This window comes from Pseudomonas sp. TNT3, from assembly GCF_010095445.2.
Classification (GTDB): domain Bacteria; phylum Pseudomonadota; class Gammaproteobacteria; order Pseudomonadales; family Pseudomonadaceae; genus Aquipseudomonas.
Genome location: NZ_WFGV02000033.1, coordinates 1 through 56481, shown reverse-complemented (window position 1 = coordinate 56481; position 56481 = coordinate 1). Strand labels below are relative to the sequence as shown.

Annotated in this window: 58 protein-coding genes (1 of these 58 only partly in view); 36 read left to right on the top strand and 22 right to left on the bottom strand. The window is 58.1% G+C overall.

The window, feature by feature from the left end; genetic code table 11:
* Positions 1-887, top strand: the 3' portion of a protein-coding gene (locus tag GBC55_RS19205) for a LysR family transcriptional regulator (protein ID WP_162438927.1). The gene continues 7 nt to the left of window position 1, outside the view; only the last 887 of its 894 coding nucleotides appear in the window; its start codon lies off the left edge, out of view; it ends in the stop codon at positions 885-887.
* Here GBC55_RS19205 and GBC55_RS19200 read toward each other — a convergent pair.
* Positions 884-1210: a DUF883 family protein gene (locus tag GBC55_RS19200; RefSeq protein ID WP_162438926.1), complete on the bottom strand. Its 327-nt coding sequence runs from the start codon at positions 1208-1210 to the stop codon at positions 884-886. The genes GBC55_RS19205 and GBC55_RS19200 overlap by 4 nt on opposite strands.
* A 157-nt stretch (positions 1211-1367) precedes the next feature.
* Between GBC55_RS19200 and GBC55_RS19195 the strand changes: the two genes are divergently transcribed.
* Entirely contained in the window at positions 1368-1583 is a 216-nt protein-coding gene (locus tag GBC55_RS19195) for a dodecin (RefSeq protein ID WP_162438925.1), read from the top strand.
* 121 nt (positions 1584-1704) lie between these two features.
* A complete protein-coding gene (locus GBC55_RS19190) occupies positions 1705-1926 on the top strand; it encodes a DUF1161 domain-containing protein (protein WP_162438924.1) in 222 nt (73 codons plus the stop codon).
* Positions 1927-1989: 63 nt separating this feature from the next.
* Here GBC55_RS19190 and GBC55_RS19185 read toward each other — a convergent pair whose 3' ends face one another.
* Entirely contained in the window at positions 1990-2991 is a 1002-nt protein-coding gene (locus tag GBC55_RS19185) for an LLM class flavin-dependent oxidoreductase (RefSeq protein WP_162438923.1), read from the bottom strand.
* Positions 2992-3233: 242 nt separating this feature from the next.
* Here GBC55_RS19185 and GBC55_RS19180 point away from each other — a divergent pair, with 242 nt between their 5' ends.
* On the top strand, positions 3234-3665 hold the full coding sequence (locus GBC55_RS19180; protein WP_064675278.1) for an OsmC family protein: 432 nt from the start codon (positions 3234-3236) through the stop codon (positions 3663-3665).
* 187 nt (positions 3666-3852) lie between these two features.
* Complete coding sequence (locus GBC55_RS19175; RefSeq protein WP_162438922.1) at positions 3853-4092, top strand: DUF1161 domain-containing protein; 240 nt, start codon at positions 3853-3855, stop codon at positions 4090-4092.
* Between the two features lie 6 nt (positions 4093-4098).
* Here the strand turns inward: GBC55_RS19175 and GBC55_RS19170 are convergent, their stop codons facing one another.
* Positions 4099-4518, bottom strand: coding sequence for a hypothetical protein (locus GBC55_RS19170; RefSeq protein WP_162438921.1), 420 nt, complete (start codon positions 4516-4518; stop codon positions 4099-4101).
* 40 nt (positions 4519-4558) lie between these two features.
* Positions 4559-4981 carry a hypothetical protein gene (locus GBC55_RS19165; RefSeq protein ID WP_162438920.1) on the bottom strand — a complete coding sequence of 141 codons (423 nt, stop codon included), beginning with the start codon at positions 4979-4981 and terminating at the stop codon, positions 4559-4561.
* A gap of 60 nt (positions 4982-5041) precedes the next feature.
* Between GBC55_RS19165 and GBC55_RS19160 the strand changes: the two genes are divergently transcribed.
* Positions 5042-6118: an aminopeptidase gene (locus tag GBC55_RS19160; RefSeq protein WP_162438919.1), complete on the top strand. Its 1077-nt coding sequence runs from the start codon at positions 5042-5044 to the stop codon at positions 6116-6118.
* A 117-nt stretch (positions 6119-6235) separates the two neighbouring features.
* On the opposite strand, the gene GBC55_RS19155 is transcribed toward GBC55_RS19160, so the two are convergent.
* Both GBC55_RS19155 and GBC55_RS19150 read right to left on the bottom strand, forming a co-directional pair.
* The gene (locus GBC55_RS19155) at positions 6236-6886 is read right to left on the bottom strand and encodes an HAD family hydrolase (RefSeq protein WP_162438918.1); all 651 of its coding nucleotides are present in this window, start codon (positions 6884-6886) and stop codon (positions 6236-6238) included.
* Positions 6887-6929: 43 nt separating this feature from the next.
* Positions 6930-7475 carry a gamma carbonic anhydrase family protein gene (locus GBC55_RS19150; protein ID WP_162438917.1) on the bottom strand — a complete coding sequence of 182 codons (546 nt, stop codon included), beginning with the start codon at positions 7473-7475 and terminating at the stop codon, positions 6930-6932.
* Between the two features lie 89 nt (positions 7476-7564).
* Here GBC55_RS19150 and prlC point away from each other — a divergent pair, with 89 nt between their 5' ends.
* The 3 genes from prlC (at position 7565) to GBC55_RS19135 (ending at position 12084) form a co-directional block, all read left to right on the top strand.
* Entirely contained in the window at positions 7565-9616 is a 2052-nt protein-coding gene (gene prlC, locus GBC55_RS19145; protein ID WP_162438916.1) for an oligopeptidase A, read from the top strand.
* Positions 9613-9894: a YheV family putative zinc ribbon protein gene (locus GBC55_RS19140; RefSeq protein ID WP_162438915.1), complete on the top strand. Its 282-nt coding sequence runs from the start codon at positions 9613-9615 to the stop codon at positions 9892-9894. The genes prlC and GBC55_RS19140 overlap by 4 nt, the downstream gene beginning before the upstream one ends.
* Before the next feature lie 120 nt (positions 9895-10014).
* Positions 10015-12084: a M3 family metallopeptidase gene (locus tag GBC55_RS19135; protein WP_162438914.1), complete on the top strand. Its 2070-nt coding sequence runs from the start codon at positions 10015-10017 to the stop codon at positions 12082-12084.
* Here the strand turns inward: GBC55_RS19135 and GBC55_RS19130 are convergent.
* Together GBC55_RS19130 and GBC55_RS19125 are read right to left on the bottom strand one after the other, a co-directional pair.
* Positions 12053-12709: a dual specificity protein phosphatase family protein gene (locus GBC55_RS19130; RefSeq protein ID WP_162438913.1), complete on the bottom strand. Its 657-nt coding sequence runs from the start codon at positions 12707-12709 to the stop codon at positions 12053-12055. The genes GBC55_RS19135 and GBC55_RS19130 overlap by 32 nt on opposite strands.
* A 195-nt stretch (positions 12710-12904) precedes the next feature.
* A complete protein-coding gene (locus tag GBC55_RS19125) occupies positions 12905-13210 on the bottom strand; it encodes a hypothetical protein (RefSeq protein WP_162438912.1) in 306 nt (101 codons plus the stop codon).
* Positions 13211-13394: 184 nt separating this feature from the next.
* On the opposite strand from GBC55_RS19125, the gene GBC55_RS19120 reads away from it, so the two are divergent.
* The 3 genes from GBC55_RS19120 (at position 13395) to GBC55_RS19110 (ending at position 17041) form a co-directional block, all read left to right on the top strand.
* Positions 13395-14453 (top strand): PA0069 family radical SAM protein, encoded by a 1059-nt coding sequence (locus GBC55_RS19120; protein WP_162438911.1) that lies wholly within the window; start codon positions 13395-13397, stop codon positions 14451-14453.
* A gap of 244 nt (positions 14454-14697) precedes the next feature.
* The gene (locus GBC55_RS19115; RefSeq protein WP_162438910.1) at positions 14698-15432 is read left to right on the top strand and encodes a carbonic anhydrase; all 735 of its coding nucleotides are present in this window, start codon (positions 14698-14700) and stop codon (positions 15430-15432) included.
* 82 nt (positions 15433-15514) lie between these two features.
* A complete protein-coding gene (locus tag GBC55_RS19110) occupies positions 15515-17041 on the top strand; it encodes a SulP family inorganic anion transporter (RefSeq protein ID WP_162438909.1) in 1527 nt (508 codons plus the stop codon).
* Between the two features lie 120 nt (positions 17042-17161).
* Here the strand turns inward: GBC55_RS19110 and GBC55_RS19105 are convergent, their stop codons facing one another.
* On the bottom strand, positions 17162-17812 hold the full coding sequence (locus tag GBC55_RS19105; protein WP_162438908.1) for a hypothetical protein: 651 nt from the start codon (positions 17810-17812) through the stop codon (positions 17162-17164).
* Positions 17813-18181: 369 nt separating this feature from the next.
* On the opposite strand from GBC55_RS19105, the gene coxB reads away from it, so the two are divergent.
* From coxB to GBC55_RS19085, 4 genes are all read left to right on the top strand, one after another.
* Positions 18182-19309 carry a cytochrome c oxidase subunit II gene (gene coxB / locus GBC55_RS19100; protein ID WP_162438907.1) on the top strand — a complete coding sequence of 376 codons (1128 nt, stop codon included), beginning with the start codon at positions 18182-18184 and terminating at the stop codon, positions 19307-19309.
* Positions 19310-19391: 82 nt separating this feature from the next.
* A complete protein-coding gene (ctaD, locus tag GBC55_RS19095; RefSeq protein ID WP_162438906.1) occupies positions 19392-20978 on the top strand; it encodes a cytochrome c oxidase subunit I in 1587 nt (528 codons plus the stop codon).
* 165 nt (positions 20979-21143) lie between these two features.
* On the top strand, positions 21144-21695 hold the full coding sequence (locus GBC55_RS19090) for a cytochrome c oxidase assembly protein (RefSeq protein ID WP_162438905.1): 552 nt from the start codon (positions 21144-21146) through the stop codon (positions 21693-21695).
* Between the two features lie 25 nt (positions 21696-21720).
* Positions 21721-22608: a cytochrome c oxidase subunit 3 gene (locus GBC55_RS19085; RefSeq protein ID WP_162438904.1), complete on the top strand. Its 888-nt coding sequence runs from the start codon at positions 21721-21723 to the stop codon at positions 22606-22608.
* Between the two features lie 4 nt (positions 22609-22612).
* Here the strand turns inward: GBC55_RS19085 and GBC55_RS19080 are convergent, their stop codons facing one another.
* Positions 22613-22816, bottom strand: coding sequence for a twin transmembrane helix small protein (locus tag GBC55_RS19080; RefSeq protein ID WP_008064738.1), 204 nt, complete (start codon positions 22814-22816; stop codon positions 22613-22615).
* Positions 22817-22886: 70 nt separating this feature from the next.
* Here GBC55_RS19080 and GBC55_RS19075 point away from each other — a divergent pair, with 70 nt between their 5' ends.
* The 5 genes from GBC55_RS19075 to GBC55_RS19055 are packed head-to-tail and all read left to right on the top strand — an operon-like array spanning position 22887 to position 26795.
* The gene (locus tag GBC55_RS19075) at positions 22887-23627 is read left to right on the top strand and encodes an SURF1 family protein (protein WP_162438903.1); all 741 of its coding nucleotides are present in this window, start codon (positions 22887-22889) and stop codon (positions 23625-23627) included.
* Positions 23593-24186: a hypothetical protein gene (locus GBC55_RS19070; protein ID WP_162438902.1), complete on the top strand. Its 594-nt coding sequence runs from the start codon at positions 23593-23595 to the stop codon at positions 24184-24186. Before GBC55_RS19075 ends, GBC55_RS19070 begins: the two co-directional genes overlap by 35 nt.
* A 10-nt stretch (positions 24187-24196) precedes the next feature.
* Positions 24197-25276, top strand: coding sequence for a COX15/CtaA family protein (locus GBC55_RS19065; protein ID WP_162438901.1), 1080 nt, complete (start codon positions 24197-24199; stop codon positions 25274-25276).
* A complete protein-coding gene (cyoE, locus tag GBC55_RS19060; RefSeq protein WP_162438900.1) occupies positions 25264-26163 on the top strand; it encodes a heme o synthase in 900 nt (299 codons plus the stop codon). The genes GBC55_RS19065 and cyoE overlap by 13 nt, the downstream gene beginning before the upstream one ends.
* The gene (locus GBC55_RS19055; RefSeq protein WP_162438899.1) at positions 26160-26795 is read left to right on the top strand and encodes an SCO family protein; all 636 of its coding nucleotides are present in this window, start codon (positions 26160-26162) and stop codon (positions 26793-26795) included. Before cyoE ends, GBC55_RS19055 begins: the two co-directional genes overlap by 4 nt.
* 172 nt (positions 26796-26967) lie before the next feature.
* Here the strand turns inward: GBC55_RS19055 and GBC55_RS19050 are convergent, their stop codons facing one another.
* The 3 genes from GBC55_RS19050 to GBC55_RS19040 all read right to left on the bottom strand — a co-directional run bounded on the left by GBC55_RS19050 (position 26968) and on the right by GBC55_RS19040 (position 29483).
* Positions 26968-27738 (bottom strand): MetQ/NlpA family ABC transporter substrate-binding protein, encoded by a 771-nt coding sequence (locus tag GBC55_RS19050; protein WP_162438898.1) that lies wholly within the window; start codon positions 27736-27738, stop codon positions 26968-26970.
* A gap of 63 nt (positions 27739-27801) precedes the next feature.
* Positions 27802-28476, bottom strand: a complete 675-nt coding sequence (locus tag GBC55_RS19045) for a methionine ABC transporter permease (RefSeq protein ID WP_162438897.1) — start codon at positions 28474-28476, stop codon at positions 27802-27804.
* The gene (locus tag GBC55_RS19040) at positions 28476-29483 is read right to left on the bottom strand and encodes a methionine ABC transporter ATP-binding protein (protein WP_162438896.1); all 1008 of its coding nucleotides are present in this window, start codon (positions 29481-29483) and stop codon (positions 28476-28478) included. Before GBC55_RS19040 ends, GBC55_RS19045 begins: the two co-directional genes overlap by 1 nt.
* A gap of 262 nt (positions 29484-29745) precedes the next feature.
* Between GBC55_RS19040 and katE the strand changes: the two genes are divergently transcribed.
* Positions 29746-31884 carry a catalase HPII gene (gene katE, locus GBC55_RS19035; protein ID WP_162438895.1) on the top strand — a complete coding sequence of 713 codons (2139 nt, stop codon included), beginning with the start codon at positions 29746-29748 and terminating at the stop codon, positions 31882-31884.
* Positions 31885-31958: 74 nt separating this feature from the next.
* On the opposite strand, the gene GBC55_RS19030 is transcribed toward katE, so the two are convergent.
* The 4 genes from GBC55_RS19030 to zur are packed head-to-tail and all read right to left on the bottom strand — an operon-like array spanning position 31959 to position 34761.
* Positions 31959-32675 (bottom strand): PA5502 family lipoprotein, encoded by a 717-nt coding sequence (locus GBC55_RS19030; RefSeq protein WP_162438894.1) that lies wholly within the window; start codon positions 32673-32675, stop codon positions 31959-31961.
* 37 nt (positions 32676-32712) lie between these two features.
* Positions 32713-33501 (bottom strand): zinc ABC transporter permease subunit ZnuB, encoded by a 789-nt coding sequence (znuB, locus tag GBC55_RS19025; protein WP_162438893.1) that lies wholly within the window; start codon positions 33499-33501, stop codon positions 32713-32715.
* The gene (znuC, locus tag GBC55_RS19020; RefSeq protein ID WP_162438892.1) at positions 33494-34279 is read right to left on the bottom strand and encodes a zinc ABC transporter ATP-binding protein ZnuC; all 786 of its coding nucleotides are present in this window, start codon (positions 34277-34279) and stop codon (positions 33494-33496) included. The genes znuB and znuC overlap by 8 nt, the downstream gene beginning before the upstream one ends.
* Positions 34279-34761: a zinc uptake transcriptional repressor Zur gene (gene zur, locus GBC55_RS19015; protein ID WP_162438891.1), complete on the bottom strand. Its 483-nt coding sequence runs from the start codon at positions 34759-34761 to the stop codon at positions 34279-34281. Before zur ends, znuC begins: the two co-directional genes overlap by 1 nt.
* 66 nt (positions 34762-34827) lie before the next feature.
* On the opposite strand from zur, the gene GBC55_RS19010 reads away from it, so the two are divergent.
* Complete coding sequence (locus GBC55_RS19010) at positions 34828-35748, top strand: zinc ABC transporter substrate-binding protein (RefSeq protein WP_162438890.1); 921 nt, start codon at positions 34828-34830, stop codon at positions 35746-35748.
* Between the two features lie 132 nt (positions 35749-35880).
* Here the strand turns inward: GBC55_RS19010 and GBC55_RS19005 are convergent, their stop codons facing one another.
* Together GBC55_RS19005 and GBC55_RS19000 are read right to left on the bottom strand one after the other, a co-directional pair.
* A complete protein-coding gene (locus GBC55_RS19005) occupies positions 35881-36831 on the bottom strand; it encodes a homoserine kinase (RefSeq protein ID WP_162438889.1) in 951 nt (316 codons plus the stop codon).
* A 58-nt stretch (positions 36832-36889) separates the two neighbouring features.
* Positions 36890-37180, bottom strand: coding sequence for a DUF2782 domain-containing protein (locus GBC55_RS19000; RefSeq protein WP_162438888.1), 291 nt, complete (start codon positions 37178-37180; stop codon positions 36890-36892).
* 74 nt (positions 37181-37254) lie between these two features.
* Between GBC55_RS19000 and polA the strand changes: the two genes are divergently transcribed.
* Positions 37255-40026, top strand: a complete 2772-nt coding sequence (polA, locus tag GBC55_RS18995; protein WP_162438887.1) for a DNA polymerase I — start codon at positions 37255-37257, stop codon at positions 40024-40026.
* Between the two features lie 300 nt (positions 40027-40326).
* Here polA and yihA read toward each other — a convergent pair whose 3' ends face one another.
* On the bottom strand, positions 40327-40968 hold the full coding sequence (yihA, locus tag GBC55_RS18990; RefSeq protein WP_162438886.1) for a ribosome biogenesis GTP-binding protein YihA/YsxC: 642 nt from the start codon (positions 40966-40968) through the stop codon (positions 40327-40329).
* Positions 40969-41159: 191 nt separating this feature from the next.
* On the opposite strand from yihA, the gene GBC55_RS18985 reads away from it, so the two are divergent.
* The 7 genes from GBC55_RS18985 (at position 41160) to GBC55_RS18955 (ending at position 48442) form a co-directional block, all read left to right on the top strand.
* A complete protein-coding gene (locus GBC55_RS18985) occupies positions 41160-41450 on the top strand; it encodes a c-type cytochrome (protein WP_150702330.1) in 291 nt (96 codons plus the stop codon).
* A gap of 46 nt (positions 41451-41496) precedes the next feature.
* Positions 41497-42108, top strand: coding sequence for a cytochrome c4 (locus GBC55_RS18980; protein ID WP_162438885.1), 612 nt, complete (start codon positions 41497-41499; stop codon positions 42106-42108).
* Positions 42109-42308: 200 nt separating this feature from the next.
* On the top strand, positions 42309-42950 hold the full coding sequence (locus GBC55_RS18975) for a thiol:disulfide interchange protein DsbA/DsbL (protein WP_162438884.1): 642 nt from the start codon (positions 42309-42311) through the stop codon (positions 42948-42950).
* A 14-nt stretch (positions 42951-42964) separates the two neighbouring features.
* Entirely contained in the window at positions 42965-43828 is an 864-nt protein-coding gene (locus GBC55_RS18970) for an endonuclease/exonuclease/phosphatase family protein (protein WP_162438883.1), read from the top strand.
* A gap of 12 nt (positions 43829-43840) precedes the next feature.
* Entirely contained in the window at positions 43841-45868 is a 2028-nt protein-coding gene (locus GBC55_RS18965; protein ID WP_162438882.1) for a GGDEF domain-containing protein, read from the top strand.
* Positions 45869-45972: 104 nt separating this feature from the next.
* Entirely contained in the window at positions 45973-46752 is a 780-nt protein-coding gene (locus GBC55_RS18960) for an N-acetylmuramoyl-L-alanine amidase (RefSeq protein WP_162438881.1), read from the top strand.
* A gap of 76 nt (positions 46753-46828) precedes the next feature.
* On the top strand, positions 46829-48442 hold the full coding sequence (locus GBC55_RS18955) for an EAL domain-containing protein (protein ID WP_162438880.1): 1614 nt from the start codon (positions 46829-46831) through the stop codon (positions 48440-48442).
* Between the two features lie 7 nt (positions 48443-48449).
* Here GBC55_RS18955 and GBC55_RS18950 read toward each other — a convergent pair whose 3' ends face one another.
* Positions 48450-50240 carry a KinB sensor domain-containing domain gene (locus GBC55_RS18950; RefSeq protein ID WP_162438879.1) on the bottom strand — a complete coding sequence of 597 codons (1791 nt, stop codon included), beginning with the start codon at positions 50238-50240 and terminating at the stop codon, positions 48450-48452.
* Positions 50241-50250: 10 nt separating this feature from the next.
* Complete coding sequence (algB, locus tag GBC55_RS18945; RefSeq protein WP_162438878.1) at positions 50251-51597, bottom strand: sigma-54-dependent response regulator transcription factor AlgB; 1347 nt, start codon at positions 51595-51597, stop codon at positions 50251-50253.
* A 433-nt stretch (positions 51598-52030) separates the two neighbouring features.
* Here algB and GBC55_RS18940 point away from each other — a divergent pair, with 433 nt between their 5' ends.
* The 5 genes from GBC55_RS18940 to GBC55_RS18920 all read left to right on the top strand — a co-directional run.
* Positions 52031-52318 carry a hypothetical protein gene (locus GBC55_RS18940; RefSeq protein WP_162438877.1) on the top strand — a complete coding sequence of 96 codons (288 nt, stop codon included), beginning with the start codon at positions 52031-52033 and terminating at the stop codon, positions 52316-52318.
* Positions 52319-52398: 80 nt separating this feature from the next.
* Positions 52399-52563 carry a DUF1328 domain-containing protein gene (locus GBC55_RS18935; RefSeq protein ID WP_003177151.1) on the top strand — a complete coding sequence of 55 codons (165 nt, stop codon included), beginning with the start codon at positions 52399-52401 and terminating at the stop codon, positions 52561-52563.
* A gap of 2 nt (positions 52564-52565) precedes the next feature.
* A complete protein-coding gene (locus tag GBC55_RS18930; protein ID WP_162438876.1) occupies positions 52566-53030 on the top strand; it encodes an inhibitor of vertebrate lysozyme family protein in 465 nt (154 codons plus the stop codon).
* A gap of 714 nt (positions 53031-53744) precedes the next feature.
* Positions 53745-55076: a glutamate/aspartate:proton symporter GltP gene (gene gltP, locus GBC55_RS18925; RefSeq protein ID WP_162438875.1), complete on the top strand. Its 1332-nt coding sequence runs from the start codon at positions 53745-53747 to the stop codon at positions 55074-55076.
* 214 nt (positions 55077-55290) lie between these two features.
* On the top strand, positions 55291-56481 hold a 1191-nt coding region (locus GBC55_RS18920), incomplete at its 3' end, for a nucleoside recognition domain-containing protein (protein WP_247266952.1).

Genomic DNA, 56481 nt, shown 5'->3' with positions numbered 1-56481 from the left:
ATGACCTCCCCCCGCTGAACGCACTTCGCGCCTTTGAGGCCACTGCCCGCTTGAACAGCGTCAGCCAGGCTGCGGAACAGCTGCACGTTACTCACGGTGCAGTCAGCCGCCAGCTCAAAGTACTCGAAGAACATTTGGGCGTCAGCCTGTTCATCAAGGAAGGCCGCGGCCTGAAACTCACAGATGCCGGCGTTCGTCTACGCGATGCCAGCGGTGAGGCCTTCGAGCGCCTGCGCACCGTCTGCGCGGAACTGACGCAAAGCCATGCAGATGCACCTTTCGTTCTGGGTTGCTCGGGAAGCCTGCTGGCGCGTTGGTTCATTCCACGGCTGGGACGGCTGAATGCCGATCTGCCTGATCTGCGTCTGCACTTGTCCGCAGGCGAAGGTGATCTCGATCCACGTCGCCCGGGACTGGATGCGTTGCTGGTATTCGCCGAACCACCCTGGCCCGCCGACATGCAGGTCTACGCCCTGGCCAGCGAACGAATCGGGCCGGTGATCAGCCCACGCTTCATCGGTTATGAAAGGTTGCAGCACGCACCCGCCAGCGCCCTGCTCAACGAACCTTTGCTGCACACCACCTCCAGACCGCAAGCGTGGCCGAGCTGGGCACACCAAAGTGACCTCGATGCCAAGTCATTGAAGTACGGGCAGGGTTTCGAGCATTTGTATTATTTGCTGGAGGCGGCGGTTGCCGGACTGGGGGTGGCGATTGCGCCCGAACCGTTGGTGGCAGAGGATTTGAAGGCCGGTCGCCTGGTTGCGCCTTGGGGTTTCAAAGAAACCTCGGCGCAACTGGCGTTGTGGCTACCCAAGCGCGCCGCGGACGGGCGCGCAGGGCAATTGGCGCAGTGGCTCAAGAACGAGCTGCGCCAGGCGGATTAGTCACCGCGTTTGCACAGCAGGTAGGCGGCCAGCAGGCCCAGTGCACCCACGGCAACACCGGCTGTAGTCCAAGGGTGTTCCTGGGCGTAGTCCCGCGTAGCAATCCCGGTTTCGCGGGTTTTCACTTTGACTTCTTCATAGGCATCGCTGAGCAAGTGACGCGAATGTTTCAGCGCGTTTTCAGCGTTGCTTTTCAAGACTTTGAGGGTTTTGCGCGACTCGTCCGAGGCGTCGTCCTTCAGGCTTTCCAAAGACTTCAGCAGACTCTCGATCTCGGCTTCCATGCTTTGCAATGAGGCTTTACGTAAAGAGGTGTTGGCCATGGTGGCTCTCCTGCATTGGTGATGAGTGGCGTGTGTTGGTTGGGACTGCACCGGTTCGAGAAAGTGCAGTAAATCTGAACTTCCTTGTCGGTTTAGTCGACAGAAGTAAGAGCAAAAATCACTGCTAGTCTGTATTTCATACCCCAAGGAGAACGCTATGACTGACCACCACACCTACAAGAAAATCGAGCTGGTTGGCTCGTCCGCCAGCAGTATTGAAGACGCCATCAACAACGCGCTCGCCGAAGCCAGCAAGTCCATCAAGCATCTGGAATGGTTCGAAGTGACCGAAACCCGCGGCCACATCAAGGACGGCAAGGCCGCGCATTTTCAGGTAACACTCAAAGTCGGTTTCCGGATTGCCAGCAGCTGAGTTTGAGCTAGTCTTCTGAACTTGCGCGCTGGCCGCATGCCATAGGGAATGGCAAAGCGCTACATGAGTGCATCCGGCGAAAGCTGGATGCCCCTATTGATCCGACCAGGGAGTGCGACCGATGAAGAAGTTTATTTTAGCGGTGGGTTTATTGAGCCTTGCCGGCGCGGCGTTTGCTGATGGCAAGTCTTGTGAGGAATTGAAAGCCGAAATCGCTGCGAAGCTCGATGCCAAGGGCGTTTCCGGTTATTCACTTGAGATCGTTGATAAAGGCGCTGCCGCTGACGGAAAAATCGTCGGCACCTGTGAAAAGGGCAGCAAGGAAATTGTCTACAAACGATAAATCCCCCACAAATAAAAAAGCCGACGCAATGACGTCGGCTTTTTTATCAGCGTTTTCCAGGCTTCAGCCTTTCATGACCTGCGCCAGCAGCTCATACGAGCGCACACGATCGGCGTGTTCATACAGGTCGCAGGTGAAAATCAACTCGTCCGCCTGGGTCTGCTCAACGAGCACTTCCAGCTTGGCGCGGATTTTCTGCGGGCTGCCCACCATTGCCAGACCAAGGAAGTCGCCGACCGCTTCTTTTTCATGAGGCAACCACAGGCCGTCCATGGTTTTGACCGGCGGACGTTGCACCAGGCTCTGGCCACGCATCAACGCAAGAATCCGCTGATAAACCGACGTTGCCAGATAATCGGCTTGCTCATCGGTGTCGGCGGCCACCAACGGCACGCCCAGCATGACGTAAGGCTTATCCAGCACAGCTGAAGGCTTGAAGTGATTGCGGTAGACACGAATCGCCTCATGCATGAAGCGCGGTGCGAAATGCGAGGCGAACGCGTAAGGCAATCCACGCTCACCGGCCAATTGCGCACTGAACAGGCTCGACCCCAACAACCAGACGGGAACATTGGTGCCCGTGCCAGGCATTGCGATGATCCGTTGATCCGGCGTACGCGGGCCGAGGTAGCGCATCAGTTCCGCCACATCTTCCGGGAACTCATCCGCACTGCCCGAACGCTCACGACGCAGGGCGCGGGCAGTCATCTGGTCAGAACCGGGCGCACGTCCCAAGCCCAGGTCGATACGACCCGGATACAGGCTTTCGAGCGTCCCGAATTGCTCGGCAATCACCAACGGCGCGTGGTTAGGCAGCATCACGCCGCCGGAGCCAACGCGAATAGTCGACGTGCCGCCGGCCAAATAGCCCAGCAATACCGACGTCGCCGAGCTGGCGATACCGTCCATATTGTGGTGTTCAGCCACCCAGAAGCGGTTGTAGCCGAACTTCTCGACGTGTTGCGCCAGGTCCAGAGAATTGCGCAGCGACTGTGCCGCACTGCCATTTTCCCGAACAGGTACCAGGTCCAGGGTCGAAAATTTGATGTCGGACAGTCGTTTCATAAACCTGCTTCTCCAAATGGGGTGCAGGTTTGTTCTCGTGAACGAAAACCTGCCGAATCTATAAGCGTGTTTCATGCAATGAGGGCATATACCCGAGTTTCAATAGCCACGAGGAAATTTCCTACGAAAATAGTAGGAGATATCAGATCTGGTGAACTTCTCGCCCCGGTCTATCCTCAGAACCCTAGCAACCGAAAACCACGAAGGCGCGACGTTTCGCGCCGGATCTTGAGGAGGCAGACATGGCTATCACTAAGAAAGCATCGGCGCATTGGGAAGGTGACCTGAAAACCGGCATCGGCTCTATTTCCACCGAGACCGGTGTGCTCAGAGAAGCGCCTTATGGCTTCAAAGCGCGTTTCGAAGGCGGTAAAGGGACGAATCCGGAAGAACTGATCGGCGCCGCTCATGCGGGCTGTTTCTCCATGGCATTTTCGATGATCCTCGGCGATGCGGGCCTGAAGGCTGACAGCATCGATACCAATGCCGAAGTCACGCTGGATCAGGTTGAAGGCGGTTTCGCGATTACAGCGGTGAAATTGATCCTCAAAGCGAAAATCCCTGGTGCGACCCAGGCGCAGTTCGAGGAGCTGAGTAACAAGGCCAAAGAAGGTTGCCCGGTTTCCAAGGTATTGAATGCGAAGATCAGCCTGGACGCCACGCTGGTCAGCTAAGTCGAGTTGTCGCAAAAAGATCGCCGCCTGCGTTGGCTCCCGCACGAAACACTGTTTCATGTAGAAGCTTCCGCTGGCGGCGATATTTTTTGCCTTGAAACAAAACTCGGCTTGTAAAAATGTGGTCGAATAAATGACAGCAGCTTTAGCGCATGACGTGCGCGTTGCCTGAAAAGGAGCTTCAACCATGAAACGTTTTGCTTTGGCGGTTATCTGCGGTGCACTGGCCACTTCGGCCTTGGCAGCACCCAAGGACTGCGAAGAACTCAAAAAAGAAATTGAGATCAAGATCCAGGCGAATGCCGTGCCCTCCTACACCCTGGAAATCGTGTCGAAAGAAGAAGCTGACAAGCATGATGTAGCCATGGTTGTGGGTACTTGCGACAACGGTACCAAAGCGATCATTTATCAGAAAAACAGCAATTGATCCTGCTTACATCACGCAGTTGACTTGCCGATCTTCGGCAACGATCTCACGCTTGGCGTTGTAGAGCCTCGCGCTGGGGGTGAAGGCCAGATTTCGGGCTTCGAGCAAATAGCGCTGGCCCGCCTCGAAATGGTCGTAGTTGATGGTCAGATAGCACAACCGCTCGACCGGTCCGGTCATCAAGCTTCCGCCCCCGCCAAACACCTCGAAATCGAAACGCACTAACAGCTCGTGGCTGCCGGGAGCGACCTGAAAGTAACGCCCGTCCCGCAGTCGCTGGTTGTCCAGGCGTTCGGCCATGAGCAACTTGCCACCAGGGCTGGGGGTTGCGAAGTCGACCCAGGCCATCTGCGGATTGACGGCCGGCATGGGGCTCTGGCAGCCGGCAACCAGGCTTGCAGCAAGCAACAGCATCATCCTGTGCATGATGAATGTCCCAAGAATTAGACATTCAGCATAGCGCCGATCAGGTGCGCTGACAGCCCGCGGGTTTACCCTGACCAATCACTTTTCGCTGTTGATCATAGAGCTTCGCCCATGGTCGGAAGCCGATATTCCCTGCTTGCAGCTGATATTTCTCACCGGCGTTGAAGTCGTTGAATTTCACGTTCATCTGACAGTCACGCCATAAAGGTTCCGCGTCCGGGCCGATGTTGGTGGGTTGAACCGGGAATTGGTAACGCACCGTCAGCTCGTGACTGCCCGGCTGCACCTCGAAATAACGCTTGTCAGAAGATGCCTTGTCATCGACTTCCAGCGCTTGGAGCGCGGTGTCTTCTTGCTGTGGGTCGAGGTCGATCCAGGCTTGCGAAGGATCTTGTTGAGGTATTCCGAAACCAGCACAGCCTGTCAGCATCAACAGGCCTCCCGTCAGCATCAATTTGCGCATAGCGGAGCTCCAGTGAGGCGGGATAGTCTTGCGGGCAGACTTTCCAGGGATGATTTTATTTTGATCAGGCCGTCTTTGAGCCTTGGGTTACTTGATCGCGTTTTGCGCGTTTTGTTTCCGGGCGTGCTGCTTTTGTTGCTCAGCGGTTGCACCAGCGTCAGCTACTACAGCCAATTGGCCAGTGGTCAGCTCCAACTGCTGCGGGCACGTGAGCCGGTCCAAGAGGTCATTTCCGATCCTCGAAGGGACCCGAATTTGCGTGCTCGCCTGGTTCAATCGCAAGCCGCCCGAACATTTGCCAGCCAGCAACTGCACCTTCCCGATAACAAGAGCTACCGTCTGTACGCCGATATTGGTCGGCCGTTCGTAGTCTGGAACGTCTTCGCCACCCCCGAATTCTCCCTGTCGCCGCAAAACCATTGTTTCCCCATCGCCGGCTGCGTGGCCTATCGCGGTTATTACAGTCAGGGCGCTGCGCGTGGCGAGGCCGCGTTACAACGCCTGCAAGGTATGGACGTGTCGATCGGCGGCGTCGAGGCTTATTCGACGCTTGGCTGGTTCAACGATCCGATAATCAGTTCGATGATGAACTGGGGCGACGAGCGGCTGGCAACACTGATCTTCCACGAGCTCGCGCATCAACGCTTTTATGTGAAGGACGACACCGAGTTCAACGAGTCTTTCGCCACCTTCGTGGAACAGGAAGGCACCCGTCAATGGCGTGCAACCCGAGGCTTGGCGCCGGACAACACGGCAGCGATTCAAAGGCGGGATCAGTTCATTCAACTGGTTCTGAATACCCGCACGAGGCTTGAGCAGCTATACGCCCTGCCGCTCTCTGCAGACCAGATGCGACAGCGCAAAGCGGCCGAATTCGAACGGTTGCGCAGTGATTACCGGAAAATGCGTGACGACCAATGGGCCGGGGACAAACGCTACGACGCCTGGATCAACGCGCCGATGAACAACGCCCGGTTGTTGCCATTCGGGTTGTATGACCAATGGGTCCCGGCTTTTGCGGCGCTGTATAAACAGATGAACGGGGATTGGACGAAGTTCTACGCGGCAGTGGAAAAGCTTGGCGCGCTGCCGGCTGACGAACGCAAAGCGGCGCTGAAGGCGTTGGCAGAATCATAAAAGTGTATCGCCAGAACAAACGGCATCGCGGGCAAGCCTTGCTCCCATAGGCGGCGGATCAATTTGTATTGCGTCGAAACCTGTGGGAGCAAGGCATTGCCCGCGATGGCGTACTGATCAGCCCCGCAAAAACGCCTGATGCAACTCATCCAGCGTTTCGAAGTGATAAGCCGGCGCTTCGGCGCTCAACTCTTCCCGGCTCCCAAAACCGTACCCCACCGCCGCGGCATCGAGGCCATTACTGCGAGCGCCGATCAGGTCGTGCTTGCGGTCTCCGATCATCAGCGTGGTGGCCGGATCCAGACACTCTTCGGCCATCAGGTGAGCAATCAGCTCGACCTTGTTGGTCCGGGTGCCGTCCAGTTCGCTGCCGTAGATCACCTTGAAGTGTTTGGAGAAATCAAAGTGCCGGGCGATTTCCCGGGCAAAAACCCAAGGCTTCGAGGTCGCGATGTACAGCTGTCGTCCTTGCCCGCCGAGGGTTTCCAACAACGGCGTGACGCCATCGAACACGCGGTTCTCATAGAGGCCGGTGACCTTGAAACGTTCGCGATAGAAATTCACTGCTTCCCAGGCTTTAGGCTCGTCGAACGCATAAAACTGCATGAACGCCTGCAACAGCGGTGGACCGATGAAATGTTCGAGTTTGGTCAGGTCAGGCTCATCGATGCCCAGCTTGCTCAGGGCGAACTGGATCGAGCGGGTTATACCTTCCCGCGGGTCGGTCAGGGTGCCATCGAGGTCGAACAGAACGGTTTGGTAATGCATGAAAAATCCTGGGCAATTGCGAAAGGCTTTGTGAAAGGGTGTTTCAGAGCTGGTCGTAGCCTTCCGCCAGGTGCAAATCCTTGAGCTTCACGTAATTCGCCGCACTGTAGGTGAAAAAGGCGCGTTCTTTGTCAGTCAGCGGGCGAACCTGTTTCACCGGGCTGCCCACATAAAGAAAGCCACTGGCCAGCCGTTTGCCCGGTGGCACCAGGCTACCGGCTCCGATGATGACGTCGTCCTCAACCACCGCGCCGTCCATGACAATGCTTCCCATGCCAATCAAAACCCGGCTGCCCACACTGCAACCGTGCAGCATGACTTTGTGCGCGATGGTCACATCGTCGCCAATCAGCAGTGGAAAACCGTCCGGGTTGAACGGGCCAGCATGGGTGATGTGCAGGACACAGCCATCCTGAACGCTGGTGCGCTGGCCGATACGGATGCGGTGCATATCACCGCGAATCACCGTCAACGGCCAAACAGAGCTGTCTTCGCCGATTTCAACGTCGCCAATGACCACTGCCGAGCTGTCGACAAAAGCGCCGTTACCCAGCACTGGCATGTGATTCTGATACTTGCGAAGGGTCACGATAGGCTCTCTCTCTTTTGCTGATAGCTGCGGTCGGCGTCGATTGTAATTAAGATGGGGGCATGTTTCTTCCAGCCAAGGTGTCAACCGTGAGCGTGAACAACCCTCTTTTGCAGTCCTACGACCTGCCGCCGTTCTCCGCGATCCGTGCCGAACACGTGCAACCGGCCATTGAACAGATCCTGGCTGACAACCGTGCCGCCATTATCGAGATACTCAAAACCCAAGGCAAACAACCGACCTGGGCTGGCCTGGTGCTGGCGATGGACGAGTTGAATGATCGCCTGGGCGCAGCCTGGAGCCCGGTCAGCCACCTGAATGCGGTGTGCAACAGTGCCGAACTGCGCGAAGCCTATGAGTCCTGCCTGCCTGCCTTGAGCGCCTACTCTACGGAAATGGGCCAGAATCGCGAGTTGTTCCAGGCCTTCGAAGCGTTGGCCAACAGCCCGGAAGCGGCCGGCTTCGACGTTGCGCAAAAAACCATTCTTGAACACTCGCTGCGTGACTTCCGTCTGTCGGGTATAGATTTGCCTGAGGCCGAGCAAAAGCGCTACGCCGACGTGCAAAGCAAATTGTCGGAGCTGGGCAGCCGCTTCTCCAACCAACTGCTCGACGCGACTCAAGCCTGGACCAAACACGTCACTGACGAAGCCACCCTCGCCGGCCTGACCGATTCAGCTAAGGCGCAAATGGCAGCCGCCGCTCACGCCAAAGAACTGGACGGCTGGTTGATCACTCTGGAATTCCCAAGCTACTTCGCCGTGATGACCTATGCGCACGACCGAGCTTTGCGCGAGGAAGTCTACGCCGCCTACTGCACCCGTGCGTCGGACCAAGGCCCAAATGCCGGCCAGAACGACAACGGCCCGGTCATGGAAGAAATTCTCGACCTGCGTCAGGAGTTGGCAAAGCTTCTGGGATTCGCCAGCTTCTCGGAGCTGAGCCTGGCCACCAAAATGGCCGAGTCCAGCGATCAGGTCATCAGCTTCCTGCGCGACCTGGCCAAGCGCAGCAAACCCTTCGCCACTCAGGATCTGGAGCAGCTCAAAGCGTACGCCGCCGAGCAAGGCTGCCCGGACCTGCAAAGCTGGGACAGCGGGTTCTTCGGTGAAAAACTGCGTGAACAACGGTACAGCGTTGCTCAGGAAGCATTGCGTGCTTACTTCCCGATCGACAAAGTGCTCGGTGGCTTGTTTGCCATCGTCCAGCGCCTGTACGGCATCGAGATCGCCGAGCAGAAAGGTTTCGACACCTGGCACCCGGATGTCCGCCTGTTCGAAATCAAGGAAAACGGTCAGCACGTCGGCCGCTTCTTCTTCGACCTTTACGCTCGCGCCAACAAACGTGGTGGCGCCTGGATGGATGGCGCTCGCGACCGCCGCCGCACGGCTGAAGGCGTATTGCAAAGCCCGGTGGCCAATCTGGTGTGCAACTTCACCCCGGCGGACAGTGGCAAACCTGCCCTGCTGACCCATGATGAAGTGACCACGCTGTTCCATGAATTCGGCCACGGCTTGCACCACCTGCTCACCCGCGTCGAACACGCTGGCGTATCCGGCATCAACGGCGTCGCGTGGGACGCGGTCGAGCTGCCAAGCCAGTTCATGGAAAACTGGTGCTGGGAGCCTGAAGGTCTGGCGCTGATCTCCGGTCACTACGAAACTGGAGAACCGCTGCCTCAGGACCTCCTGGAAAAAATGCTCGCTGCCAAAAACTTCCAGTCCGGCCTGATGATGGTTCGCCAACTGGAGTTCTCGCTGTTCGACTTCGAACTGCACGCCACCCACGGTGACGGCCGCAGCGTGCTGCAGGTGCTCGAGGGCGTACGCGATGAGGTGTCGGTCATGCGCCCTCCGGCCTACAACCGTTTCCCCAACAGCTTTGCGCACATCTTTGCCGGCGGTTACGCAGCAGGTTATTACAGCTACAAGTGGGCGGAAGTGTTGTCAGCCGATGCCTTTTCGAAATTCGAAGAAGACGGCGTGCTCAATGAAGCAACCGGTCGCGCGTTCCGTGAAGCGATCCTGGCGCGGGGTGGTTCTCAGGAACCGATGGTACTGTTCGTCGACTTCCGTGGCCGTGCGCCATCGATTGACGCACTCTTGCGCCACAGCGGCCTGAGTGAGGACGCCGCAGCATGAGTGAGGGTCCTGTGATCACCAAAAGACGCTTTATCGCCGGGGCGGTTTGCCCGGCCTGCAGCGAGCCGGACAAGCTGATGATGTGGAGCGAAGACGATGTTCCGCATCGTGAGTGCGTGGCCTGTGGCTACGCCGACACCCTGAATGAACAAGGCCTGTCTGTACCCAAGGAATTGGGTACGCGGGTGAATACCTCTGCATTGAAAGCGCCGGATGCCAAGGTTCAGGCGGTGCAGTTTTTCCCGAACCCGAAGCTGAAAAAAAAGACTGACGAATAACACTGAAACGCCACCACCTCCCCCACGTCTGATCGGCGTAGGAGGTGGTAACTATCTAATCCCTGCTCCGCGCGCTTCCTTTTTAAGCTGCTTGAACAGTCGCTAATCAAGGAAGACTTCATGCCCAACACCAATCCGCTTTTACAACACTGGGACCTGCCTCCATGGCAGAGCGTCCGGGTCGAGCACCTGGTCCCCGCCATCGAGAAAATCGTCGCCGACAATCGGCTGGCGATCTCGACCCTCATCGATTCGCAATCCACCTACCCGAACTGGGACGACCTGGTACTCGTCGTCGACGAAACCGATGCGCGTCTGGATGAAGCCATGGGTGTCATACAGACACTCGACACGGTGACACGTCCTGACAACGCCTGGCGCCAGGCAGCGGCCGTCTGTGAGGACATCAGCGCGCAGTACAAAATCGAAAAAATGAGTAATGCCGCATTGTTTCGTACCTATCAGACGCTGGCGCAAAGCCCGGCGGCCAAACTATTCGACTCATCTCGAAAAACCGTCTTGAACAGGATTCTTCGCACCTTTCACCCTGGGGGCATCGCGTTGACCGGTTCGCAACAACAAGAACTGGCCAAACTGGATTTCGATACAGGCGCACTCGAGGGCTTGTTTCTGAGTCAATTGAAATGGGCCAGCACGAGTTGGAGCAAACGCATCGAAGACGTCAAACAACTCGCCGGGATTTCGCAAGATGTCCTGGATCGCCTGGCACTCAACGCCCAACAGGCGGGCCACGATGGCTGGCGGTTGCTGCTGGACGAGGCCACTTACGCTCAGGTCATGACCTACGCCGAAGATCGGGCACTGCGTGAGGAATACTATTGCGCGTACACCACACGCGCCTCCGATCAAGGCCCCCACGCAGACCAATTCGACAATGCACCATTGCTGCAAATGCTGGTGGCCATGCGCCAACGCAAAGCGCGACTGCTCGGATTCGAAAACTACGCACAGTTGAAATTGATCAACCGGATGGTTGAGTCGCCTGAGCAGGTCAAACAGTTCCTGCGTCAGCAGATTGCGCTGGCGACACCCGCTTTCGAGCAGGAGACTCAAGCCATCAAGGGCTTCGCACTTACCCAAGGTTTCTCAAGCGTGGAGCCTTGGGATCACGAGTTTCTTGTCGCAAAGCTGCGCGAAACCCACAAAGGCTTTGCACTAAAAGGGCTGCGCAAGTTTTTTCATTTGGATGCAACACTGCGCAAACTCTGTGTATTTTGCGAACGTATGTTTGGCATTCGGATAACTGAACTTACGATGTTCGAGCGATGGGACGACAGTATTCAGCTGTTTGAGATCAGTGAAGACGGCCGAGTCATCGGTCACATCTACGTAGACCCCTACCAGCGCAAGGAAGCACCAGACTTCGCCGGGACGTCCACACTTCGTAACCGTCGTAGAAACGCCGAAGGGCGCGTGCCACTACCGATTGCCGTGCTTCATGCCAATTTTTCACGAGGCGCCGCGGGTCAACCGTACTTGCTCACTCATAAAGACTTGCGTGTACTGCTCCACGAATTGGGTCACTGCTTGCAACATGTATTGACTCGCTCACCCCATTACACGTTGTCGGGTATTTCACAGTTGGGCCGAGACACGGCGGAGTTTGCCGGGCAGGTGTTTGAACTCTTCGGAATGTCTCGGGAGTTCCTGTTGTGGCTGGCGGCTCACTATCAGACCGGCGAACGCTTGTCCGAGACGCAGGTCGATAACGCCATCGCTTCGCTCAAGGCCTATGACAGCGGGGCGACCGCGCAACTGCTGATGAGCGCAATGTTCGATCTGGAGCTGCATCTTGGGCAGGGCGAAGCACGTGATGTTCAGCAGGTTTTTGACAATGTACTGCGAGACTTCCCCCACCTGAATCTTCCGCAATGGAGCCGCCTCCCTAATAGCTTCGATTATCTGGTAACCGGGTATGAGGTTTCGGTTTACGTCTATAAATGGTCGGGCGTACTTGCCACCGAAACGTTTGAACGGTTCGAAAAGGATTGGGTGTTCAACGCCCAGACAGGCAAGAATTTTCGTGAGACGGTGTTCGCAGCGGGCGATTCGAATTCGCTGCTGGACGTTCTGGAAACCTTTCTCGGACGCCCGGTTGCCGCCGATCTATTCCCGGCAACGTTAGACCCAGCGAGCATCAGTGCCCGCTCTCCACGTTTGCGGACTTGAACCAGCTCTTCATCGAGCAAGCTGCGAAGGGGCTGGTGCTGCAATCGCCATTGGTCAGCGCCGTGCGCAGTTTGTCGACATCAGCCCGCATCATGTATCGCACACTCTCCTTGAAATGGGTGCTGTCACCAAATCCGCCCTGGGTCATTTCACTCAGGGCGTCTTCTTTACTCCAGCCCTGCACAACGACCCGATACATCGCCGCCATCAAACCGGTGCGGTCCGACCCGTGCTTGCAATGCATCAACACCGACCCGTTGGCTTGCGCGGTTTGAATGGCACGAAGTGCCTTCAACACATCCGCATCATCCACATGATTAGTCCGATAAGGCAGTTGCACCTGCGCGATGTCTGGCGACGACAGCCAACTCGAATCCGATTCCGGCAGGAAGTCGATCACGGTCGCGACATTGAGCTTTTTGAGCAAAGGCACCGCGCCTTGATCAGGCAGTGCACTACGGTACAGCGTCGGGGACATTTGGTAGAGGTTGTATTGACCCTCAACCGATTGAGCCCATTCCGCCGGACGAGGCAGTGCAGTGTCTTCAGCATGAGCGAACGAAAGGTTGAAGAATGCGGCCAGCGACAGCAGCAACGTCGCAAATGAAAGGCGCAGGAGAGGCATGCTTGAACAACCGTCTGGAGGAGAGTGAATGGATGACGTGCAGTTTCAACCCCGAGCGGTCAAAGGCCTGTGAGACCGTTGTCAAAGAATCGTGAATATAAAAAAACGGCACCTGAACTCAGGTGCCGCTTAATAGTGACTTATTAACAAAACGCTTCAACTCAATAGCGGCTGAAAGCAATGGCTCAACAGCAATCAAGGATTAACAATTTTCGAATACGCTTTCGCCAACAGCACCAAAACCGCTTTGTCCTGCGCATCAATTTGACCATCGCCGTCTATATCGACCTGAGCATCGCGCATGGTGAAGGTCACCCCGCCGTCATTCGATACGGCTTCACGCCTTGTCGAATCCAGCAGAGAGTAAGTGGGCACTCGATTGACCGGATCATAGCCTTCATCTTTTAAAGCAAATTGCATGGAAACCCGAATTTCTTTCGGGCTGGAGGGAGCAGAACTTAACAACTGAAGAAAGACGCCACGCTGATTGTAAAAAGACATTTATTAAATCCTTTTAATAGTGAAATAACGAAGAACTCATGCGCCGTAAAGAATACTGACAGCGCCGATGAACGTGCCAGCCGGCATATGTTTCTCATGATGACCCGCCCGAAATCGCCGAACGGCACTGGTCGATTCCTCCAAGGATCGATACTGTATGCACGTACAGCTAAAGGAGTTTTCGATGACCTGCCCTCTACCTCCGCGTGGTCGCGGCACCGCCACCAACCCGCATAACCGTTTCGCACCAAATCGCTCGGTGGCGGAAGATGACGGCTGGTACCAGGAAGCTCCCGTCACACAAGGCACTGAAGTTCGCATCGAAACGGCGAAAACCATCATCACCCGCAATAACTCACCAGACCTGCCGTTTGATCGCTCGATCAACCCTTATCGCGGCTGTGAGCATGGCTGCATCTACTGCTATGCGCGTCCCAGTCACGCCTATTGGGACATGTCGCCCGGGCTGGACTTCGAAACCAAACTGATCGCCAAGACCAATGCCGCCGATGTGCTCGAAGAGCAGCTGTCCAGACGCGGTTACCAGTGCGCGCCCATCAACCTCGGCTCCAACACCGATCCCTATCAGCCGATCGAGCGTGAACACAAGATCACCCGGCAAACCCTCGAAGTGCTGCTGCGTTACCGTCACCCGGTAACCATCATCACCAAAGGTTCGCTGATTCTTCGGGACCTGGATCTGTTGGCCGAACTCGCCGAACAGCGACTGGTGGCCGTGATGATCAGCCTCACCACACTGGACGACGAGCTCAAGCGCATTCTTGAGCCCCGCGCCGCTGCTCCCAAAGCCCGATTGCGGGCGATCCGTGTCATGCGAGAAGCAGGAATCCCGGTAGGCGTGCTTTGTTCACCAATGATTCCGATGATCAATGACAGTGAGCTCGAAAGCTTGCTGACCGAGGCGCAAGCCGCTGGTGCACAGAGCGCTGCCTACATGATGTTGCGCCTACCGTTGGAAGTGGCGCCGCTATTTGAGGAATGGCTGGCCGCGCATTACCCTCAACGGGCTGCGCATGTGTTGAGTCTGATTCGCCAGAGCCGTGGCGGTGAGCTTTACGACAGCAGGTTCGGCTCTCGAATGCGCGGTGAGGGTCCGTTCGCCGACCTGCTTGCGCAGCGGTTCGCTAAAACCATAAAACGCCTGGGACTTAATCGTCGGGAAGGTTTTAATCTGGACTGCGACGCCTTCTGTCCGCCGGGTCGCCAGATGTCGTTGATTTAGAGACAATTAGCCTATGGTTGAGTAGGAGTAAAAGCATCTTGCCATTACGCCAGTCACGTTTTTTGTGACCTGGAACACACGTTCTAGAGCGGTTGATTCAGTTTGAGTTAAGTTTCGCGGGCTACCTTGTTCATCGAGTGACTGACGGGTCGCGATTTCCGACCTGGATGTTTTTTAGACAGCCACTGGCTTCACACCGGACAAAACGGGAAACTTCCCTGACTCCGCCAATGAGGATCAATTCATGAGTGACAAGGATAAACAGCCGTTGGCTGCGTCGGCTTCCACACCACCTGCTGATGTGGAAAGCGCCGATGCAGCGCTGCGTCATATCGTTGACGGCTTTTTGCATTTTCATCATGAGATCTTTCCGCAACAGGAAGAACTCTTCAAGAAACTCGCAACGGCCCAACAGCCTCGGGCAATGTTCATCACCTGCGCCGACTCACGCATCGTCCCGGAGCTGATCACCCACAGTTCGCCTGGCGATCTGTTCGTTACCCGCAATGTCGGCAATGTCGTACCGCCTTACGGTCAGATGAACGGTGGCGTTTCCACCGCCATCGAGTACGCGGTGCTGGCGCTGGGTGTGCAGCACATCATCATCTGCGGCCACTCCGATTGCGGCGCAATGCGCGCGGTGCTCAACCCAGATAGCCTGGAAAAAATGCCCACGGTCAAAGCCTGGCTGCGGCACGCCGAAGTCGCGAAAACCATGGTGCATGACAACTGCAACTGCGCCGACGAAAACGAGACGATGCACATCCTCACCGAAGAGAATGTGATCGCCCAATTGCAGCACTTGCGGACTCATCCGTCCGTGGCCTCGCGCATGGCAAACGGTCATCTGTTCATCCATGGCTGGGTGTACGACATCGAAACCAGCGCAATTAAAGCTTACGACGCGGACCAGGGATGTTTCCTGCCGCTGGATGGCACCCATCCGATTCCGGTGGCGACGCCCAAAGCACGCTTCTAAATCCTCCTAAGTGACATAGCCGAGGCTGCAGATCCTGCAGCCTGGCTTTGCCATGCCTGAAGAAAATATCGGGAGAATCACTATGCGTGCCGCGCAACTCAAAGCTGTTCTGCCACGGGAGCTCCTCGCTTCAGTGGTCGTCTTTCTGGTCGCCCTGCCTTTGTGCATGGGCATCGCCATCGCTTCCGGGCTACCACCCGCCAAAGGTTTGATTACCGGAATCATCGGAGGCCTGGTGGTCGGCTGGCTGGCCGGCTCTCCCCTCCAGGTCAGCGGGCCCGCAGCGGGGCTGGCTGTTCTGGTGTTCGAACTGGTGCGCCAGCATGGCGTCGCCATGCTCGGGCCGATCCTGCTGCTGGCAGGTTTTCTGCAACTGGTCGCTGGGCGCTTGAAACTCGGTTGCTGGTTCCGAGTGACAGCGCCGGCAGTGGTGTACGGCATGCTCGCCGGTATCGGTGTGCTGATCGTGCTGTCCCAGGTGCATGTCATGCTCGACGCCGTGCCCAAACCCTCTGGCCTGGATAACCTTGCAGCGTTCCCCGCGGCCGTCGCGCAAGCTTTACCGTCCTTCGGCTGGCAGGCTGGCTTGCTCGGGCTATCGACGATTGCAGTGATGTGGCTGTGGGAAAAATTCCGTCCGCATTCCCTGCGATTCATTCCTGGCGCCTTGCTTGGCGTAGGACTGGCGACAATCGCCAGCCTGATGCTCGCCCTGCAGGTGAAACGAGTGGAAGTCCCGGCCAATCTGGCAGAGGCCATCGACTGGCTGAAACCTGCGGACTTGCTCAACCTGGCAGATCCGACGCTGTTGATTGCCGCGTTTGCCGTGGCGTTTATCGCCAGCGCCGAAACCCTGCTCTCCGCCGCAGCGGTGGACCGCATGCACAGTGGTCAGCGCTCCGATTTTGATCGCGAATTATCGGCTCAAGGCGTGGGCAACATGCTCTGCGGGCTGCTCGGCGCGCTGCCAATGACCGGCGTAATCGTGCGCAGCTCTGCCAACGTTCAGGCGGGTGCTACCACCCGAATGTCAGCGATATTTCATGGCCTGTGGTTGCTGGCGTTCGTATTGCTGTTATCGAGCGTGCTGCAAAGCATCCCGGTGGCTAGCCTGGCGGGTGTTCTGGTCTACACGGGTTTCAAACTGGTCGACCTCAAGGCCTTTCGTGGCCTGGGTCGTTATGGCCGGATGCCGATGTTCACCTATGCGGCCACCGCGCTGGCGATCATCTTCACCGACCTGCTGACTGGCGTGCTGATCGGTTTTGGCCTGACTCTGGCGAAGCTGGCGTGGAAAGCTTCACGCTTGAAAATCAGCCTCGTGGACCTGCCCCAGGAGGGTGAAATGGAGCTGCGGCTGACGGGCGCCGCGACCTTTTTAAAGGTACCGGCGCTGACCCAGGTGCTGGGGACCATTCCACCGGGCGCGACGGTACACGTGCCACTCAACAACCTGAGTTACATCGATCACTCGTGCCTTGAGTTGCTGGAGGAGTGGGGACGGGCCAATGCGGCCAAAGGTTCGAAGCTGCTGATTGAAGCGCGAGGGTTAAAGCGCAGATTGGAGGGGCGGTTGCGGACGACGTCCGGCGTAGGTTCAGCCATGTAGATAACACTGTGGGAGTGAGCCTGCTCGCGATTGCCATGGATCATTCAACAATGATGTCGACTGATTCAACGCTATCGCGAGCAGGCTCGCTCCCACAGAGGAAATGCATCATGCAATGGATCAGGCCGCTGGTTGATCCAGTTCCAGGCCCACGCCTAAGCGGCGTGACATGCACGGCCAGCGCTTCCATGCGGCGCCGGTGTCCGGGCTGCTGAGTTTCTCGCGGTAGGCTTCCACAGATTCCAGCGCGAAGCTTTGATCATCGAGCAGCTCGTCCAGGGCGTGATGCACCACCTCATCCAGCTGGTTGGCAAACGTCTCGCCGATCAGTTGATGGGCTATCAGGTTGGCGACAGTCATGTCCAATGGGATCAATGGCTGGCCCAGATGTTTGATGTACAGGTCATTGACCTCTTCGACAAACCGATGCGCCAGGTAGGCCTCATCCAGCAGGCTGTCGAGCCCGACGTGCCCGGCCATGATCGCCGGCGGTTGGAGAAAGTATTGCTCGGCGATTTTCAGCACCGGTTTGATCTGTGACTCGATACCTGCTTCCTTGGCCACTTCGTTGGCCGCATCCAGCAGATCAGGAACCTCGTCGATGTAGGTCGCGACGAAACGCGTCAGTACGCCGTTGGCGTCAGTCTCCGGCAGTTGGATAGCCGGGTGTAAACGAGGCAGCTTGCTTTCCAGCTGACGAGTCAGCAGGCCGGTTTCGGCTTCATGTTTTTGGGCTTTTTGGATCTGCTCGCGCAATGCGGCGGTGTTCATGAAAACTCCAGGAAACAAAGGCAAAGAAATAGGGAAGACATAACTTAGCTGGCGCAGGAAAAATCCTAAGACGCATTTGTCATAATTATTTCATCCTTAAGACATCAGCGTTATATCCATTTGCCACCATTCGTCTGCATCCTTCTCCATTCGTGCCCTTGAGCGCAAGTCCCGTCTGTTTCAGTTCATTTACGCCATCGCATTGCGGGGTGCCAGTCGCTGTCTATACTCGGGTTGGAATGGAGTTAGCTGATGACGCCCGACTGCACACGCAGCAAGGCCCGGCAATCAAGTTCGTAGTCTGAAAAGCCGCTCCCTTGCCGCAGGTGAAAGCCGGCGGGATAACAAGAACGATAAGGGGAACCCGCAATGATGCGACATCCACACGTCTGGATGGGCCTCCTGTTGTGGTCGATTTTCAGTCAGGCACAAGCGGCCTGGACTGTGAATATGGCGCCTGGAGCGACTGAAATCAGTCACGCAGTATTTGACCTGCACATGACCATTTTCTGGATATGTGTAGTGATCGGCATCATCGTCTTCGGCGCCATGTTCTGGTCGATGATCCTCCACCGCCGCTCGACCGGGCAGGTGGCCGCAAAGTTTCATGAAAGCACTACCGTCGAAATCCTCTGGACCATTGTGCCCTTCCTGATCCTGGTGGCGATGGCGGTTCCGGCGACCGCTACCCTGATCAAGATGTACGACGCCAGTGAGCCGGATATTGATATCCAGGTCACCGGGTATCAGTGGAAGTGGCATTACAAATACCTCGGCCAGGACGTTGAGTTCTTCAGCAACTTGGCGACTCCCGCCGACCAGATCCACAACAAGGAAGCCAAGGGCGAGCATTACTTGCTTGAGGTCGACAAACCGTTGGTGCTGCCGATCGGCGCCAAAGTGCGCTTCCTTGTCACCTCCGCCGACGTGATCCACTCCTGGTGGGTGCCGGCCTTCGCGGTCAAGCGCGACGCGATTCCGGGGTTCGTCAACGAAGCCTGGACACGTGTCGACAAGCCCGGCATCTACCGTGGTCAGTGCGCCGAATTGTGCGGCAAGGACCATGGCTTCATGCCGATCGTGGTCGAGGTCAAGGAAAAGGCCGATTACGAAAAGTGGCTGGGTGAGCGCAAGGCTGAAGCCGCACAACTCAAAGAGCTGACCAGCAAGGAATGGACCCTCGACGAGCTCAAAGAGCGCGGCGACAAGGTTTATCACACCACCTGCGTGGCTTGTCACCAGGCCGAAGGTCAGGGGCTGCCGCCGATGTTCCCGGCACTCAAAGGCTCGAAAATCGCCACCGGCCCGATCAAGGATCACTTGAGCATTGTTTTCCACGGCAAGCCTGGCACTGCCATGGCGGCGTTCGGCAAGCAACTCTCGGAAGTCGATATCGCGGCGGTCGTGACCTACGAACGAAATGCCTGGGGCAACAACAAAGGCGACATGGTCACTCCAAAAGAAGTGCTGGAGCTGAAACAGGCGGAAAGCAAATGACCCAGTCTATTGCGCATGTAAGGAACTGGTCGGGGCAGCGCGCCCCGGCCTGCCCAGCCCATCTGTTTGCAGGAGACACGCCATGAGCGCCGTCATCGATGACCATGGTCATGCCGACCACGCCCACGGTCCCGCCAAAGGCCTGATGCGTTGGGTGCTGACCACTAACCACAAAGACATCGGCACGCTGTACCTGTGGTTCGCGTTTTCCATGTTCCTGCTGGGGGGCTCGTTCGCGATGGTGATTCGCGCCGAGCTGTTCCAGCCAGGTCTGCAAATTGTCGAGCCGGCGTTCTTCAACCAGATGACCACCATGCACGGCCTGGTGATGGTCTTCGGTGCGGTGATGCCGGCGTTCGTCGGCCTCGCCAACTGGATGATCCCGTTGATGATCGGCGCGCCTGACATGGCCCTGCCACGGATGAACAACTTCAGCTTCTGGTTGCTGCCAGCGGCGTTCATCCTTCTGATATCGACCCTGTTCACGCCCGGTGGCGGACCGAACTTCGGCTGGACGTTCTACGCCCCGCTGTCGACGACCTATGCACCGGAGAGCGTGACGTTCTTCATCTTCGCCATCCACTTGATGGGGATCAGCTCGATCATGGGGGCGATCAACGTGATCGCCACCATCCTCAACCTGCGCGCCCCCGGCATGACGTTGATGAAAATGCCGCTGTTCGTCTGGACATGGCTGATCACTGCATTCCTGCTGATCGCGGTGATGCCGGTGCTGGCTGGTTGCGTGACGATGATGCTGATGGACATCCACTTCGGCACCAGCTTCTTCAGTGCCGCCGGTGGCGGTGACCCGGTACTGTTCCAGCACGTGTTCTGGTTCTTCGGTCACCCCGAGGTGTACATCATGATCCTGCCGGCCTTCGGTGCCGTCAGCTCGATCATCCCCACCTTCTCGCGCAAGCCGTTGTTCGGCTACACCTCGATGGTTTATGCGACGGCGAGCATCGCGTTCCTGTCGTTCATCGTATGGGCGCACCACATGTTCGTGGTGGGTATCCCACTGGTGGGCGAGTTGTTCTTCATGTACGCCACGCTGCTGATTGCAGTGCCGACCGGGGTGAAGGTGTTCAACTGGGCCAGCACCATGTGGCAAGGCTCGCTGACCTTCGAAACGCCGATGCTGTTTGCGGTGGCGTTCGTGATCCTGTTCTCCATCGGCGGTTTCTCCGGGCTGATGCTGGCCATCGCTCCGGCGGACTTCCAGTACCAGGACACCTACTTTGTGGTCGCGCACTTCCACTATGTGTTGGTACCGGGAGCGATCTTCGGGATCTTCGCGTCGGCTTATTACTGGCTGCCGAAATGGACCGGCCACATGTACGACGAAACCCTTGGCAAGTTGCACTTCTGGCTCTCGTTCATCGGCATGAACATGGCCTTCTTCCCGATGCACTTCGTGGGTCTGGCGGGGATGCCGCGGCGGATTCCGGACTACAACCTGCAATTCGCCGACTTCAACATGGTGTCGTCGATCGGCGCGTTCATGTTCGGGGCCACACAGATCTTCTTCCTGTTCATCGTGATCAAAACCATCCGCGGCGGCCCGCCTGCACCGGCCAAGCCCTGGGATGGAGCGGAGGGTCTGGAGTGGAGCATTCCGTCACCGGCGCCGTATCACACCTTTACAACTCCACCGGAAGTGAAATGAACACCCTGGCCTCTGTAGGAGCGAGCCTTTGTGGCGAGGGAGCTTGCTCCCGCTGGGTTGCGAAGCGGCCCCAAGAGCTTAGCGTCTGCTTCGCAGCCGAGCGGGAGCAAGCTCCCTCGCCACAAGTTCGCGTTCCCACAGGACTCTCGGTAGGGAGTTGGAACCATGGCTGATTCAATTTCAATGAAAAAACTCGTCACCCGGCTGCTGTTGGTGGTGGTGGCGATGTTTATTTTCGGCTTTGCCCTGGTGCCGATCTATGACGTGATGTGCAAGGCGTTCGGCATCAACGGCAAGACAGCCGGGCAATACGAAGGGGAGCAGACCGTCGATATGTCGCGGCAGGTGCGCGTGCAGTTTCTCTCGACTAACTCGGCGGACATGTCCTGGGACTTCTATCCCAAAGGTGATGAATTGACCGCCAACCCGGGTGCCGTGAACGAGATGATCTTCATCGCCCACAACCCGACCGACAAACCGATGAGCGCCCAGGCCGTGCCAAGCATCGCGCCCAGTGCCGCGGCGGCTTATTTCCACAAGACCGAATGCTTCTGCTTCACCCAGCAAGTGTTGCAGCCCGGTCAACGGATCGAGATGCCGGTACGTTTCATTGTTGACCGCGACATGCCCAAGGATGTGAAGCACCTGACGCTGTCCTACACGCTGTTCGATATCACCGCCCGACATCCACCGGTGGCTTTAAATACTGGCGGCTGAGCGTGCCCGATAAGGAGAACAATAAATGGCAACTCATGAGCACTATTACGTACCGGCCCAGAGCAAATGGCCAATCATTGGCACGCTCGGCATGTTTGTCACCGTGTTCGGCCTGGCCACCTGGTTCAACGACCTGAAGGCAGTGCGGCCCGATTCCCACGGCCCACTGATCTTTTTCGTCGGTGGCCTGTTGCTGGCCTACATGTTATTCGGCTGGTTCGGGACGGTGGTCAAGGAGGGGCGCGCGGGCTTGTACAGTGCGCAAATGGATCGTTCGTTCCGTTGGGGCATGAGCTGGTTCATCTTCTCGGAGGTAATGTTCTTCATCGCCTTTTTTGGCGCGCTGTTTTACGTGCGGCATGTCTCGGGACCGGCACTCGGCGGTGAAGGCCCCAAAGGCATCGCGCATATGCTTTGGCCGAACTTCGAGTTCGTCTGGCCGCTGCTGAATAACCCCGATTCGAAACTCTTCCCGCCCCCCAAGGAAGTTATCAGCCCGTGGGGCCTGCCACTGATCAACACCGTTCTGTTGGTGAGCTCCAGCGTCACGCTGACCATCGCTCACCACGCCTTGAAAAAGGGCCATCGAGGCGCGCTGAAAATCTGGCTGGCGATCACTGTACTGCTGGGTTGCGCGTTCCTCGGGTTTCAGGCCGAAGAGTACGTGCACGCCTACCGTGAGCTGGGGCTGACACTGGGTTCGGGCATCTATGGCGCGACGTTCTTCATGCTCACCGGTTTCCACGGCGCGCACGTGACCATCGGCACCATCATCCTGTTTGTGATGCTGATGCGGGTCATGCGCGGGCACTTCGACAACGAGCATCAGTTCGGCTTTGAAGCGGCGAGTTGGTATTGGCACTTCGTGGACGTGGTGTGGATCGGTTTGTTCGTCTTCGTCTACGTGTTGTAAGGCCCTACCAGGGCGCGTGAGAAACCAGCTGGCCGCTGAAGAAACCCCAGGCGATCAAGCCGACGGTAATGGCGGCCAGAGCAACGCGAACACTCAAGGCAATGACGAGGCGGTTCGAGCTGCTGTCGTCCTTGACCAGAAAAAACAGGCCGCTGAACAGGCTGACAACCGTGGCAATCAGCATCAGGACGATGGCTGCTTTGAGCATGGTGAGACTCCGGGGGAAAGGCGATGCACTTGAGTATAGCTATCGCGATTACCGACTTTCTGGCGACGCCATGAAGCGCTTCCGGCCGGGTGTCGTGCCGACACTGGTGGTAGCCCTGTTGCTGCCGCTGCTCATGTCGCTCGGGTTCTGGCAGTTGAGCCGGGGCGCGGAAAAAAGCGCTCTGCTGCACAGCTACGCCGAGCGTCGTGCCGCCGAACCGATGGCCAGCACCGAACTGCCACACACTCAAGACCCGGCTTTCCGCCGCGTTCGCCTGCACGGTCAGTTCGATGCTGCGCACAGCCTGCTGCTGGATAACCGCCAGCGCGACGGAAAAGTCGGCGTCGAATTGCTGCAACCCTTTCAGGACCAGGCGACCGGCCTATGGCTACTGGTCAATCGCGGCTGGCTGCCATGGCCTGATCGGCGCACTCCGCCGCAATTCACTACACCGACTCAGCCCTTGAGCCTTGACGCCTGGGTCTACGTCTCGCCTGGCGCAACCTTCCAGTTGCACGCCGACCCTAGCACCACAACCTGGCCACAATTGGTGACTGCCGTTGACCCCACGAAGCTCTGGACGGCGCTCGACCGGGAAGGCTTCGACTACGAATTACGTGCGGAATCCGGCCCGGCGACCTACCAGGCCGACTGGCCGGTGGTTGCCATGGGCCCGGAAAAACACATCGCTTATGCCGTGCAGTGGTTCGCCATGTCGATCGCCCTGCTCGGCCTTTTTATCTACCTCGGCTGGCACAACGCAAAGGAGAAACACCATGGGAGCGGCCATGAATCCACCCAGCATGTCTGAGGCGAAAACGCCGGCAAGTCGGCGTAAAGGTCGCTTGCAGCTGCTGCTGATCCTGCTTGGAGTGATCGGTCCGATGATCCTCGCCACCGGCATGTACAAACTGCAGTTCTGGGTGCCGGAAGGTCGCAGTTATCACGGCGAGCTGATCGGCAATGGCCAGACGCGCGCCGACCTTGGCATACAGGCGCAAGAGGACCGCTGGCAGATGCTGGTGACGGCGCCCAGGGATTGCTCGGTGGACTGTCAGCAACTGGTGTATCTGGCCCGGCAGATTCAGATCGGCCTTGGTCGCGACGCGTCACGCGCCAGTCACGCATTGGCTGCCGCGCAGCCGTTGAGCAGCGAGTACGACGCCAAGCTGACCCGCGAGTATCCACAACTGCAACGCTATCCCATGGACCTGACCACCTTCAGCAAGACGACGGGTGACAAGGCTGTGCCGCAGCTGTGGATTATCGACCCCCACGGCAATCTGGTGCTGCGCTACGACCCGACCGTCAAGGGCAAGGACTTGCTTAACGACCTGCGTCATCTGCTGAAACTGTCGAACATCGGATAAGGGCATCGTCATGGCCAAACCTGGATTTCGCCTCGCGCTGTTTGCCACCTTGCTGGCACTGGTTGTGGTGTTGCTCGGCGCCTACACCCGCTTGACTCACGCGGGCCTTGGTTGCCCGGACTGGCCGGGCTGCTACGGCTTTATCAGCGTGCCAAAAAGCGAAGCCCAACTGGCCCATGCCGAACTGCATTTCCCTGATACGCCGGTCGAAGCCCATAAGGGCTGGAACGAAATGATCCACCGCTACTTTGCCGGCACGCTGGGGCTGCTGATTTCGGTGCTGGCAGGACGTGCCTGGGTCCATCGGCGTCATCCGGGGCAACCCGTGAAGTTACCGTTGTTCCTGCTGGCGGTGGTGATTGCGCAAGCCGCATTCGGTATGTGGACGGTGACACTCAAGCTCTGGCCGCAGGTGGTAACGGGGCATTTACTCGGTGGCTTCGCGACCTTGAGCCTGTTGTTTCTACTGACCTTGCGCCTGTCCGGCGTGTTGCCCGCGCTCACCGTGCCACGGCGCTTGCAGTACTGGGCCACCGCAGGACTGCTGCTGGTCATTGGGCAGATCGCCCTCGGCGGATGGGTCAGCTCCAACTACGCGGCCGTGGCGTGTATCGACTTCCCGACGTGCCATGGGCAATGGTTGCCACCGGCAGACTTCGCCAACGGTTTTCATCTGACCCAACACATCGGCCCGAACTACCTGGGCGGGCAACTGGACAGTGATGCCCGTACCGCCATTCACCTGACCCATCGCATCGGCGCGCTGTTGGTGACCCTCGTCTTGCTCGGGCTGGCCTGGCAACTCAAAGTTGTCGGCATGACCCGGCTGGCAGGGCTGGTGCTAATCGCGCTCGGCGCACAAATCACCCTGGGCATCAGCAACGTGATTTTCCACTTGCCGCTGCCTGTCGCCGTCGCTCACAACGCAGGGGGAGCGGCACTTTTACTGACGATGGTGCTGGTCAATTATCACGCTCGGACCAGTCTGGTTCGGGTCAAGCAGCAAACTCCCGCGCGCTGGCGTTTCAGTCCGCGTAAGCATTCAGCCGGGCCCATAACAATAAAAGGAGAGATGCCATGGCGACTCTGATCGGCGAACGTCACAGCCAGGCGATCTGGCGTGACTATCTGGAGCTGACCAAGCCGAAAGTGGTGGTGCTGATGCTCATTACCTCACTGGTCGGCATGTTTCTCGCGACCCGCGCCGGCGTGCCGTGGACGGTGCTGATCTTCGGTAATCTGGGGATTGCCTTGTGTGCCGGTGGCGCCGCGGCGGTCAACCATGTAGTGGATCGGCGTATCGATGCGGTGATGGCGCGGACGCACAAACGGCCGTTGGCTGAAGGTCGGGTTTCACCGGCTGCTGCACTGACGTTTGCCCTGGTATTGGCGATGCTCGGCCAGGCGTTGCTGCTGGCCTTTACCAATCCGTTGACCGCCTGGCTGACCCTCGCCTCGTTGCTCGGTTACGCCGTGGTCTACACCGGATTCCTGAAACGCGCGACGCCGCAGAACATCGTGATCGGTGGCCTGGCCGGCGCTGCCCCGCCACTGCTCGGCTGGACCGCCGCTACTGGCCATGTCAGCGCTGAACCGCTGTTGCTGGTGCTGATCATCTTCGCCTGGACCCCGCCACACTTCTGGGCCTTGGCCATTCACCGCAAAGAGGAATACGCCAAGGCAGACATCCCCATGCTGCCCGTCACCCACGGCGAGCATTACACCAAGGTCCACATCCTGCTTTACACCTTCGCCCTGCTGGCCGTCAGCCTGATGCCGTACGTGATCCACATGAGTGGCCTGCTCTACCTGATTTGTGCGCTCGGCCTGGGCGCGAGGTTTCTGCAATGGGCCGTGGTGCTGTACCGTGGCACTCGGCCGCACGCCGCGATCAACACCTTCAAGTACTCTATCTACTACTTGTTCCTGCTGTTTATCGCGCTGCTCGTAGACCACTACTTACTGTTGAACCTATGACTCGAACCCAGAAAACCGTCTTCATCCTCGTCGCCCTGATCGCGCTGGTCCTGGGCCTGACCATCAACAAAGTGCTGTCCGGCAAAGGCCAGGGCGACCCGACGGCTTTGATCGACGCCGGGATCATTCTGCTGCCGCAAAGCCGTAACCTGCCGGACGTGACAATGACCGATCAGGACGGCAAACCGGTAGCGGTCGACGAGTTGAAGGGCAAATGGTCGCTGCTGTTCTTCGGCTACACCTTCTGCCCGGACATCTGCCCGACCACCCTCGCCCAACTGCGCCAGATCAAAAGCGAACTGCCACCCGAGGCTGTGGATAAGTTGCAGATCATCCTGGTCAGCGTCGACCCGAATCGCGATACGCCGAAGCAGCTCAAGCAGTACCTCGGCTACTTCGATCCGCAGTTCATCGGCCTGACGCCGAGCTCGATCGACGACCTGCAAAAATTCACCAACGCGGTCAGCATCCCTTTTATTCCAGCGGACACCAGCAAGCCGAATTACACGGTTGATCACAGTGGCAACCTGGCGGTCATCGGGCCTGACGGGACACAGCGCGGGTTTATTCGAGCGCCGTTGAACAATGTGAAGCTGGTGGCGCAGTTGCCGGTGATGCTTAAACGCAAGTAAACACCACAAAAAACTGTGGGAGCGGGCTTGCCCGCGATAGGGCCATAAGCTCCAAACGCAGGTGCTGAATGTCAGGTCGCCATCGCGGGCAAGCCCGCTCCCACAGGGTCAGAGTTTCAGGCAACAAAAAGGGGCGCATTCAATGCGCCCCTTTTTTCGTTACAGCTTCAGATCAGAACGCTGGCAGTACCGCGCCTTTGTACTTCTCGAGAATGAAGGCTTTCACTTCCGGAGTGTGCAGGGCAGCAATCAGCTTCTTCATCGCTTCGCTGTCCTTGTCCTCTGGACGAGCGACCAGAATGTTCACGTAAGGCGAGTCGTTACCTTCGATCACCAGCGCGTCCTTGGACGGATCAAGTTTGGCTTCCAGCGCGTAGTTGGTGTTGATCAGCGCCAGGTCGACCTGGGTCAGCACGCGCGGGATGGTCGCGGCTTCCAGTTCGCGGAATTTGAGATCCTTGGCGTTTTCGGTGATGTCCTTGACGGTCGACAGGATGTTGTTCGATTCCTTCAACTTGATCAGGCCGGCTTTCTGCAGCAGCAACAGGGCGCGACCGCCGTTGGTGGCATCGTTCGGGATGACCACGTTGGCGCCGCCTGGCAGTTCGGCCAGGGTCTTGTATTTGCTGGAGTACGCGCCCAACGGTTCCAGGTGCACACGGGCAACGGCGACCAGATCGGTCCCCTTGGCCTTGTTGAACTCATCCAGATACGGCTGGTGCTGGAAGAAGTTGGCGTCCAGGCGCTTTTCGGCGACCTGTACGTTCGGCTGAATGTAGTCAGTGAAGACTTTAACCTTCAGGTCCACGCCTTCTTTGGCCAGGGCCGGTTTAACGAATTCGAGGATTTCTGCGTGCGGGACCGGGGTGGCCGCGACAGTCAGGGTTTCAGCCTGAGCAGAGAACGCAGCAACGGCTGCGAACGCGACGAGTAGTTTTTTCATTCAGCTAACTCCATGTGAGACGCCTGTTTTCGGCGCCTGCCAGCGAATGGCCGGCTCATTTGTTTATTTTCTGGAAAAATGGACAACCAGTTTGTCGCCAACGGTTTGCAGCACCTGCACCAGCACCAGTAGCAGCACCACAGTCACAACCATCACATCAGTCTGGAAACGCTGGTAACCGAAGCGGATCGCCAGGTCACCCAGGCCGCCAGCGCCCACCACACCGGCCATTGCCGTGTAGGACACCAGTGTAATCGCTGTCACCGTAATCGCCGCGAAGATGCCCGGACGCGCTTCCGGCAGCAAGGCATTGGTGATGATCTGCCGGGTCGAAGCACCCATGGCCTGGGTCGCTTCGATGATGCCGCGATCCACTTCACGCAGTGCGGTTTCCACCAGTCGAGCGAAGAACGGCGTGGCGCCCACCACCAGTGGCGGAATCGCACCGGCAACCCCGAGGGACGTGCCGGTGATCAACACGGTGAACGGAATCATCACGATCAGCAGAATGATGAATGGCAGCGAGCGGAGGATATTCACCACCAGCGACAGCATCGCGTAGACGCCTTTGGCTTCCAGCAACTGACGCGGGCTGCACAGGAACAACAGCACACCCAGCGGCAAGCCCAGCAACACGGTGAACAACAGCGAGCCGCCGAGCATCAACAGTGTGTCGCCGGTGGCGAGCCAGATTTCGAACCAGTCGATGTTGGAGAAGAACGTTGACAGGGCTTCCATTAGCGCAGCACCTCCATGTGGACGTCAGCCGCGGTGAAGCGGGCAAAAGCCGCCTCCATGTCGCCGCCGGTGACTGCCAGTGTGAGTTGCCCGTAGGGGACGTCTTTGATGCGGTCGATTCGGCCGGCCAGGATGCTGTAGTCCACACCCGTTTCGCGAGCGACCGTACCGAGTAGCGGCGCGTAGGTCGCTTCGCCCTGGAACGTCAGACGCACGATACGGCCTGGCACGTGAGCGAAGTCATCGCGCTGCTCGCTCTCGTCAACCTGCTCGCTTTCTTGCACGAAACGCTTGGTAGTCGGGTGCTTCGGATGCAGGAACACATCGGCCACCGAACCTTGCTCGACGATCACGCCAGCGTCCATTACGCCGACCTGGTCACAGACCCGGCGGATCACATCCATCTCGTGGGTGATCAATACGATGGTCAGTTTCAGCTCGCGATTGATTTCGGCCAGCAATTGCAGGACCGACGCCGTAGTTTGCGGGTCCAGGGCGCTGGTGGCTTCGTCGCACAGCAGGATTTTTGGCTTGGTTGCCAGGGCGCGAGCGATACCGACGCGCTGCTTCTGGCCACCGGACAATTGCGCCGGGTATTTTTTGGCGTGGTCAGACAGGCCCACCCGCGCCAGCAATTCGGCCACACGCAGGTCAATCTCACTGCGCGACAGTTCGCCGGCGAGCGTCAACGGCAACGCGACGTTGTCGGCCACAGTCTTGGATGCCAGCAGGTTGAAGTGCTGGAAGATCATCCCGACCTGCTGGCGGAAGCGCCGCAGGCTGTTGGCGTCGAGCGCGGTGACCTCTTCGCCATCGACAAAGATCTTGCCGCCGCTGGAGTTTTCCAGGCGATTGATCAGACGCAGCAGGGTACTTTTTCCCGCGCCGGAATGGCCGATCAATCCGTATACCTGACCGTTTTCAATCGTCAGATTGGTCGGGTGCAGGGCGGGAATATCCTTACCGGCGACGCGGTAGGTTTTGTGGACGTTTTGAAACTCGATCACGTAGCGAACCTTGTGGGGCGCGTTAGAAATGGATCAGCGGTTAGCTGGGCGCGCATTTTAGCCTGTCCGTATAGAGGTTCTTAGCATTTATTTCGCATTCAACCTGTCATTTGGCAATAACGCGATCAAAGGTCAGAAAAAAGGAACGGCTCAAACCCTTAATCAGTCACTAATTAAGCAACTCGATAACCCCAGGTGCCGTGCCTGGAAGATTGCTCACAAGTCCGGCTAGGACGAAATCGCAACGAGGAGTTTACGACTGATGAGTACCAAGAAGCCTGCCACACCCAAAAGCGACCTGGCCGGGACCGACACCCTGGACCGAGGCAATACCAGCACCAAGCTCGAGAGCCTGGAAAAATTTCGCTCGGACGCTACGGGCCAGGCCCTGCGCACCAACCAGGGCGTAAAGGTTTCGGACAACCAGAACACGTTGAAGGTTGGCGCCCGCGGGCCTTCACTGCTTGAAGATTTCATCATGCGTGAAAAAATCACGCACTTTGACCATGAGCGAATCCCGGAGCGCATCGTGCATGCCCGCGGTACCGGCGCTCACGGTTACTTCCAGACGTATGAAAACCATGCGGCGCTGACCAAAACCGGCTTCCTACAGGATCCGGGCAAGAAAACACCGGTCTTCACGCGCTTTTCCACGGTGCAAGGCCCTCGCGGGTCAGGCGATACCGTGCGGGATGTACGAGGTTTCGCCGTGAAGTTCTTCACCGACGAAGGCAACTTCGACCTGGTGGGCAACAACATGCCTGTCTTCTTCATTCAGGACGCGATCAAGTTTCCTGACTTCGTACATGCGGTCAAACCGGAACCGCACAATGAAATCCCAACCGGCGGCTCGGCCCACGACACCTTCTGGGATTTTGTATCCCTGGTTCCGGAATCGGCACACATGGTGATCTGGACCATGTCCGATCGCGCGATTCCTAAGAGTCTGCGCAGCATGCAGGGCTTCGGTGTGCACACCTTTCGGTTGGTTAACGCCGAGGGTAAATCACGCTTCGTCAAATTCCACTGGCGCCCAACTGCTGGCACCTGTTCGTTGGTGTGGGATGAGGCGCAGAAGCTCGCAGGCAAAGATACCGACTTCCACCGTCGCGATCTCTGGGAGTCGATCGAGATGGGCGACTACCCGGAATGGGAGCTCGGTGTACAGATCGTTGAGGAAGAAAACGAACATTCCTTCGACTTCGACATTCTCGACCCGACCAAAATCATTCCCGAAGAAATCGTACCGATCACGCCGCTGGGCAAGATGGTGCTGAACCGCAACCCGGACAACTTTTTCGCGGAAACCGAGCAGGTCGCGTTTTGCCCTGGCCATATCGTGCCGGGCATCGACTTCTCCAATGACCCATTGCTGCAAGGTCGTCTGTTTTCCTACACCGATACGCAAATCAGCCGACTGGGTGGACCGAATTTTCACGAGATTCCTATCAATCGTCCGGTGGCGCCATTCCATAACGGCCAACGCGATGCGATGCACCGCACCACGATCGACAAGGGCCGCGCATCTTACGAGCCAAACTCCATCGACGGCGGCTGGCCAAAAGAAACGCCACCTGCGGCACAGGATGGTGGTTTCGAGACTTATCCGGAACGTATCGACGCGAACAAGATTCGCCAGCGTAGTGAGTCGTTCGGCGATCACTTCTCCCAAGCCCGCTTGTTCTTCCACAGCATGAGCAAGCACGAGCAGGAGCACATCATTGCCGCGTACAGCTTCGAGCTGGGCAAAGTTGAGCGCGAGTTCATTCGTGCACGTCAGGTGAACGAGATTCTGGCAAACATTGATCTTGAGCTGGCCAAGCGCGTGGCTGAGAACCTTGGTCTGCCTGCACCGAAAGCCGGTACGGTTGAGGTTCCAAAAACGTCGCTGGATCGCTCGCCCGCCTTGAGTCAGGCCAACCTGCTGCCAGGAAATATCAAAACCCGCAAAGTAGCGATTCTGGCGGCGAACGGCGTAGATGGCGCCGCAATCGACGCGCTGAAGAAAGCCCTGATGGCAGAAGGGGCCCACGCCAAGCTGCTGGGGCCGACGTCGGCGCCAGTGACCACCGCCGATGGCAAGTCGCTGCCGGTGGACGCGTCGATGGAAGGTTTGCCGTCAGTGGCATTCGATGCGGTCTTTGTGCCGGGCGGCGCGGCGTCGATCAAGGCCTTGAGCACTGATGGCGTTGCACTGCATTACCTGCTGGAGGCTTACAAGCACCTGAAGGCGATCGCGCTGCACGGCGAGGCCAAGCAGTTGCTGGATGTGCTGAAACTGGAGGCTGATGCGGGACTGATCGTAGGGGCGGATGCGAAGTTGTTCAAACCGTTCATTGCGGCGATTGGGCAACATCGGGTCTGGGATCGGGAGCCAAAGGCCAAAGCCGTTCCGGCTTAAGGTTTAATCGATCGTTGAAATGCCTTCGCGGGCAAGCCTTGATCCTGTAGGAGCAAGGCTTGCCCGCGATGCTTTCAGGGCTTACGCGGACTCAATACCATCTGCGCCGGAATGTTTCGCAAGATCTGCTTCTGCAGGTTCAGATCAAACTCCGCATCCAGTTTCTTCACTCGCTTGGTCAGCAATGTCGCCAGCCATGGATAGTCCTGGGTGCGCGGCGCCTGAATGCTCACATCACACTCATAATTCACCACATCGGCGGCGATAGCGTCCAATTGACGACGAAGTTTCGTCATATCCGTGAGATTCAATGCGATCGTTGTGCTCTCGGCGGTCGGATCGATGACCTTGGCCCGAGGTTTGGCTTCTGCAGCCATAAGGGCCGCTTCAGCTTTATCCAGCTCGGCCTTGCGCGCATTGACGATAGCGTTGTTGACCCCACCGGTCAGTGCCGGCGCCTTGGGCATGAGCAATCGGGCGCGGCTGAGGGCTGTAGCGGCGGCGTTTACATCGCCTTTCTGCAGTACGATCTGGCTGCGGCGCAGATACGCTTCGGCCAGTTGCCGCTGATATTGCTCAAGGGTTTGATCGTCTGGCGATTGCGCCTGCAAGGCTGCCAATTGATCTTCGGCAGTGGCCAGCTCGCTGCTGGCGAGGCTTTGCTCCAGCTGTGCGATGGCCGTAGCCCGCGCGTCAGTGGCCTGTGTGGCCGCCGGGGGCGTGCTTTGGCAGGCGCCCAGCAGCAAGGAAAATGCGGCAAGGAGCAGATAACGGGAGGTGAACAGCTTCATTCCTGCGACTCTCTATTTGCGCAAAAAACGAGCAAGTCTACACCCCTCGACGGGGCAGGACAAAACTCAGCAGAAACAGGGCGGCCGCCGTTACCACAATCGATGGACCCGCCGGCGTGTCCTTGAACCAGGACAATGCCAATCCGCCACACACTGCGAGCATGCCCAGCAGGCTCGCGCCCAGTGCCATCTGCTCAGGCGATCGCGCGTGACGCTGCGCCGCAGCAGCCGGGATGATCAACAACGAAGTGATCAGTAATACACCGACGATTTTCATCGCAACGGCAATCACCACAGCGATCAACAACATCAAGGTCAGCCGCAACGACGCTACCGGCAATCCCTCAACCCTGGCCAGTTCCTCATGCACCGTGATTGCCAGCAAGGGTCGCCACAAGGTCACGAGCAAGGCCAGAACCGCTGCGCTACCGCCCAGTATCCAGGCCAGATCGGTCGGGCTGATGGCGAGCAAATCACCGAACAGATAGGCCATCAGGTCGATCCGCACTTCATGCATGAAGCTTAGTACGACAAGGCCAAGCGAGAGGGTGCTTGGCGCGAGAATCCCCAACAGCGTGTCGGATGCCAGTGGCTGACGCTGTTGCAGCGTCACCAGCAACACTGCCAGCAGCAGGCAGCCTACGGTCACCGCGACGGTCGGGCTGACATCCAGCAGGAAACCCAACGCCACACCGAGCAGCGCGGCATGGGAAAGGGTGTCGCCGAAGTAGGCCATGCGGCGCCAGACCACAAATGAACCCAGCGGGCCCGCAACCAGTGCCAGGGCCAAACCTGCAAGCAGGGCGTAAAGCAGAAAATCAGCCATGCTTGCAGCTATCTCCGTGAACATGGGTGTGGGCCGAAGGGGCCGCGCTGACCACTGAGCCATGCAGATCATGAGCATGGTCGTGATGGTGGTGATAGATCGCCAGACTTTGTGCGTTCTTGCCAAACAGCTCGACGAACGCCGGATCGCCGCTGACCTGCTCGGGATGCCCGGAGCAGCAGACATGGCGGTTCAGGCAGACGACCTGATCGGTTGTGCTCATCACCAGGTGCAGGTCGTGGGAAACCATCAATACCCCACAGCCATGTCGGTCGCGCAGCCGCGTGATCAGGCTATAGAGCTCGGCCTGCCCCGCTACGTCCACGCCTTGCACCGGCTCATCGAGCACCAGCAGCTCCGGCTCGCGCAGCAGCGCACGCGCCAGCAGCACGCGCTGCATTTCGCCCCCGGACACGCTTTGCACGGGGCTGTCGATAACTTGCTCGGCACCCACTTCCTTGAGCGCAGCCAAAGCGCGGGCGCGGTCTACGCCTGGCACCAGGCGCAAAAAACGCAGCACGGAGAGTGGGAGCGTGGGATCGACATGAAGTTTTTGCGGCATGTATCCAACCCGCAATTTCGGCTTGCGCCAGACACTGCCGCTGTCCGGTTTCAACAGGCCCAACACCGCGCGGACCAACGTGGTCTTGCCCGCACCGTTGGGGCCGATCAGGGTGACAATCTGACCAGGCTCGACGCTCAACTCGATGTTATCGAGCACGTTTTGCCCGGCGAAGGTGACGGCGACCTGCTCAAGTCGGATCAACGCGTTGCTCATCAAGCCCCCTGGCAGCCCGAACACAGGCCGACCACTTCAACGGTCTGGCCTTCGACCACAAACCCGACATCCTTGGCGCTGCCAATAATGGCGTCGCTAATGGTTTTTTGCTCAAGCTCGATGGCGGCGTGGCACTCGCGGCATATCAGGAACTGTCCCTGATGCGCATGTTCCGGGTGATTGCAGCCAACGAAGGCGTTGAGGGAGGAGATGCGGTGTACGAAACCGTTCTCCAGCAGGAAATCCAGCGCGCGATACACCGTCGGCGGTGCAGCGCGGCGACCGTCCTGCTCGCTCAACACCGCAAGAATGTCGTACGCACCCAGCGGTTTGTGGCTCTGCCACACCAATTCGAGCACGCGCCGCCGCAGGGCAGTCAGGCGCAGGCCTTGACGCGCACAGAGGGCATCGGCCTCAGACAGAGCGTTATGCACGCAATGAGAGTGGTCGTGGGGACGGCTGGCAATCGGTGTTTTAGGCATGAGCGGCGACGATTTTTGTGAGAGACGTTATTATGTTACCCGTTCTCGCCTCTTCGAGTGGTCATTGTGTCCCGACTTTTTTCTATTTGTGTCGCAGTTCTCGCCAGTTTTTCACTGGCAGGTTTCGCCCATGCCGAGGTCAAGGTGCTGACCAGCATCAAGCCACTGCAGCTGATCGCAGCGGCTGTTCAGGATGGTGTGGCGATTCCGGAAGTGCTGCTGCCGCCCGGTGCTTCGCCGCATAACTATGCATTGCGTCCATCCGACGTACGGAAGGTGCAGTCGGTGGATCTCATTTACTGGATCGGTCCGGACATGGAAGGTTTCCTGCCCCGGGTCCTGAAAGGTCGGACGCTGCCGAGCGTCGCCGTGCAGGATTTGCCTGACCTGAAACTTCGCCATTTTGCCGAAGACAGTCAGTCGCACACCGAAGAGCCGGACGAGCACGACCACGATCACCGCCCAGGCACCCTGGATGCGCATTTGTGGTTATCGCCAGTAAATGCTCGTGTGATCGCCACGAAAATGGCCGCTGACCTGAGTGCTGCCGACCCCGCTAACGCTGCGCGTTATCAGAGCAACCTCAAGGCGTTCGATGAACGTCTGGATGCGCTGGACCTGCGCCTGAAGTCGCGCCTTGCCGGCATTGCGGGCAAACCGTACTTCGTGTTCCACGAAGCATTCGACTACTTCGAAGACGCCTACGGCCTCAAGCACACCGGCGTGTTCAGCGTCGCGGCTGAAGTCCAGCCAGGTGCCCAGCACGTCGCGGCCATGCGCACGCGCTTGCAAGAAGTTGGCAAGACGTGCGTATTCAGCGAACCACCGCTGCGTCCGCGCCTGGCAGAAACCCTGGTGGCCGGCCTTCCGGTGAAGCTGGCGGAACTCGACGCCCTGGGCGGCTACACGCCGGCGACCGCTCAAGGGTATGAACAGGTACTGGAGAAGTTGGGGAATGACCTGGCGGGGTGCCTGGAGTCGTTGTAACCGACACACACCCTGTGGGAGCGAGCCTGCTCGCGATGGCGCAATAACATTCAGCATCAATACTGACTGTCCCGCCGCCATCGCGAGCAGGCTCACTCCCACAGGGATTGCAGTGATCCATCTGACCAGCGTTTAAAGGGCAAACGGCAACGGTGTGCTGACCTTCTGCCGCTGCGCCAACCGGCGCTGAAACTCCATCGGATCGTGAATCAACACGTCCTGCCCGGCAAATGACTCCGCCGCGATCAACCTCGACAACCAGAACCGCACGCACGCCACCCGCAGCATCGTCGGCCACAACTCGGCCTCTGCCGCCGTGAACGGTCGCAACGCCGCGTAAGCCCCCAGCAGCGCCCGCGCCCGTGGCCCGTCGATCAGACCTTCGTCGTCCGAACACCAATCGTTCAAGGCAATCGCCACGTCGTAGAGCATCGGGCCGGAACAGGCGTTGTAGAAGTCGATCAACCCCGTCAGGTGCGTGCCTTCGAACATCGCGTTATCACGGAACAGATCCGCATGGATGTTGGCCCGCGGCAGCGCCAGGATTTTCGATTTCTGCTCGCCGATTTCGTCCAGCGCCTGCTTCAGCAAATCGCTTTGCCCGGCGTCGAGATGAGAAAGCAGCTGGGTGCCCTCTTCCAGCATCCAGTCCAGACCACGATCAGTCTTGCGCTTGATCATGTTGGCCTGAGTGGCCAGGTGCAAATGGCCGAGCAAGTCGCCAACCTGAGCGCAATGTTGCGCGTTGGCTTCCTTGATGTGCTTGCCCGCCAGGCGCGGCTGCAACAATGCAGGTTTGCCCGCCAGTTCGCGCAAGGCAACGCCATCGGTGGTTCGCAGCGCGTATGGCACCGGCAGGTCGGCATCATGCAGCACGTCGAGCAACTCGATGAAGAACGGCATTTCCTGCACCGGACCGCGCTCAACCAGGGTCAGGACAAATTCGCCCTGTTCCAGGCTGATAAAGAAATTGGTGTTTTCGCTACCGGCGGCAATCCCCTGGAAATCAAGCAGGCGGCCGAGCCCGTATGGGGCGAGAAAGGTTTCCAGCTCAGGCCGAGCCAGGGGGGTGAACACAGACATGTTTAAACTGCCAGTACGGGCGCCGCAGAATGAGCCAGCGCCGATTGAAATTAAGAAACTACTTCCACTCGAAGATCTTCCACGACGGAATCAGCATATCTGGCTGATCCGAGCGGATGAAGTTTGCATCGGTCCCGTCTGCGCGCACCAGAAAGTAAGGCGGCGCACCCTTTGGCGTAACCTTGATCGCATACAGGAAACCGTTTTGGCGGTACTCCTGGATGGTTTTATCGCCTTCCGTGCGGATGGTGACTTCCGGCTCCGGCGAGGGTGCATCGTCCGCCGCCATGACGGCCAACGGAGTGATTGCAAACAAGCCAGCCAGCAACAGGCGATTTAGTGTACGCATGATAACCTTGTCCCTTTGTCGTCAACGGTCCCGCTATTCTAGCGCCGGACCCGCCGAAAAGGTTGATCCTGCTCATGAGCCAAGCCCCCCTCGTCCTGGTGGACGGTTCTTCTTACCTGTACCGCGCCTTCCACGCCCTGCCACCGCTCACCACGTCCAAAGGACTGCCGACCGGTGCCGTCAAAGGCGTGTTGAACATGCTCAAGAGTCTGCGCAAGCAGTACCCGGACAGTCCGTTCGCCGTGGTGTTCGACGCCAAGGGTGGGACTTTCCGCGATGACATGTACGCCGAATACAAGGCTAATCGCCCAAGCATGCCCGATGACATGCGCGTTCAAATCGAGCCACTGCACCAGAGCGTCATCGCCCTGGGGTTCCCGCTCCTGTGCGTCGAAGGCGTGGAGGCCGATGACGTGATCGGCACATTGGCTCGCAGCAGCGCGGCGGCCGACCGTCCGGTGATCATCTCCACCGGCGACAAGGACATGGCGCAACTGGTCGACGGCCACATTACCTTGGTCAATACCATGACCGGTAGCGCGATGGACGTTGAGGGCGTGAAGGAGAAATTCGGCGTCGCTCCCGAACAAATCATTGATTATCTGGCGTTGATGGGCGACTCGTCCGACAACATTCCGGGCGTTCCAGGCATTGGCCCGAAAACCGCCTCCGGGCTGCTGATCGGCGTGAATGGCGGCCTGACCGAGCTGTACGCGAACCTCGACATGGTTCCAACCTTGCCGATTCGCGGCGCCAAGACACTGCCGGCCAAGCTGGAAGAGCACAGGGAGATGGCGTTCCTCTCCTATCAACTGGCAACGATCAAGATCGACGTGCCGCTGGACGTTGAACTCGACGACTTGCAGATGGGCAAACCGGATCACGACAAACTCGCCGAGCTTTACACGTTGCTCGAGTTTAAAAGCTGGTTCGACGAAAATCAGCGCGATGCCAAGCGCTCCGGCCAGGAAGTCGTGGCGCCGGTCGCCGAAGAACCTGCCGTCGATGCCGAACTCAATTACACCACCATCCTCACCCAGGCCGATTTCGACCTGTGGTTGAAGAAACTCAACGACGCCAAACTGATTGCCTTCGACACGGAAACCACAGGCATCGATGCGCAGCAGGCGCAACTGGTAGGCCTGTCGTTTGCCGTACAAGCCAACGAAGCCGCCTACATCCCACTGACTCACTCCTACATGGGCGTGCCGGACCAGCTGGATCGCGACACCGTGCTGCGCGCACTGAAGCCGATCCTGGAAGATCCGAACAAACTCAAAGTCGGTCAGCACGCCAAGTTCGATATGAACATCCTGGCGAACTGCGCGATTGGCGGTGACCAAAGCTGCGGGATCACGGTGCAAGGCATCGCGTTCGACACCATGCTGGAGTCCTATGTGCTGGACTCCACCGCCACCCGTCACGATATGGACAGCCTGGCGCTCAAGTACCTGAATCACACAACCACCAGCTTCCAGGACATCGCCGGCAAGGGTGCCAAACAGCTGACGTTTGATCAGATCTCACTCGAACTGGCCGGGCCTTACGCCGCCGAAGACGCTGACGTGACCTTGCGCCTGCATCAAACGCTGCAGGAAAAGCTCAATGCCATTCCGAGCCTGAGCAAGGTTCTGAGCGAAATCGAAATGCCGCTGGTACCGGTTCTCGCGCGCATTGAACGTCAAGGCGCGCTGGTCGATGCCAATCTGCTGGGCATTCAAAGCGTGGAGTTGGGCGAGAAAATGGTCGCCCTCGAACGCGAGGCGTTTGCCATCGCAGGGGAAGAGTTCAACCTGGGCTCGCCGAAGCAGTTGGGTGTGATCCTGTACGAAAAACTGGGTCTGCCGATTCTGAGTAAAACCGCCAAGGGCCAGGCTTCGACTGCCGAAGCCGTGCTGGCTGAACTGGCCGAGCAGGATTATCCGCTGCCTAAAGTGCTGATGCAGTATCGCTCGATGAGCAAGCTGAAAAGCACTTACACCGATCGCCTCCCAGAGCAGATCAATCCGCGCACCGGTCGGATTCATACCTCTTATCATCAAGCCGTTGCGGCAACAGGGCGCTTGTCCTCCAGCGATCCAAACCTGCAAAACATCCCGATTCGTACCGCTGAAGGCCGGCGGATTCGCCAGGCGTTCGTCGCGCCAAAAGGCTACAAGCTGCTGGCAGCTGACTACTCGCAAATCGAATTGCGCATCATGGCCCACCTGGCCAAGGACGAGGGGTTGCTGCACGCCTTCCGCAATGATCTGGACGTGCACAAAGCCACCGCTGCTGAAGTCTTCGGCGTGGAACTGGCGGACGTCACCACGGACCAGCGTCGCAGCGCCAAGGCGATCAACTTCGGTTTGATCTACGGTATGAGCGCGTTTGGCCTGGCCAAGCAGATCGGTGTGGATCGCAAGCAGTCCCAGGCTTACATCGACCGTTATTTCGCCCGTTATCCGGGCGTACTGGAGTACATGGAGCGCACCCGTGCCCAGGCAGCCGAGCAGGGTTTTGTTGAAACGATCTTCGGCCGGCGCCTGTACCTGCCGGAAATCAACGCGAAGAACCCGGCCCTGCGCAAAGGCGCTGAACGCACGGCCATCAACGCCCCGATGCAAGGCACTGCCGCTGACATCATCAAGAAAGCGATGGTAGCGGTGGATAACTGGCTGACGACGTCTGGCCTGGACGCCAAAGTCATCCTGCAGGTACACGATGAATTGGTGCTCGAGGTGCGTGAAGATCTGGTGGATCAGGTTCGTGAGGACATTCGCACGCACATGAGTGATGCCGCGAAACTGGACGTGCCGCTGCTGGTCGAAGTAGGGGTAGGCAATAATTGGGATGAGGCTCACTGAGCCGTCTGATAGGCTTTTTCTGCTGCGGCATAGTGCCGCGGCAGAAAACGGCGAAGGGCCATTAGTTCGCAAAATGCTCGGCGTTATTCCAAAGCCATTTGAAAATATTCTGAACTAATCCTGTGAATCGTCACTCAGAGTTACTGAATGGCTGGTGAAGCCCTTCGATGCTCCTATGTTGTGTTAAGTGTTGGCAGATATCCGGACCCCGCCCTAGCGGTCCGGAGCTTGAACCCCGGAACTTCCCCCTCCCCATAAGAAGTCCGGGGTTTTTTTTGCCCGCGATTTGTCCAAAGGCCCTTACTCAGCGAGTTCGGCACCCTTGTCTGCCAGCTCCATCCAGCCCGCCAATACAGTGTAGGCGTCTTCCAGACCCAAGCGTTTTGGGGCGGAAAACAGCTGGATGCTGATTGCATCGCCCCAGCCTTTACGGATGTCCGACTGGACTTTAAGCAGGACGTTTTTCGCCGCGCCGTAAGTCAGTTTGTCCGCCTTGGTCAGCAGAATATGCATCGGCATGCCGCTGGCGACGGCCCAATCCAGCATCAGCAGGTCGAAATCGGTCATTGGATGACGGATGTCCATCATCAAAATCAAACCCTTCAAACTCTCGCGACCACCCAGGTAGGCTTCCAGGTGACGCTGCCAGTGAAGCTTCAACGGAATAGGTACTTTCGCGTAACCGTAGCCTGGCAGGTCGACCAGACGGCGATCATCGTCTAGCTTGAAGAAGTTCAAGAGCTGCGTACGACCCGGGGTTTTCGAGGTTCGAGCCAGGCTGGCGTGCGTCAGGGTGTTCAGGGCGCTCGACTTACCGGCGTTGGAACGCCCGGCAAAAGCGACTTCGAAGCCTTCGTCGTCGGGACATTGGTCGACTTTGGCGGCGCTGAGCATGAAGGTGGACTGTTGGCACAGACCGAGGATGGGATTCTTGAGTTGCATGGGATTTCCGATGTGGGCGGCGCCGGGAATGGACGCGGCGAGCAGTGTCGTTTCCGTTTCAGTGACGCCAGTATATAATGCCGCAGATTTTGTGTGCGCTTTGTCCCAGCGTAGGATGAAGTTCACGAGAGCGATAGACCATGATTGCGCATTAGAACGCAGCACGCTCTCAACCCTGAAAAGGTCGTTTTATGACGAAATGGCTGCTAGCTGCCGGTGTCTTGATACCGCTTTACAGCGCTCAGGCTACACAGGATCCGGAAGCTGTGTACAACCGTGTTTGTGGTGCCTGTCATTCCGGCCAACTACCCATGGCGCCCAGAAAGGGCGATCAGGAAGCTTGGACGCCGAGGTTGGCGAAAGGTATGGAGACGCTGGTGCAACACGTGACCCAGGGTTTCAAGGCGATGCCGCCGCGTGGTTTGTGCATGGACTGCAGTGCCGAGGATTACCAGGCCATCATCCACTGGATGAGCGAGTGATTCCGGTCCATAACTCTTTAACCCTTAGCCGTAGTTGGATTAGCTGATGAACAAATTGATCGTGAGTCTGCTGTTGACCGTGGGGATCTCCGGCATTGCCCATGCTGCAGGTGATGCAACTGCTGGTCAGGCGAAAGCCGCAGTATGTGGCGCCTGTCATGGCCCGGATGGCAACAGCATGGCGCCTAACTTTCCGAAACTGGCAGGTCAGGGCGAGCGTTATCTGAACAAGCAGCTGCACGACATCAAGTCCGGCAAACGCCAGGTACTTGAAATGACCGGCCTGCTGACCAACCTGAGCGATCAGGACCTGGCCGATATCGCCGCCTACTTCGCCACCCAGAAAGGCAGCGTTGGCGCCGCCGACCCGAAAGTCGTGGCTCGCGGTGAAGCGTTGTTCCGTGGTGGTGACCTGGCTAAGGGCCTGCCAGCCTGCACCGGCTGCCACTCGCCTAATGGCGCAGGTAACGCAGCCGCCGGCTTCCCGCACCTGGGCGGCCAGCATGCTCAATACGTTGCCAAGCAACTGACCGACTTCCGCAAGGAAGAAGGCGGACGCACCAACGACGGCGACACCAAAACCATGCAGACCATTGCTAAACGACTGAGCGACGAAGACATCGCGGCAGTCTCCAGCTATATCCAGGGTCTGCACTAAGGCCTGTTGATCGAGCGTTGCGAGAGATGTTCATCTCTTGCAATGTTAACGCTCGATTAATCCGTCGATGCAAGCATAAAAAGGGTGGCTTAGGCCGCCCTTTTTTGTGGCCGCTGCCGTTACACTACAGAACTCAAGCCCGCCATGACCTGTCTGAAAACAGGTCGCGCGAGGCGACCAAAATTGTCCAGGAGTAAAGCATGCGTAATCTGATCATCAGCGCCGCTCTCGTCGCTGCCAGCCTGTTCGGCATGACTGCACAAGCCGCCGAAGCACCTGCCGCCCCTTATGTTGAACTGACCAAACCAGTCCCGGTCGCGGTACCTGGCAAGATCGAAGTCGTTGAATTGTTCTGGTACGGCTGCCCGCACTGCTACGCATTTGAGCCGGTGATCAATCCTTGGGTCGAGAAGCTGCCTTCCGACGTGAATTTTGTGCGGATTCCGGCGATGTTCGGCGGCCCTTGGAATGCGCACGGCCAGCTGTTCCTGACCCTCGAAGCCATGGGCGTTGAGCATAAGGTTCACGCCGCGGTGTTCGAAGCCATTCAGAAACAACACAAGAAGCTGGTCGACAAAAATGAAATGGCTGATTTCCTGGCCACCCAAGGTGTCGACAAGGACAAGTTCCTGGCAACTTTCGACTCCTTCGCCATCAAGGGTCAGATCGTCAAGGCCACCGAGCTCGCCAAGAAGTATGAAATCACCGGCGTGCCAACCTTGATCGTCAACGGCAAGTACCGCTTCGATGTGGGTTCTGCTGGTGGTGCCGAACAAGCCCTGCAACTGGCCGACAAACTGGTCGAACAAGAGCGAGCGGCTAACAAGGCTGCTGCCAACTAAGCGCGGAGCCTGCCATGCGCCGCTGGGGAACTGAACGCGTTGTTGGCCTGCATGATCCGCAGGTCAACGAACACCACCTGGTATCGACGGGCTTGCCCGCAGACAGCCGTCTGCGCCTGCTCAGTTTCAATATTCAGGTCGGCATCAGTACCGAACGGTACCGGCACTACCTGACCCGGGGCTGGCAGCACCTGCTGCCCAACAACGGTCGTGCCGGAAATTTGCAAAAAATCGGCAATCTGCTGGGTGACTTCGATCTGGTCGCCTTGCAGGAAGCCGATGGCGGCAGCCTTCGATCGGGCTACGTCAATCAGGTTGAACACCTGGCACAGCTCGGTGCCTTCCCATACTGGTATCAACAACTCAACCGCAATCTCGGTCGCCTCGGCCAGCACAGCAATGGCGTGCTCAGTCGCCTGCGCCCGTGGGCTATTGAGGACCATCCGTTGCCGGGGCCAAAGGGTCGCGGGGCAATTCTGGTGCGCTTCGGCGAAGGCCCCGAGGCACTGGTGGTGGTCATGATGCACCTGGCGCTGGGTGCTCGGGTACGCAGCCTGCAACTGTCCTATATCCGCGAGTTGATCGGCGGCTATAAACACCAGGTGCTCATGGGTGACATGAACACCCACGCCAGCGATTTGCTGCAAAACTCCCCGCTGCGCGATCTCGGCCTGCTGGCACCGCAGCTCGAAGCGACGTTCCCGAGCTGGCGCCCACAGCGCTGCCTGGACCATATTCTGCTAAGTCCGAGCCTGACCCTGGAAAAATTCGAGGTGCTGGCGCAACCCATTTCCGATCACCTGCCGGTCGCGGTAGAGATTCGTCTGCCGGGTTCGCTCACGGCCGATGCATTGCCCGCGCTGAGTCCTGCCCCTTAGCGGAACCCTTTAATGAGCGACGAAGCACAGCGTTGGAAAGAGAAATACCTTCAAAGCGTCGAACAACAGGAAAAACTTGAACGCCGTTGGGATGCCCGCCTCGACTTGCTGCGGCGCGGGCTCGTACGCAGCACGCTGGCGGCAGAGGGTACTGATCGCGCAGTTGACGAATGCATGAAGGAAATGCGCGACGTCGTGCGCACCGATGACATGGATGCCGGACTCGCCGCCCTCCTCCCGCGTCTGGAAAAAGCCGTTCTCGACTCTGAACAACGCCGTGAAACCCGGGTCAACCAAACGAGCGCCGCACTGACGGCGCTGGTTGCTCAGTTGCAAACCCTGCCGCTGCCACGAGAAGTGGCCAGGCCCCTAAAACAATTCGCCAAGCAACTTGATGCACGTGTCGGGCAGGCACGTGAGATGCCGTTGCTGCTGAGCGAATTGAGCGGTTTGCAAGGCAAGGCCCTTAGCCAACTTGAAAGCCCGGAAGAACCTGGCCGCCCTGGTTTGCTTCAGCGATTGTTCGGTACCCGTGAGACAGATGAGGTCGCCCCCCTCTCTGCTTCGGTGCAGCTGCCCTCTGCGCAACCAGTGGAAGCCGTTCGCGCATCGGCTGTAGAGACTGCGCAGACTGTACTCACCGTTGATGAACCCGTAAAACCGATCCCCGTCATCGCGCCGGTTGCCGCATTTGAACCCGTGGTGAACGAGCCTCAAGCTGCCGTGCCTGTTCAGGCTGCACCGCAGCCGCAGCTCAAAACTTCACCACCGCCAACGGAGCTACCGGACGTCGAGAAGACCAAAGAGCCGCCGGTGCCGACCACCAAAGCTGACGCTGACACCCACGCCTCAATCATTTCCAGCGAACCTGATTCTCTGGACGTCATCGATAGCCAGCCGATACCCGCCGACACGGTGCCGGAATCGGTCGCCATCAATCCGCAGCCACCGGAACATGACGCGCACTACGCGCTGCCTGTCTCACCCGAGCCTACCTACAGCTCTGTCGCCAAGCATATTGAAGACACCCTACTCGGCCTGCTCGACGATTTGACACTTCCTGAACGCCATCGCCCGCAAGCTGAAGCGATGCGTCATCGCCTGCAAAACGGTTTGAATTGGTACGAGTTGATCCCGATCCTCGACGACCTGGCCACCTTGATGCTGGCCATCACCGGCAGTGGGCAGCACGAGTTCGAAACGTACCTGCAGCAGCTCAACGAGCGCCTCGAAGCGTTTCAGAACAACCTGCAGGCCGCCAGCGATGGCCATGCTGACAGCCGATCCGCAGCACGCGAGATGGACACTCAGATCCGTGAGCAGGTCGATGGCTTGCAAAGCAGTGTGCAAGAGGCCGCAGATCTGGACGATCTCAAGCATGTACTGGAAAACCATCTCGAAGGTCTGCTCGGCACGCTCGATCATCACCAGAAACAGCGCGACCAGCGTGAGCAGGAAGTGGCAACCCGCCTGCAGGGCCTCGCGGATCGAGTGGCCCACATGGAACAGGAAGCCCTGGGTTTTCGCGAACACCTGGAGGAGCAGCGTCAGAAAGCCTTGATCGACCCGCTGACCGGATTGCCCAACCGCGCCGCCTGGAACGAACGGCTGGATCACGAAATCAGCCAGTGGCAACAACATGGCAACACGCTGTTGCTGGCCATGCTGGATCTCGACCACTTCAAGCGCATCAACGATAACTACGGCCACCTGGCCGGCGACAAGGTTCTGAAGATCATTGCGAACGTACTGCGCAAGCGCCTGCGTGGATCTGATTTCATCGCCCGGTTTGGCGGTGAAGAGTTCGTCTTGCTGATACCCGCCACAGCGCTCACGACAGGTGTGAAACTGCTCGAAACCTTACGCGCTGCGGTTGAAGCCTGCCCTTTCCACTTCAAGGGCGAGCCGGTGACCATCACTGTCTCAGTGGGTTTGACCGCTTTCAAAGCAGGCGAACACAGCGATGTGGTGCTCAAAAGAGCCGATCTGGCGTTATATCGCGCGAAACATGCCGGCAGGAACCGCGTCGAGCCGGGCTGAAGACAAAATGTTCCATTTTGTTTAAATACGCAGCGTAGCCCTCCGAGATCAAGGCAGTACGTTACACTGTTGCATTATCGTCTTTGTGTGTAATGCCTTTCACCATGAAATATTTAGCCCTACTCGTTTCGCTGGTCCTATTGGCCGGTTGCGCCAGCAGCCCGCGATATGACACCAGCCACGCCTCCGCCAATCACGACAGTCGCATACAGTTCGTGGTGGTGCATTACACCTCTGCATCGCTCGAACGCTCGCTCCAGTTGCTGACCCATGGCGAAGTCAGCAGCCACTATCTGATCGGTGACGACAAGGGCGCCACCATATACAAACTGATGGATGAAAACCTCCGCGCCTGGCATGCCGGGGAAAGTGAGTGGCAAGGCAGAACCTGGCTAAATTCAAGCTCTATTGGCATCGAAATCGTCAATCCGGGTTACAAAGACACGCCAACCGGACGCCTCTGGTACCCCTACAGCGAAGATCAGATCCAGTCCCTGATCGCCCTGCTCAAGGACATCAGCAAGCGTTACGCCATCAATCCCCACAGCATCATCGGCCATAGCGATATTGCACCGCTGCGAAAACTCGATCCGGGCCCGCTGTTTCCCTGGAAACGTCTGGCAGCAGAAGGCCTGGGCGTGTGGCCGAACGAGCAGGCCGTCGCGCGCCTTCAACCACGATTCGAAAACCAGTTACCGGCCATCGGTTGGTACCAGAGTCAATTGGCGCGCCTGGGTTACAGCACCCCGCAAACCGGTGAGCTGGATGTAGCGACTCGCCATGTGATCGCTGCGTTCCAGATGCACTTCCGGCCTACGCGCTTCGACGGAACGCCGGATGCCCAAACCGCAGCGCTGCTACAGGTTTTGAATCAGACAAAATAATGACGCCCGCCCGACGGTCAACGCTTTTTCTCAATCAGCAGCTATAACTCATTGGTAATTCTTCGGATGTTCACTGATGGCTGCTGCTCGAGAGGCATTGCGTAGCTGGTTCTATCGCCCTTGGTTTTTGGCGACGCTGGCGGCTGTCTTGAGCGCGACACTGCTGATGGCAGGCAGTCTTTTCGTTGCCGTACACCAGGTCGACCAAAACGAAAGCGAAGAAATGAACGCCCAGGGCGAGCGATTTCTCGCCCGCCTGGAGCAACTCTTCGGACAGCTGCGCGAAAGCCTCGACGACCTTGAAGCCCAGCCGCTCAGGCGCTGTGACGACGAAATGATCGCCACCCTGCAGCAAGTCACCTTCAACTACCGCTTCGTTTACGAAGCCGCCTACATGGACGCCTCCCGGATCTGCTCCAACCGTCCTCGCCAGGAAGGGCTATCGATGAGCAGACCGCCTGATATCACAGGCCCCACGTACAGTTACTGGCTAAACACCACGACTGAGCCCGACGAAAACCGCGCGGCCCTGATGCTCGGACGTGGCAACTTCCGCGTCGCCACTTCTCGCGGGCACTTGACCGACATGGTCGATCTGTCGCCGGGTAGCAGCCTGCTGGTGGTGCTCGACCGTGGCGCTCGAGCGATCCCTGTTCTGGGCGTCGCACAAGCCTGGCCGCCTCCAGAAGGCTGGCCACCAAAAAGCCGCGATGCGTTGCAGATCACGCAAACCAGTTTGATCTACCGCATGCCCACCAATAATCCCGCGTATCAACTCGTGCTCATCTCACCTCGCACTGTTATTCACGTGCCTGCAGTGTGGTGGTGGTTGCTGCCAGCCAGCGTGTTGCTCGGCTGCTTCATGGGTTTCCTGGTGTTCCTGCTGGTCCGTCAGCGACAGTCACTGGATGCCGAGCTCAATGGCGCCATACGCAGGGGCGAGTTGCAGGTGTTGTATCAACCGATCTTCGACCTCGACAGCCGTAATTGTGTCGGGGCGGAAGCCTTGCTGCGCTGGCGTCGACCGGATGGAACCCTGACCAGCCCCGACCTGTTCATTCCCATGGCAGAGAACACCGGTCAGATCCGGCAGATGACCGACTTCGTCTTGCAGCGATTGCTTGAGCAACTGGGACAGCTACTGCGAGCCAATCCAAAGCTTTACATCTCGGTCAACCTGGCAGCATGCGACGTGATGGTGCCCCGTATCGGACAAGTGATGGCGCGTTTGCTGACCCTGCACCGGGTCGCAGCGCAGCAGATTGCGTTTGAGGTAACCGAGCGGGGATTGATCGACGTGGTGGTCGCCAGGGAAAACCTGCAAGCCTTGCGAGATGTCGGGCATCAAGTTCTGATCGATGACTTCGGCACCGGCTATTGCAGCCTCGCCTACCTGCAGACCTTGCCAGTGGACTGCCTGAAGATCGATAAGGCATTCATCGATGCGCTGGGCCACGACGCCGCCAGCAGCGGTGTTGCCCCGCACATCATCCACATGGCCCAGGCCCTGCAACTCAAAGTGATTGCCGAGGGGATCGAACTGGAATCCCAAGCCGCATTCCTGAGTAGCGAAGGCGTTAAGTACGGCCAGGGCTGGCTATTCGCCCATGCGTTAAGCGCAGTTCAGTTCATTGAGCTGATTACCCGGGGTCGCCGCTTGGCCGGTAGACGCCTCGACGACGAAGCGTGAACCCACTTTAAACCGCCAGCGCCATATAGAACTGCGTGCCCTGCCCTGGCCGCGAATAAACACCCATCCGCCCGCCGTGCAACTGCACGATCTCCTTGCACAGCGCCAGACCGAGCCCCGCGCCGCCCTTCTTGCGGCCCACCTGCACAAAGGGCTCGAAGATCCGTCCCTGTTGTCCGTAGGCAATGCCTTCGCCGTTATCCTCGACGCTGATGATGACGCGCTCGCCATGGCGCCGGGCTTGCAAACGGATCTGCCCGTCCGGTCCGGTGTGGCGCAACGCATTATCAATCAGGTTATCGAGCACGCGATCCAGCTGGGCCTTATCAGCCTGCAGCCTGGGCAACGGACCCTGCACTTCAACCAGCAGATCGATACCACTGTCCTGTGCCGCCCCGGAGAACCGCAACCGCGCCTCCTCCAGCAACTCGTCGATGGAACAAGGCGCAAGCGTGAGCTTTTGCAATCCGTTCTGGTAACGAGAGAAGTTCAGCAGATCGTTGATCAACTGCATCAACCGCTGCATCTCTTCATTCACGGTATCCAGCAGATCGGCTTCGCGTGAATCTTCAGGAAATTTCGCCCGTTCCCGGAACAGGCCGAAGGCCATGTGCATCCCCGTGACCGGGGTTCGCAACTCATGGGAAGCGCGTAACACGAACTCGCTGCGCACCCGCTCGAAGGCACGCTGCTCGGTCACGTCATGCAGCACCATCACGGCACCGAGAATATGACCCTGCGTATGGCTAACCGGCGTCAGGCTATACGTCAGCAGCCGCGATTCACCATCGACCTCGATACTCAGATCCTCCGGTGCACGCTCAAGCGTGCCGCCGCGCAGAACCAGTTGCAGCTGCTCATCCAGCTCGGGGCGTTCGAGGGCAGAGCCCAATCCCTGGCCAAGTCGATCAGCGTCCCAACCCAACTGCCGTTGAGCGACGGGGTTCAAATGCTCCAGATACCCTTCACGGTCGATCATCAGCAATCCGTCATCAATGCTGTCGAGGACCGCCTGCAAACGCTGCTGCCCCGCGAGCAATTCATCGATGTTCGTGGCCTGATGCTCGCGCAATGCCTCGGCCATCATCCCGAAGCGCTTGGTAAGCAGGTTCATTTCCTCCGCCGATGAAATCGGCAGTGTCACTTCGAAATTGCCCTGGCCTATATTGTCTGCCGCTTGGGCTAACGCTTCGATGGGCGCACCGAAACGCCTGGCGATGGCGTGAGCGGTAATAAAACCTATGATCAGCACCGCGAGCCCGACCAACCCCAGCAGTCCCGCGACCAATAACGCCCGGTCGCGCGCGCTGCGCTGGGTTTCATTAATGTTATCCAGCGCACGCTTGTGCTCGGTAAGCAGACCATTGCGCAGCGCATTGAATTTTTCAGTGAGCGCCTCATTGCCACTCAGTACGTGGGTCGTATCACGCGACTGTGTGTAGGCCTCGAGAAAGCTCTGATAATCCGCCTTGGCCTGGCTAAAACCATACTGATTGCCATCGCCCTTCTGCTCATGGGCGATACCTTCATCAAGCAGCTCGAAATACTTCTGCCTGGATCTCTCGAAGGCCCCGTCGTCGGGTTTTTCGCTGAGCATGACGATCAATTGATCGCCCAGGGTTTGCCTCAGTTTCAGCCCCAAATCCAGGGTCGCAAAGTTGTTGCGCACTAGCGCTTCCTGGGAACTGGCCATCTGCATCACACTGACCAGACCGAGCAACAGCCCAAGTAGCGCAACCGTGATCAACGCCGAAATACTCAGGAAGAGCCGGGTGCGCAACTTCATCGCCAGTTTCATCGGGGATGACTCACAGGTTGTACTGCTTGCGTTTGCGATACAGGGTCGAAGCGTCGATGCCCAGGGTTTTAGCGGCTTGGTCCAGCGTATCCGCCGTGGCCAGGACCGCACCGATGTGCGCCTTCTCCAATTCGTCCAGACTCAACGCGGCGCCGATGCGTGGCGCGCTGTTGACCGGTGTTTCGGCCATGCCCAGGTGGCTGATCTCTACACGCTCCTGCGGACAGATAATGCTTGCCCGCTCCACGACGTTGCGCAGCTCGCGAATGTTGCCTGGCCAGCGGTAACTCAGCAGCGCTTCCCGGGCTTCGTCGCTGAAACCGCGAGCCGGGCGCGCGTATTCCTTGACGAAGCGCGCCAGGAAACGATCAGCCAGGTTCAGGATGTCTTCGCGACGTTCCCGCAATGGCGGCAAGTGCAAGGTAATGACATTCAGGCGGTAGAGCAGGTCTTCACGGAAGCGCCCGTCGCGCACCATGTCTTCAAGGTTAAGGTTGGTCGCTGCGAGGATTCGCACATCCGCGCGGCGGGTCACCGGATCACCGACACGCTCATATTCTTTGTCTTGAATGAAACGAAGCAATTTTGGCTGCAACGTGAGCGGAAAGTCGCCGATCTCGTCGAGAAACAGTGTTCCGCCGTCAGCCTGATTCACACGCCCCAAGGTACTTTCGCTTGCGCCTGTGAACGCACCACGGCTGTGACCAAACAGTTCGCTCTCCATCAACTCGGCGGTCAAGGACGGGCAATTGATAGTTACGCAGGATTTTTTAGCCCGCTTGCTCCAGCCATGAATGGCCTGGGACAGCTCACCCTTACCTGTACCGGACTCACCGAGAATCAGGATGTTCGCATCGGTACTGGCCACTTGGCGTGCTGTTTCAAGCACTACTTTCATGGCTGGACTGTGGGAATCCAGGCCGTCCTTGGGTTTGCGAATCTCACCTTCCAGCGCTTCCAGACGCGCCGACAATTGCCGAACTTCCAACTGTTTGGCCGTCGCAAGGCGCAACTGATCAGGGCTGCACGGCTTGACCAGATAATCAGCGGCACCCGCCTGAATGGCATCTACTGCTGTGTCGACGGCAGAGTGGGCCGTGACAATGACGACCCGCATCCAAGGGGCCTGAATGCGCATCTGGGCGAGTACATCAAGGCCGTTGTCTTCGCCTAGCCGCAGATCGAGAAAGCACAGGTCGAACACCTGGCGTTGCAGTAATGCATCCGCCTGGGCCGCGCTGTTGGCAGTAGCGACACTGTAGCCCTCGTCTTCGAGGCAATAACGGAAAGTTCGCAGGATGGCGGATTCGTCGTCCACCAGCAGAATGCGGCCTTGATGCTCAGTGGCTGACTCCATTTTCCTACGCTCCTTTCTGAATGATCTTGGTTAGTCCCGGAAACATCGGGCAAGTTGCATGGTTGATTCTGTGCCTTTCCATCTCTGACAGGGTAGCAATCTAAGCAAATCCCAGCCAATGGCCTGATTTCTTTGGTTTTTTATCGAAAATCAGAGCGTTAAGCCGTTGCCCACATCCTTTTCTGACATCTGCGCCCTCCTCTCAATTCAAAAAGAATGAAAGTTCCTACGGCATTATCGTGCATTACGCACGACCGTAGAGAGCCCATCGTGCAGGATGCGTTCAATGCAATTTTTAACTATCTTTTAAGTTGTTGATTTTAAAGGATTAATTCCCATCAAAAAGCTGGCATGCAGGCTGCAATACTCTGGTTAATCAGGGCAAAACCATCGCCCACAACAAGATCACCACCAGAGTGGGAGGAGTTTCCGGATGAATCGCCAACGTGCCGCCCAATTGCGCATCTCGCCACTGCATATCCAGCAAGGTCTGTTCGCCATGCTCGCCCTTTTGATCACTCTGATCGGCGGCCAACAGTTTCTTCTCTGGGAGCAGAGCCAGCAGCCAGAAGCGCCACATGTGTCGCTCAAGCATCCGACTCAGACCCACTTCAGTGCCGTCAGCAGCAATCAGGCTGACACAACCCCGCTACGAATGATGGACGTCGACCAGGCTCAGCCTGTGGATGAGATGCCACGTCAGGAACGCTGGGTGTTCTAACTCACGAACTTGGCGCGTTCGATGCGCCGGGAAACGCACCACCAAGCACTACCTCTAATAGAAGCGTAAGGAGAATCACCATGTTGAGCTGGGCAATCACATTCTTGATCATTGCCATCATCGCCGCCGTACTGGGCTTCGGTGGTATCGCGGGCACCGCCACGGGTATCGCCAAGATTCTCTTTGTCGTGTTCCTGGTGATGTTCATTGCTTCGTTCTTCTTTGGCCGTCGCGGTCGAGGCTGAACATGAGCGTTTCGTTAAAGACACTGGCAGCCGCCCTGCTCTTGGGCGGTAGTGCCATGGCGATGGCGGCCAATGACGGCCAGGCGCGGGTCAACGAGTTGCTGAACACTGACCCGCAATACCGGGAAACCTGGCAAGGCGTGGTGAAGAAGGAAGAACGCCTGCCGGAATGGGTCATGAACCTGTCCGGCGACGCCGAGCAAATGAATGCGGTTGAAGAAGATGGCGATAAGTACCTCGTTGGACCGCTTTGCGAAACGCAGGCGACCTGTCTCAACAAGCGCTTGATCGTCGCCGTCAGCTTCGACAAAAAGGACGCATACGCCATGCTGGTCGAAGTGCCTGCCGGGTTGCCAGCCGACAAGTCGCCTACACGACATGCCGACTATCGCTTCCTTGGAAAGCCGGACGAGGGCATGCAAAAGCTGTTGATGGAACAACTGAAGAAAGATCCGAACTGGTACTGAGTTTGTAACAAGAAAGAGGCCAAATGGCATCTTTCCAATGCGCTACCCGAGGAAGGTAGACGCATGACCAAGGGGTCGGGATGTTCTGCCTGTTTCAGGGGCGGAGTGACCTACGAGTACAGGGAGTACTTGCGAAAGGACCGGGTCAGGAATAGCTGCGACGCAAGTTCGCCGGTGATAGGCATCGACGGACTTGCGGAGAGCTTATGCAACTGAGGCATCGATACTAGGCCAACCGCTCGGTTGAGCTTCTCTTTTCTACAATTCGAATCAACTTTCCCAAAAAATACTTTTCGCGGTGTTTCGTCACGACCGTACATCGAGAAAAATTGCCTGATTTTTCAACGGTATCTTCCTGTCGGATTGTCCGATTTCAGCCCCAAAACCCCCTCACCTCACCTGATCAAAAAACACTCAACCTGCTCTGTGATGGCCGGTTCACGGCACTTATGCCTGCCGAAATGTCGTATTCGAACCGGTTGGGACGCGAGTTTCACTTAAAAAAGCTCATGCCGATTCGGCATAGGGTAGGCGTTTACGGCATTAGACGTCGCTTCCTTGCATCGGAATAGTTGCGCCTTTTTTCGCCTGCCAGAGAGCCGCAAACACGCGCTTCGGGGCACCTTATACGGAGGCAGATGCACAAGACTTTTTCGCCACGAGCGTTCCAGTTCCGCGCATCTGCCTGAGTCAAACGCAAGTAAGGGTAAAGATATGAAGAAGGCAAAGCTTAGCCTCGCCTGGCAGATCCTGATCGGTCTGGTATTGGGGATTGCAATCGGTGCGCTGCTCAACCATTTCAGTGCCGAAAAAGCCTGGTGGATCAGTAACGTCCTTCAACCCGCGGGCGATATCTTTATCCGTCTGATCAAGATGATCGTGATTCCGATCGTCATCTCCTCGCTGATCGTCGGCATCGCCGGTGTTGGCGACGCGAAGAAACTCGGACGTATCGGTCTGAAGACCATCATCTACTTCGAGATCGTCACCACGATCGCTATTGTGGTAGGTCTGGTGCTGGCAAACGTGTTCCACCCGGGCACCGGCATCGACATGAGCACCCTGGGTACCGTGGATATTTCCAAGTACCAGGCGACTGCTGCCGAGGTTCAGCATGAACATGCGTTCATCGAAACCATCCTCAACCTGATCCCGTCGAACATCTTCGCGGCCATGGCCCGTGGCGAGATGCTGCCGATCATCTTCTTCTCGGTATTGTTCGGTCTTGGTCTGTCGAGCCTGCAAGCCGACTTGCGCGAACCCCTGGTAAAAATGTTCCAGGGCGTATCGGAAAGCATGTTCAAAGTTACCCACATGATCATGAACTACGCCCCGATCGGCGTGTTCGCACTGATCGCGGTGACGGTTGCCAACTTCGGCTTCGCTTCCCTGATCCCGCTGGCCAAACTGGTCATCCTGGTTTACGTCGCTATTGCCTTCTTCGCCTTTGTGGTGCTGGGCCTGATTGCTCGCCTGTTCGGTTTCTCGGTGCTCAAACTGATGCGCATCTTCAAGGATGAGCTGGTGCTGGCCTACTCCACCGCCAGTTCGGAAACCGTGCTGCCACGCGTTATCGAGAAGATGGAAGCCTACGGCGCGCCGAAGGCCATTTGCAGCTTCGTGGTGCCGACCGGCTATTCGTTCAACCTCGACGGTTCGACGCTTTATCAAAGCATCGCGGCAATTTTCATTGCCCAGCTGTACGGCATCGACCTGTCCATCAGCCAGCAGTTGCTGCTGGTACTGACCTTGATGGTCACCTCCAAAGGCATCGCCGGCGTACCGGGTGTGTCCTTCGTGGTGCTGCTGGCCACACTGGGCAGCGTGGGTATTCCGCTGGAAGGCCTGGCATTTATCGCCGGTGTCGACCGCATCATGGACATGGCACGTACCGCGTTGAACGTGATCGGCAATGCCTTGGCGGTATTGGTCATCTCCCGCTGGGAAGGCATGTACGACGACGCCAAGGGCGAGCGCTACTGGAACTCCCTGCCGCACTGGCGCAGCAAGGAAAAGCTGCCGGCTGGCGAGATTTCCAGTAATTGACACACCCTTGTAGGAGCTGCCGCAGGCTGCGATCTTTTGATTCTGTTTTAAAGGCAAGATCAAAAGATCGCAGCCTTCGGCAGCTCCTACAGTAGATTGAGGCCAACCCTGTGATTGGGTGCCCACAGTCGTAGACAAACCCCGGAGAAATCCGGGGTTTGTCGTTTCTGGCTACCCCGCTATCATTCGCCGCATTCTTCGGGGGATTTGACTGATGCTTAATGGCCTGTGGCTTGGCTTCTTCATCGTGGCTGCCGTTTCGGCACTGGCGCAATGGCTGATCGGCGGCAACGCCGGGATATTCGCGGCGATGGTAGAGAGCATTTTCGCCATGGCCAAATTGTCGGTCGAAGTCATGGTGCTGCTGTTCGGCACCCTCACCCTTTGGCTCGGGTTTCTGCGCATCGCCGAAAAAGCCGGGATCGTCGATTGGCTCGCGAAAGCCCTGGGGCCACTGTTCCTTCGCCTGATGCCGGAAGTCCCGGCGGGCCACCCGGCCATCGGCCTGATCACCCTCAACTTCGCCGCCAACGGCCTGGGCCTCGACAACGCCGCCACGCCCATCGGCCTGAAGGCCATGAAAGCGTTGCAGGAGCTCAACCCCAGCCCGACCATTGCCAGTAACGCGCAAATTCTCTTTCTGGTGCTCAACGCCTCGTCATTGACGCTGCTGCCGGTGACCATCTTCATGTACCGCGCCCAGCAAGGCGCACCCGACCCGACGCTGGTGTTCCTGCCCATCCTGTTGGCCACCAGTTGCTCAACGCTGGTGGGCCTGCTGTCCGTCGCGTTCATGCAGCGCCTGCGCCTGTGGGACCCAGTGGTGCTTGCCTATCTGATCCCCGGTGCCCTGGCCCTCGGCGGCTTCATGGCTTTGCTGGCGACCCTCTCAGCCACCGCTCTGGCCGGTTTGTCCTCGATCCTGGGCAACCTGACGCTGTTTGGCCTGATCATGTTGTTTCTGGTGATCGGCGCCTTGCGCAAAGTGAAGGTGTACGAAGCCTTCGTCGAAGGGGCGAAAGAAGGCTTCGACGTAGCGAAGAATCTGTTGCCGTATCTGGTGGCCATGCTCTGCGCGGTCGGCGTACTGCGGGCCTCCGGTGCGCTGGATTTTGGTCTCGACGGCATTCGGCATCTGGTGGAGTGGGCGGGTTGGGACACACGCTTCGTCGACGCGCTGCCGACAGCAATGGTCAAGCCATTCTCGGGCAGCGCCGCCCGGGCGATGTTGATCGAAACCATGAAAACGTCCGGGGTCGACAGCTTCCCGGCGCTGGTGGCGGCGACGATCCAGGGCAGCACTGAAACGACGTTCTATGTATTGGCGGTGTACTTCGGCGCGGTGGGCATCCAGCGCGCGCGGCACGCTGTGGGCTGCGCGCTGCTGGCGGAACTGGCCGGTGTG

Coding starts and splice junctions, on each gene's coding strand:
- GBC55_RS19200 (WP_162438926.1), bottom strand. CDS start 1,210: ATGGCCAACACCTCTTTACGTAAAGCCTCATTGCAAAGCATGGAAGCC.
- GBC55_RS19195 (WP_162438925.1), top strand. CDS start 1,368: ATGACTGACCACCACACCTACAAGAAAATCGAGCTGGTTGGCTCGTCC.
- GBC55_RS19190 (WP_162438924.1), top strand. CDS start 1,705: ATGAAGAAGTTTATTTTAGCGGTGGGTTTATTGAGCCTTGCCGGCGCG.
- GBC55_RS19185 (WP_162438923.1), bottom strand. CDS start 2,991: ATGAAACGACTGTCCGACATCAAATTTTCGACCCTGGACCTGGTACCT.
- GBC55_RS19180 (WP_064675278.1), top strand. CDS start 3,234: ATGGCTATCACTAAGAAAGCATCGGCGCATTGGGAAGGTGACCTGAAA.
- GBC55_RS19175 (WP_162438922.1), top strand. CDS start 3,853: ATGAAACGTTTTGCTTTGGCGGTTATCTGCGGTGCACTGGCCACTTCG.
- GBC55_RS19170 (WP_162438921.1), bottom strand. CDS start 4,518: ATGCACAGGATGATGCTGTTGCTTGCTGCAAGCCTGGTTGCCGGCTGC.
- GBC55_RS19165 (WP_162438920.1), bottom strand. CDS start 4,981: ATGCGCAAATTGATGCTGACGGGAGGCCTGTTGATGCTGACAGGCTGT.
- GBC55_RS19155 (WP_162438918.1), bottom strand. CDS start 6,886: ATGCATTACCAAACCGTTCTGTTCGACCTCGATGGCACCCTGACCGAC.
- GBC55_RS19140 (WP_162438915.1), top strand. CDS start 9,613: ATGAGTGAGGGTCCTGTGATCACCAAAAGACGCTTTATCGCCGGGGCG.
- GBC55_RS19135 (WP_162438914.1), top strand. CDS start 10,015: ATGCCCAACACCAATCCGCTTTTACAACACTGGGACCTGCCTCCATGG.
- GBC55_RS19130 (WP_162438913.1), bottom strand. CDS start 12,709: ATGCCTCTCCTGCGCCTTTCATTTGCGACGTTGCTGCTGTCGCTGGCC.
- GBC55_RS19125 (WP_162438912.1), bottom strand. CDS start 13,210: ATGTCTTTTTACAATCAGCGTGGCGTCTTTCTTCAGTTGTTAAGTTCT.
- GBC55_RS19120 (WP_162438911.1), top strand. CDS start 13,395: ATGACCTGCCCTCTACCTCCGCGTGGTCGCGGCACCGCCACCAACCCG.
- GBC55_RS19115 (WP_162438910.1), top strand. CDS start 14,698: ATGAGTGACAAGGATAAACAGCCGTTGGCTGCGTCGGCTTCCACACCA.
- GBC55_RS19110 (WP_162438909.1), top strand. CDS start 15,515: ATGCGTGCCGCGCAACTCAAAGCTGTTCTGCCACGGGAGCTCCTCGCT.
- GBC55_RS19105 (WP_162438908.1), bottom strand. CDS start 17,812: ATGAACACCGCCGCATTGCGCGAGCAGATCCAAAAAGCCCAAAAACAT.
- coxB (WP_162438907.1), top strand. CDS start 18,182: ATGATGCGACATCCACACGTCTGGATGGGCCTCCTGTTGTGGTCGATT.
- ctaD (WP_162438906.1), top strand. CDS start 19,392: ATGAGCGCCGTCATCGATGACCATGGTCATGCCGACCACGCCCACGGT.
- GBC55_RS19090 (WP_162438905.1), top strand. CDS start 21,144: ATGGCTGATTCAATTTCAATGAAAAAACTCGTCACCCGGCTGCTGTTG.
- GBC55_RS19085 (WP_162438904.1), top strand. CDS start 21,721: ATGGCAACTCATGAGCACTATTACGTACCGGCCCAGAGCAAATGGCCA.
- GBC55_RS19080 (WP_008064738.1), bottom strand. CDS start 22,816: ATGCTCAAAGCAGCCATCGTCCTGATGCTGATTGCCACGGTTGTCAGC.
- GBC55_RS19075 (WP_162438903.1), top strand. CDS start 22,887: ATGAAGCGCTTCCGGCCGGGTGTCGTGCCGACACTGGTGGTAGCCCTG.
- GBC55_RS19070 (WP_162438902.1), top strand. CDS start 23,593: ATGGGAGCGGCCATGAATCCACCCAGCATGTCTGAGGCGAAAACGCCG.
- GBC55_RS19065 (WP_162438901.1), top strand. CDS start 24,197: ATGGCCAAACCTGGATTTCGCCTCGCGCTGTTTGCCACCTTGCTGGCA.
- cyoE (WP_162438900.1), top strand. CDS start 25,264: ATGGCGACTCTGATCGGCGAACGTCACAGCCAGGCGATCTGGCGTGAC.
- GBC55_RS19055 (WP_162438899.1), top strand. CDS start 26,160: ATGACTCGAACCCAGAAAACCGTCTTCATCCTCGTCGCCCTGATCGCG.
- GBC55_RS19050 (WP_162438898.1), bottom strand. CDS start 27,738: ATGAAAAAACTACTCGTCGCGTTCGCAGCCGTTGCTGCGTTCTCTGCT.
- GBC55_RS19045 (WP_162438897.1), bottom strand. CDS start 28,476: ATGGAAGCCCTGTCAACGTTCTTCTCCAACATCGACTGGTTCGAAATC.
- katE (WP_162438895.1), top strand. CDS start 29,746: ATGAGTACCAAGAAGCCTGCCACACCCAAAAGCGACCTGGCCGGGACC.
- GBC55_RS19030 (WP_162438894.1), bottom strand. CDS start 32,675: ATGAAGCTGTTCACCTCCCGTTATCTGCTCCTTGCCGCATTTTCCTTG.
- znuB (WP_162438893.1), bottom strand. CDS start 33,501: ATGGCTGATTTTCTGCTTTACGCCCTGCTTGCAGGTTTGGCCCTGGCA.
- znuC (WP_162438892.1), bottom strand. CDS start 34,279: ATGAGCAACGCGTTGATCCGACTTGAGCAGGTCGCCGTCACCTTCGCC.
- zur (WP_162438891.1), bottom strand. CDS start 34,761: ATGCCTAAAACACCGATTGCCAGCCGTCCCCACGACCACTCTCATTGC.
- GBC55_RS19005 (WP_162438889.1), bottom strand. CDS start 36,831: ATGTCTGTGTTCACCCCCCTGGCTCGGCCTGAGCTGGAAACCTTTCTC.
- GBC55_RS19000 (WP_162438888.1), bottom strand. CDS start 37,180: ATGCGTACACTAAATCGCCTGTTGCTGGCTGGCTTGTTTGCAATCACT.
- polA (WP_162438887.1), top strand. CDS start 37,255: ATGAGCCAAGCCCCCCTCGTCCTGGTGGACGGTTCTTCTTACCTGTAC.
- yihA (WP_162438886.1), bottom strand. CDS start 40,968: ATGCAACTCAAGAATCCCATCCTCGGTCTGTGCCAACAGTCCACCTTC.
- GBC55_RS18985 (WP_150702330.1), top strand. CDS start 41,160: ATGACGAAATGGCTGCTAGCTGCCGGTGTCTTGATACCGCTTTACAGC.
- GBC55_RS18980 (WP_162438885.1), top strand. CDS start 41,497: ATGAACAAATTGATCGTGAGTCTGCTGTTGACCGTGGGGATCTCCGGC.
- GBC55_RS18975 (WP_162438884.1), top strand. CDS start 42,309: ATGCGTAATCTGATCATCAGCGCCGCTCTCGTCGCTGCCAGCCTGTTC.
- GBC55_RS18970 (WP_162438883.1), top strand. CDS start 42,965: ATGCGCCGCTGGGGAACTGAACGCGTTGTTGGCCTGCATGATCCGCAG.
- GBC55_RS18965 (WP_162438882.1), top strand. CDS start 43,841: ATGAGCGACGAAGCACAGCGTTGGAAAGAGAAATACCTTCAAAGCGTC.
- GBC55_RS18960 (WP_162438881.1), top strand. CDS start 45,973: ATGAAATATTTAGCCCTACTCGTTTCGCTGGTCCTATTGGCCGGTTGC.
- GBC55_RS18955 (WP_162438880.1), top strand. CDS start 46,829: ATGGCTGCTGCTCGAGAGGCATTGCGTAGCTGGTTCTATCGCCCTTGG.
- GBC55_RS18950 (WP_162438879.1), bottom strand. CDS start 50,240: ATGAAACTGGCGATGAAGTTGCGCACCCGGCTCTTCCTGAGTATTTCG.
- algB (WP_162438878.1), bottom strand. CDS start 51,597: ATGGAGTCAGCCACTGAGCATCAAGGCCGCATTCTGCTGGTGGACGAC.
- GBC55_RS18940 (WP_162438877.1), top strand. CDS start 52,031: ATGAATCGCCAACGTGCCGCCCAATTGCGCATCTCGCCACTGCATATC.
- GBC55_RS18935 (WP_003177151.1), top strand. CDS start 52,399: ATGTTGAGCTGGGCAATCACATTCTTGATCATTGCCATCATCGCCGCC.
- GBC55_RS18930 (WP_162438876.1), top strand. CDS start 52,566: ATGAGCGTTTCGTTAAAGACACTGGCAGCCGCCCTGCTCTTGGGCGGT.
- gltP (WP_162438875.1), top strand. CDS start 53,745: ATGAAGAAGGCAAAGCTTAGCCTCGCCTGGCAGATCCTGATCGGTCTG.